Genomic DNA, 56,909 nt, shown 5'->3' on the forward strand with positions numbered 1-56,909 from the left:
CTTTGCGGCGGTGCCTCGTCCCTTCTTCCCCCCTCCCCCCCCCCCCCCCCCCCCCCCCCCCCCCCCCCCCCCCCCCCCCCCCCCCCCCCCCCCCCCAGGCCCGGCCTCCGGCCGGACGACGGGACTTTCGCAACGCGACCTAGGCAGCCGCGCCCTCGGGTACGCGGTCCAGGAACCCGTGCACGCTGCGGATGCGCCCGTCGCCGTCCAGGGTGATCACGTCGGAGCCGGCGACCGGGGCCGAGCCGTCCGCGTCGCTCACCAACTCCCAGGAGAAGCGGGCGAGGTCGTGGTGCCCGTCGACCGCGCCCGTGAGCCGGAAGGAGAACCCGGGGAACTGTGCCTGCGCTGCCGCGATCAGGGCCGCGATGGCGTCGTGTCCGCCGACATCGGCCAGGGGGTCGGTGTAGCTTCCGCCCGGGGTCCAGGCGGCGGCGACGGCCTTGGCCAGTGCCTGGGCGTCGCGGGTGTTCCACGCCTCGAAGTAGCGGGCGACGGCGGACTCGTAGCGGTTGGTCTCGGCGGTCATGGCGATCAGCCTCCATCAAGGTCACATGCGCTGGTCGAGAGCCGGATCCCGGGGCGCGGGGCCCGCCGGGAGCCGGCATCGCAACCATGCCCGGACGGGCCCGGGAGCGTCGATTACCTCCCGGGTAAGCGGAGGAGCCCGGGCGGGGACGGCTCGTTTCGGCCAGACAGCGGCCGTGAATATGCCAGGAGACTGGCTGAAATCGCATGGTGACAGAGTGTCAGGAGTGGCGATACTCGAAGGAGTGGGTGACCCGGGTCACGATAGAAAGCGCTACCGCGCCCGACGGCGGGACGCCACGTGCACAGCGAGCGAACGCAAGGCACCACGGGCCGATCCGGCACCGAGCACCGCACGGGGGGAGCGATCGTGCACGACGAGTTCCTGTGCCATGTCACGGCATACGGTATCTGCGGAGGGCAACGGGTCGGCGTTCCCCTGGGCACCTACCGCGCTCCCACCCTCGCCCTCGCCCTGTGGTGGATGCGCGACCGCGCCTCCTGGATCGCCGAACGGCTGGACCCGCACCCCGACAACCCCCTGTTCCCGCCGAACTCCATCGCCCCCGTCGCCGACACGGTCCCCGACGTGCCGGCCGTGCTGCGCGCCTGGTGCAAGGACGTCGGGCAGCAGGAGCGGGTGGCCGAGGAACTGGCGGACGGACGGCTGGTCCGGGTCGCCGTCAGTGACGACACCACCGAGTACGAACTGCTCGCCGAGTCCGTGGACGCCCTGCGGATGCAACGGTTCGTGCCCGCGCTGTCCACCCCGGTCGCCTGATCGGAAGGCGGAGGAACGCCGTCTCACGCACCCCGGCCCGTCGCCGCACCCCGTCGGCGAGCAGCCCGCCCGCGCACCCGGTCACCAGGCCCCACAGCGCGGCGAGACCCATCGCGGTCGCCGTCCGGGGGCTGAGGAACAGTACGCCCGAAAGCCCTCCGCCGAGGTCGCCGACCCCGATCAGCGACAGCCCGTAGTGCGCCGAGACCCGGCAGAGCAGGCACAGGGCGAGGACCGTCGCCACCAGGGCGACCGCCATGTGCGCGGCGTGCCGCCACGGTCGCACCGGCGCCGGTGAGCGCACCGCCGCCACGAATCCGGCCGTGATCAGCAGCACGGCGTCCACGGCCACCAGCCACCACACCCGGCCGTCGTACCGGGCGAGCGCCTGCAGGTTCAGGGTGGAGATGTCCGGCGTGCGCAACACCTCGTCCAGCAGATGCGGCATGGGCAGCACGAACGGCCCCTCCACCCTGCCGTACCAGGTGGCCCCCATGCCGAGGGTGAGCACCGGCCACACCAGATTGGGCAGCCCCAGCAGGATCAGCGCGCACGTCTCGGCCGGGCGCCCGCGGGTCGCGGCCACCACCAGCGCCACGACGGCGCCCAGGGCGACGCAGACGAGCAGCAGGGCCACCATGGCGTGGGCGGCGGGACGCACCGACTCCTGGAGACGCAGCAGCCGGACCGGCAGCGGCGCACCCCGCGACACCAGCAGGGCGAGGACCAGCACGCCCGCCAGCCAGAGCAGACCGAACAACACGGTCGGCCACAGGTCCGTGGTGAAGCCGATCCTCGGGGAGATCCCGAACAGGCTGCCGATGTCGCCGATCGTTCCCGCGCCGAGCGGGATCACGAAGGTCTGGCGGGCCGCCAGGGCGAGACCGACGAGCGCAACCAGCCACAGGACGGCGATCCGCCCCGCCCAGCCCGCCAGTTCCCGCGCACCGGCGACGGCCCGGCGCCGCAGCGGGCGCAGGAACCCCGCGGCGATCACCAGGGCCCCGGCCAGCGTCACCGACAGCGGCATCACGGTCAGCCCCGCCCGAGCGCCGGCCAGCTCACCGGCGTCGCCCGCCAGCCTCACACTGCCGCCGACCGCCACGGCGACCACGGCCACGACCACGCGGGGGAAGCCGCCCTCGGGGATGCCGCTCCCGCCCGCGGCCCACAGCCCGAGCGCGGCGAGCGCGCCCATGACGACGAGCCCGGCCAGCACCGTGAGGCCGGCCCGCACCCAGCCGTACGGCGCGAGTGCCGGGCCGCCTGGGCGGGCCGGTGCCCCGTCGGACCCGGTCGGCGCGTTCACACTGCCACGCTAAGCAGGCCCACGGCGTCCCGCTCGAAAACGGGTGGCGCACCACTCGCCGACGTGCCCATGCTCGTCGCCATGGCAGACACCGTGATTCCAGACCAGGCGGACGACGTCCCTGCGGAGCGGAGCTTCGGGTGGTGGGACATGTTCGTCCACCCCGATGACGACCCCCGCCAGGACGGAGGCTTCGTGGGAGAGCTCGACACGCTCGTCGGCTTTCTCCGGGACCAGCGGCTGACGCTGGAGATGAAGTGCCGGGGACTGACGGCAGAGCAGATGGCCCGCCGCTCGGTGCCGCCGTCCAACCTGTCCCTGCTCGGGCTGGTGCGCCACATGTGCCGGGTGGAACAGCACTGGTTCCGCCGTGTCATGGCCGGCGACGACCGCCCTCTGCGCTACCACAGCGACGACCGCCGGGACGTGGACTTCGACGGCGCCGTGCCCGACCCCGAGGTCGTCGCCGAGGCATGGGACGCCTGGCGTGCCGAAACAGCGTTCGCGGAGCGCTTCGTCGCAGCCGCGCCGAGCCTCGACATCACCGGCAGGAACGGCGACGAGCCGGTCGCTCTGCGGGAGGTCCTCGTCCACATGATCGAGGAGTACGCCCGGCACAACGGCCACGCGGACTTCCTCCGCGAGCGCATCGACGGCCGGGTCGGTCAGTAGCCGGGCCCCGCCACCCGTCAACTGCCGCCTTCCGCCGGGCCGTACGGCTTCACCCAGGGCAGAACGCCGTTCCCTTCCCGTGGCGCCCCGGATCCCTAGGCTGAAGGGGTGAGCACTCATGCGCCGAACGAAGCCCGTGTCATCCCCCTGCGTCCGCAGACCGCGCCGCCCAGCCCCGGCGGGGCCACCCGCACCCCGCTGCGGCCGACGGGGACTCCACAGCCACCCGCGCCCAAGGAGCCCCTGTGGCGCGACCTCGTCGGCGATGTGCTGCGGCGCGAACGGCTCGCCCAGGAGCGCACGCTCAAGGACGTCGCGGAGGCGGCCCGGATCTCGATGCCGTACCTGTCCGAGCTGGAGCGCGGCCGCAAGGAGGCCTCCTCCGAGGTCCTCGCGGCCGCCGCCCAGGCCCTCGGGCTCGGCCTCGCCGACCTGCTCTCGCTCGCCCAGGACGAGCTGGCCCGGTACGCCCGCAGCCGGGTGGGCCGTGGGCGCAGGTCGCCCACGGCGCAGTACGACGGCCTCTGCCTCGCCGCCTGACCGGCCCGACGACCGGCGGCCGGTACGGTGGCGGTGCGCGCCCCGTACGGCCGCCGGTCGTCCGGCCGTGCCGGTCAGACGAACGCGAGGCGTCGGCTGAGCACCTCGTCGGCGAGCCCGTAGGCGACCGCCTCCTCGGCGGTGAACACCTTGTCCCGGTCCATGTCCGCGCGCAGCGTCGCCACGTCGTGGTGCGTGTGCCGGGACAGGACCTCCTCCACCTGGGAGCGGATGCGGACCATCTCCTTGGCCGCCAGGCTGAGGTCGGAGACCGTGCCCTGCCGTCCGCCGCTGGCCGGCTGGCCCAGCAGCACCCGCGAGTGCCGGAGCACGAACCGCCGCCCGGGATCGCCGCCGGCCAGCAGGACCGCCGCCGTCGACGCCGCCTGCCCCACGCAGAAGGTGGAGATCGGGGACTGGACGAACGTCATCGTGTCGTAGATCGCCATCAGTGAAGTGAAGGATCCGCCGGGCGAGTTGAGGTAGATCGAGATTTCGTGCTCGGGGTTCGCCGACTCCAGGTGCAGGAGCTGCGCGATGACCACGTTGGCGACGCCGTCGTCGATCTCCGTGCCGAGGAAGATGATCCGCTCGTTCAGCAGCCGGCTGAAGACGTCGTAGGACCGTTCACCCTGCGCGGTCCGCTCGATGACGTAGGGAACCGTGTACGACGCCATGTCACAGCCCCATCCGTCGGCGTGACGCGGCCGGGCGGATGTCGGCGAGCGACTCCACCACCCGGTCCACGATCCCGTACTCCCTGGCCTGCTCGGCCGTGAACCAGCGGTCCCGGTCGCCGTCCCGGGCGATCGTCTCCTCGCTCTGCCCGGTGTGCTCGGCGGTGATCCGTTCGATGGCCTTCTTGGTGAACTGGAGGTTCTCCGCCTGGATCTCGATGTCCGCGGCGGTGCCGCCGATCCCCGCCGAGGGCTGGTGCATCATGATCCGCGCGTTCGGCAGCGCGAACCGCTTGCCGGGTGTGCCCACGGTGAGCAGGAACTGCCCCATGCTCGCGGCGAACCCCATCACCAGCGTCGAGACGTCGTTCGGGACGAGCCGCATGGTGTCGTAGATCGCGAGACCCGCGGTGACCGACCCGCCGGGGCTGTTGATGTACAGGCTGATGTCGGTGCGCGGGTCCTCCGCCGACAGCAGGAGCAGTTGCGCGCACACCCGGTTGGCCGACACCTCGTCGACCTGTGTGCCGAGGAGGACGATCCGCTGGGCGAGCAGCTGCGCGGCGAGGTGGTCGTCGAAGCGGTTGGGCGGCGTGTCGCCCTCCTCCGCGCGGGGCGAGAGCGTGGCGAGTGGAGTCATCGGGTCTCCTTGTCGAGGCGGGATGATGCCGTCGGCTCCACTCTCGACCCGCTCCGGCGCGGGGGGACGGAATCTCTGCCCGCCGCAGATTCGCCACGGGCTAAGGCCGCGCCTCAGGCCTTCTCGCGCAGTCCCCGGAAGAACGCACGCACGTCCTCGACCAACAGGTCCGGCTCCTCCATGGCCGCGAAGTGCCCGCCTCGGTCGAACTCCGTCCAGCGCACGATGTTCTCCGTCCGCTCCGCCCTGTGCCGCAGCGGGACCTGGATCTCGGCGGGGAAGACCGCCAGCGCGGTCGGCGCCGTCGACGGCTCGCTGGGCGCGGCGGCCCGGCCGGTGGCGTGCGCCCGCTCGTAGTAGATCCGGGACGACGAACCGGCGGTCCCGGTCAGCCAGTACAGCATCACGTCGGTCAGCAGCAGGTCCCGGTCGACGGCCTCCTCGGGCAGCTCCTCGGAGTCCGTCCACTCCCGGAACTTCTCCACGATCCAGGCGAGTTGACCGACGGGCGAGTCGGTGAGCGCATACGCGAGCGTCTGCGGCCGGGTCGAGTGCAGGGCGGCGTAGCCGGCGCCCTCACGCTGCCACGCCTCCCACCGGCGCCAGGAGGTGAGCGTGCGCTCCCGTTCCTCGGGGCCGAGGGCGGCCAGCTCCTCCGCGGTGGGCTCGGTGGTCTGCTGCGCGCCCGGCAGCAGGTTCAGATGGACGCCGATCACCCGTTCCGGGTGGGCGCGGCCCAGCTCGCGCGAGATCCCCGCGCCCCAGTCACCGCCCTGCGCGCCGAACCGCCGGTAGCCGAGGCGGTCCATCAGCTCCACCCACGCGTCGGCGACCCGGCCCGCCTCCCAGCCCGCGTCCCGGGTCGGCCCCGACAGCCCGAACCCCGGGATGGCCGGCACCACCACGTGGAACGCGTCGGCGGGATCACCGCCGTGGGCGGCGGGGTCGGTGAGCGGCCCGACGACGTCGAGGAACTCCACGATCGAGCCCGGCCAGCCGTGGGTGATGATCAGCGGGGTGGCGTCCGGCTCGGGGGAGCGGACGTGGGCGAAGTGGACGTGTGCGCCGTCGATCTCCGTGGTGAACTGCGGCCATGTGTTCAGCCGCGCCTCGGCGGCCCGCCAGTCGTAGTCGTGGCGCCAGTACCGTACGAGCTCCTTCAGATAGTCGCGGGGCACCCCGTACGCCCAGCCCACGCCGGGCAGCTCGTCGGGCCAGCGGGTGCGGTCGAGCCGGTCGTGCAGATCGTCGAGGTCGCTCTGGGGGATCGCGAGACGGAAGGGCCGGATGCTCTCGGCGGGCGATGAGGTCATGGCCGGATGCTAATTCCCGGCACTCGGCCCCCACACGGATCAATTTCCGTCCCGGCCGATGAGTTCCGGGGCGAGGATCGGTCTGCACAGGTGACCGCTTCCACACTCCAGGAGGTACACATGGCCACCGAGGGATTCACCACCTGTCTCTGGTTCGACGGCCAGGCCGAGGAGGCCGCGCACTACTACGTGTCGATCTTCAAGAACTCCAGCATCGGGCGGATCGGCCGCTACACCGAGGCCGGTCCCGGCCCCGCCGGTTCCGTGATCGCCGTCGACTTCACGGCCAACGGGCACAGGTTCGTCGCCCTGAACGGCGGGCCCCAGTTCACCTTCAGCGAGGCGATCTCCTTCCAGATCTACTGCGAGAGCCAGGAAGAGATCGACTACTACTGGACCAAGCTCACCGAGGGCGGCGGTCAGCCGGGCCCCTGCGGCTGGCTCAAGGACAAGTACGGCGTGTCCTGGCAGGTCGTCCCGGACGGGCTCATCGACATGATCGGCGACCCGGACCAGGAGAAGGCGGCCCGCACCACGCGCGCGATGCTCGCGATGGGCAAGCTCGACATCGCCGCCCTGGGGAAGGCGTACGCGGGGGAGTAGCCACCGCGGGGCGACGGCCCGCCCAGCCGTGACCCGGTGAGCCGGCCGCCCCGGTCACGCCTGTGCCGGCGCCGCCACCTCGGCGGCGCTCGGGGCGCGCCCGTACACCCGGAAGTCGTCCACCGCTCCCTTCAGATACGGGTCGGCGTAGTGCGACCTGCCGATGTACCCGGCGCGGATGTGGTTGCCGTCACGCCATCTGCCGCCGCACCAGCTCGTGCAGCCGGCCGGTGGTGTCGGCGAGGAGCTGGGCGGGCGGGCCCTGCTGGGTGATCCTGCCGTCCTCCATCACGATGACCCGGTCCGCGTCCAGCACCGTGGACAGACGGTGGGCGATCACGATCCGGGTGGCGTTCAGGGAGCGGGTGGACTCGATGACCTTGCGCTGCGTCTCGTTGTCCAGCGCGCTCGTCGCCTCGTCGAAGAACAGGATGCGCGGCCGGCGGATCAGCGCCTGAGCGATCATGAGCCGCTGCCGCTGACCGCCCGAGATCGCGCCACTGCCCTGGACGATGGTGTGCAGCCCCATCGGCATCCGCTGGATGTCCTCGGCGAGGCCCGCCATCTCGGCCGCCGCCATCGCCTCCTCGGGTGTGTACGGCTCGGTGCCGCAGATGACGTCCAGGATGGACCCGTTCATCGGCTGCGCGTGCTGGAGCACCACCCCGCACTGGCGGCGCACCGCCGACTGGTCGAGCGCCGCGAGGTCCTGGCCGTCGTAGAGCACACTGCCCGACACCGGCTTGTCGAAGCCGATCAGCAGGCGCAGCAGTGTCGACTTGCCGCAGCCGCTCGGGCCCACGATCGCCACGAACTCGCCGGGTTTCACCTCGAAGGAGACGTCGTCGAGGACCAGGGGACCGTCGTCGGTGTACCGGAACGAGAGCCTGCGCGCCTCGATGGCCCCGGACAGCACCCCCGGCCGGGTGCTGCCCGTGCGCACCTCGGGGGTCGCGTCCAGCACCGGCCTGATCTCCTCGAACAGCGGCAGCGCGGCCACCGCGGACACGAACGCGCCGGTGAGCTGGGTGACCGAGGTCAGCAGCATGGTCATCGAGGTGTTGAAGGTGAGGAAGTCCGCGGCCGACAACGTGCCCTTGGCCGGCCCCGCCAGCAGGATGAACAGCAGCAGGGAGCACAGCGGCAGATACACCGCGCCCAGCACGGTCGTGAGGTTCTTGATCCGGCCCACCTTCTGCTGGAGTTCCCGGCTGCGTGCGAACTCCCGCGCCCAGGCGGCGTAGGCGTAGTTCTCGGCCGCCGCGACCCGCAGCTTCGGCAGGCCGCGCAGGGTCTGGAACGCCTGGTTGTTCAGCTTGTTGCTGAGCTGCACCAGCCGCCGCTGCCAGCGCACCTGCCACAGCCCGAGCCCGAGGAAGACGGCGGCGATGACGACGAGCATGCCGATCGCGGCCATGGCCATGGGCACGCTGTACCAGAGCAGCAGACCCAGGTTCATCGCGCCGACCGTCACCGACTGGGCCACCGTCGGGCCGACTCCGGCGAGCAGCCGCCGGATGGCGCTGACACCCATCGCCGCGCTCGCCAGCTCCCCGGTGGACCGCTCGGTGAAGAACTTCGTCGGCAGCCTCAGCAGCCGGTCCCAGACCGCCGGCTGGAGGGTCGCCTCGATCCGCCCCTCGAGGCGCAGGACGGTCAGGTTCTCCAGCAGCATGAAGGCGGCCGCCACCACGCCGGTGACCATGAGGGCGAGGCACACCTGGACGATCAGCCCCTGCTGTGCCTTCGGTACGTACTCGCCGAGCACCTTGCCGGTGGCGATCGGCACCAGCGCGCCGATCGCGACGGTCACCAGTCCACTGATCAGCAGGTTGACCAGATCGCCGCGCGTCCCGCGCATGCTGAACCTCAGCAGCCTGAGCGGACTGAGCCGCTGGTCCGGCAGCGGGCGGTAGAACATCACGGCCCGCGGCGCGAACTCGGCCGCGTTCGCCTTCTCGATCGGTGTCTCGCGCCCCGACGACGGGTGCACCGCGACATAACCGCCGCGCCGCCACAGCAGCGCCACCGGCGCGCCCGACAACGCCCGGTGGCCCACCAGCGGGCCGACGTTCTCGTGCCACCAGCGCCCGTCGAGCCGTACCGCCCGGGTGCGGACACGGGAGGCGACGGCGATCCGCTCCACCGGATCCAGGCGGTCGCTCTCGGCGCCGCTCCGCGCGGGCTCGGCCAGGGTGATGCCGGCCTCGCGGGCCACCAGTGTGCACGCCGCGTAGGTGGCGTCGGCGTCGGCGGCCGTGGTGCGCCGCTGCGAGGACTTCCCGATGGACGCCAGCAAGGTCCGGTCGGCCTGCGCACGGACCGCCTCGCCCGCCCTGATGCCGGCCGCGGTCCGGGTCTCGTGGGTGCGCTCGACCTGCTCGATCCACCGGTCCAGGGTGGCGAGGAGGCGGTACTGCTGGTCGACCATGCCCTGCCACACGGCGGGGTCCATCAGCAGGTCGGCGGCGGCCTCCGCCCCGTACAGGGAGCCGTACTGGACGCTCCCCGGCGGCACCTGCATCCAGAAGACGTCGTCGTCGGTGATGTCGGCGGCCCGTTCCGTGGCCATCGGCGCCTGGAACAGGATCGACAGGCTCCGGCCGACACCGAGGGCGAGCGCGTACTCCAGGGGGCTCGTCGTCGGCGGCACGTACTGCGGGTTGCCGTACTCGTCGTACGACCAGGTCTGGGTGTCGGCCTGCTGGTACAGCTCGCGCAACTGGATGCGGCGCACCACGCAGTCGCGGACCGGCCGGGCGACCAGGGTGTGCTGGGGCCCCGCGACCGGGCCGAGCAGCAGCGAACCCGGCCCGAGACGGCCCAGGTGGTGCCAGTGGCCCTGTACCGCCGCGTCGACGGCGAACAGGTCCAGCGCCCCGGACGCCACCAGCCACAGCACCTGCGGCCCCTCCAGGTCGAGCCGGCTCAGGCCCGAGCAGTCGATGGGGGCGCCCATCGCGCCCAGAGCGCCCAGGACGACGTCGCCCTCGTGCACCGCCGTCATCCTCATCGCTCCCTGACCAGCTCGGCGTACGCCCCGCCGGCCGCCACCAGGGCGTCGTGCCGCCCGCGTTCCACGATCGTGCCGTGCTGGAGCACCACGATCTCGTCGCTGTCGCGCACCGTGCTCAGCCGGTGCGCGATCACCACGCAGGCGCAGCCGCGCTTGCGCAGGTTGTCGATGACCGTCTGCTCCGTCTCCGCGTCCAACGCGCTGGTCACCTCGTCGAGCACCAGGATGCTGGGATCGCGCACCAGGGCCCGGGCGATCTCCAGGCGTTGGCGCTGACCGCCGGAGAAGTTCCGCCCGTCCTGCTCCACCCGGCTGTGGATGCCGCCCGGGCGGCGCATCACCACGTCGTACAGGGCCGCGTCCCGCAGGGCGGCGACCACCGCGTCGTCCGGGATCGACGGGTCCCACAGCGCCACGTTGTCGCGGACCGTGCCCTCGAAGAGGAAGATCTCCTGGTCCACGAAGGAGACCGAGGCGGCGAGCGCGCCGCGCGGAATGTCCTCCAGGCGCTGCCCGTCGATACGGATCTCGCCCTCCCAGGGGGCGTAGAGCCCCGCGATCAGCCGGGACACCGTGGACTTGCCGCTGCCCGAGCCGCCGACCAGCGCCACCTGCCGGCCCGGACCGACGGTCAGGCTGAAACCGCTCAGCAGCGGCTTGTCGAGCGGGCTGTAGCCGAACGTGATGTTCTCCAGTTCCACATGGCCGTGCAGCCGCCTGGTGGACGCGCCGCCGCCCGAGCGGCCGTAGAGCGGGTCGGCCTGGAAGTTCTCCACGTCCTTCAGACGGGCCACGTCCGCGGCGAAGTCCTGGATGCGGCCCGCGACCCCGTTCAGGCGCGTCAGCGGCGCGGTGAACCGGGTCACCAGGGCCTGGAAGGCGACCAGCAGACCCACCGAGATGTGGCCCTCGACCGCACGCAGACCGCCGATCCACAGGATCAGCGCGCTGTTGAGCGTGGCGAGCGTCGGTGCCACCACGCCCAGCCAGGCGCTCGGCACACCGAGCCGCTGCTGCTCCTCCAGCGTGGTGGCGTGCTGGCCCGCCCACTTGCGGAAGTAGCCGTCCTCGCCGCCGGTCGCCTTCATCGTCTCGATCAGCTGAAGGCCGGTGTAGGCGGTGTTGGTCAGCCGTGCCGTGTCCGCGCGCAGCTTCGCCGTACGGGTCGCCCGCAGCCGTACGACGACGCGCATCGCCACCACGTTCAGCAGTGCCACGCCGATGCCGACGAACGTGAGTTGCGGGTCGTAGGTGTAGAGCAGCACCGCGTACAGCACCACGACGATCGCGTCGACGCCCGCCGCCGCGAGGTCGCGGGCCAGGGTCTCGGCGACCGCGTCGTTGGACTGCAGCCGCTGCACCAGGTCGGCGGGGCTGCGCTGGGCGAAGAACGTCACCGGCAGCCGCAGCAGGTGCCGCAGGAAGCGGGCGCTGGAGAGGGTGGAGGAGATGATCCGGCCGCGCAGCAGGTTCGCCTGCTGCAACCAGGTCAGCACCACCGTCAGCAGCACGCAGGCGGCCATCGACGTGAACAGCACGCCCAGCAGCGAGGTCTGCCCGCCGATCAGGAACATGTCGATGTACGTGCGGCTCAGCGCGGGCAGCGCGGCACCGACCGCCACCAGCAGCAGGCTCGCCAGGACGGCGGCGGGCAGGGTGCCCGCCGTGCCGCGCAGCCGGGCCGGCATCGCGCCCAGGATGCCCGGCCTGCGGCCCCCCGTGGTGAAGCCCTCGCCGGGTTCCATCACCAGGACGACGCCGGTGAAGCTGGTGTCGAAGTCCTCCATCGGCACGAAACGGCGGCCCTTGCCGGGGTCGTTGACGTACACGCCGCGGCGGCCGAAACGGCGGCCCATGCCGTCGTAGACGACGTAGTGGTTGAACTCCCAGAACAGGATGGCGGGCGCGGCCACCTCGGCGAGCGCGGCCGTGTCCATCTGCATGCCCTTGGCCGTCAGGCCGTAACTGCGGGCCGCCTTCAGGAGATTGCTGGCGCGCGAGCCGTCGCGGGAGACACCGCAGGCGATGCGCAGCTCCTCCAGCGGGACGTGCCGGCCGTAGTGGCCGAGCACCATCGCCAGGGAGGCGGCGCCGCACTCGACGGCCTCCATCTGCAGCACGGTGGGGGTGCGGACCGTCTTCCCCCGGCCCTTCGGCAGGGTGCGCTTCGGCGGCGCGGCACGGCGCCTGCTCCGGACGGGAGGCAGGGTGTCCTGGGGGGCGGTCACGGCAGGAGCCAATCGACGGGACGCTGATCGGCCAGGCGGATCGAGCCCGTGGCCAGGGTCATGGAGGAGAGGGTGAACGGCGGGCCGTCCGCGGACGACCACCTGTAGCCGCTCTTCGTGCCGGACGAGGTGTCGAGCCGTACCAGCACCGCGACCGGGCGGCCCTTCTCGGTGAACTGCTCGCCCAGTTGGCCGTCCCCGAGGAACGCGGCGATCTGCTGGGCGGACTGGGCCGTGCGGTCGACGGCCCTCACATGGCCGCGCAGCACGCCGTACTGCTGGGCCGGCACCGACTGCACCGTGAGGTCTACGGCGGCGTTCGCGGGGATCGACGCGGCGTTCTCGGCGGGCACGTACACCGTCGCGTACAGCGGGTCGGAGGCGTGCGTGACCTTCTCCACAGCGGCGACGTTCGCCCCGGTGCGGATGATCTGGCCGATGGTGGCGGTCAGTTCGGTGACACGGCCGGCGGCGACCGTGCGGACCACCGACTCGCCCTGCTCCGTACGGACCTTGATCACCGGCGCGTTCGCGGGCAGCCGCTCGCCCTGCTCGGCGAGGATCGCGGTGACCTGCCCGGCCACCGGGCTCTGCAGGAGGTAACTGCCCTCCGCGTGCGTGAGGATGGCGGGCGCGGTGACCGTGGAGGCCACCGAACCGGTGACGGCCCACACCGACGCGGCGGCCATGGCGACCACCGTCACGGTCAGGACCAGCCAGCCCTGGGGGCGGGCGAAGCGCACCGGGAGGTCGAGCTCCTCGGGCGACTGCAGCTTGGCGAGGGCCTGCTGGCGGAACTGCACGGAACTTCCCTCACCTACTCCAGAAGACTCACGGCATCCGAGAGTCCCGGAACCGGGGAGCGGTTCCGGGACTCAGCGGCACAAGGGTGCGGTCAGAGACCGGCGACCAGGTTCGTGACCGGGGCGGTGTTCAGGCCGGTGACACCCTCGACGGTGCCGACGGCCGTGCCGACCAGGCCGGAAACCGGGGCGATGCCGTCCACCAGGCCGGTCGCGGTGCCCACGGCGTTGATCTGCAGGCCACCGGACACGGCGTCGAGCTCGGCGTCCGAGATCTCGGCGGTCTCAACCTGGGGGGTGGAGTTCATGATGGAACTTCCCTTCGTATGGATATTCACAAGGGGGAGCGGCCCCCTCTGGGGACAGACGGTCGGCCGCGAGCCGCGAGTGCCGGGCACCCGTCGCCGGGACCCTTGGGGCGGCCCCCGCGGTGCAACGGATCAAAGCACGGCGGCGCGCGGCGATTCCAATCAACCACCGCTCTCACCTGGGCAATTGACGTCCCGGAGCGTCGATCCGTGCAGGCGTGCGCACGTCTTGGTGGCGACTTCTTCACATGCTGCGCGGCATCGTCGCGCACCGCCTCTTGCCGCGCCGATGAGGAATAGGACACTCCGGGTTCAACGGCGCGGGCCCCGCTGTGTGCCTGTGCAGATCTGTCGCACACGGTGGCCCGCTTGCGCATTCGATGTGCAGATTCCCTGAAGCCAGGATTCGGCCCGACATCCCGAACCCACGGTTACCGATCGGTAGCCGAACGTGGTCACGGCCGGGGTGGGCCTCCCCTCTTCTCCCCGATCACGCCCGGTCGGTTCCTTTGCCACCTATTTCACGCTTTCGCATACGCCAACTCAGCCAATTGCAAAGTCGGTTGAACGCCCCGTCGGACACGCGCGTATCAACTGGCATCCAGGCGCCCCAGTCAGCTGCCGGACGGCGGCAACGGACCCCGTCCCCAGGAGGTCGAGAGTTGAGTCACAAACGCATACCCAAGCGCAAGGCCGCGATCGCGGTTGGAAGCGTGGCGGCGCTCGGAGCTGCGGCCCTTCTGCTGCCCAACGCCAACGCGTCCCAGACGGACTCGTCGGCGGGCGACACGCCGAAGACGTTCAAGGCGACCGATGTGTCACTCGTCGCCAAGCAGCTCGCATCGCAGTTGGGTGATGCCTTCGCGGGCTCCTACTACAACGCGGACAAGCAGCAGGTCGTCGTCAACGTGGTGGGTAACGACAGCAAGGCCGTCGACACCATCACCAAGGCGGGCGCGGTCGCCAACCAGGTGCGCAACAGCACCGCCGCACTGCAGGCCGCCGCCAAGACGCTGCGCGCCAAGGCGACGATGCCCGGCACCGCGTGGTCCGTCGACCCCAAGACCAACGAGATCCGGGTCACCGCCGACAGAACGGTCACCGGCTCCAAGTGGAAGACCCTCCAGTCGACGGTCAAGAGCCTCGGCTCGGGCGTCGCGACCGTCAAGAAGTCCGCGGGCACCTTCAAGACCTTCGTGTCGGGAGGCGACGCCATCTTCGCGCAGGCGAACGGCGGCGGCGTGCGCTGCTCCCTCGGCTTCAACGTCACCGCCAGCGACGGCAGCCCCGCCTTCCTGACGGCCGGTCACTGCGGTGTCGCGGCGAAGCAGTGGTCCGACTCCCAGAACGGCCAGCCGATCGCCACCGTCGACCAGGCCACCTTCCCGGGCAACGGCGACTTCTCCCTCGTCAAGTACAACGACCCGAACACCCAGGCGCCGAGCGAGGTCAACGTCGGCAACGGGCAGACGGTCAAGATCACCCAGGCCGCGGACGCGGTGGTCGGCCAGCAGGTCTTCCGGATGGGCAGCACCACCGGGCTGCACGACGGGTCCGTCACCGGACTCGACGCCACCGTCAACTTCCAGAGTGAGACCGTGCCGGGCGGCGTCGACACCGTCACCGGGCTCATCCAGACCAATGTCTGCGCCGAGGCCGGGGACAGCGGTGGCTCGCTGTTCACCCAGGACGGCAGCGCGATCGGTCTGACCTCGGGCGGCAGCGGTGACTGCACCGCCGGCGGCGAGACCTTCTTCCAGCCGGTGACGACCGCGCTGCAGGCGACCGGCGCGACGCTCGGCGCCGGCGGCACCGGCGGTGCGGGTGCCGGTGCGGGTGCGGGCGACCAGTCGGCGAGCCCGGGCGGCCAGCAGGGCGCCGGCGACCAGTCGGCGAACCCTGGTGACCAGAGCGGTGCCGGTGCTGGTGCCGGTGACCAGAGCGGTGCCGGTACCGGTGACCAGAGCGGTGCCGGTGCCGGTGCCGGCGATCAGAGCGGCACCGGTCAGCAGTCGGTGAGCCCCGGTGACCAGTCGGGTGGGGCCGCCGACCAGTCCGGTAACGCCGGCAACGCCGGTAACTCGGGCAACGCCGGCGACCAGTCGGGCAGCGGCGTCGGCGACGGCTCCGGACTGGTGTCGAGCCACTGACCGGGAAGCAACAGCGGTTCCCCCGGTCAGTGCAACGGTCCGGCCCTCCGGCGGGAGGGCCGGACCGCTCCGGGTGCCGGACCGCCCGCAGGGCTTCCCCCACGCCCGGTGGGCGGTCCTTCACTCCCGGCAGTGGGCGCGCCGCTGCCCGCGCCCGCTCCGCCGTGCACCCGCGAGCCGCCGGTCGGCACGCTCACAGGGGCTGCGCAAGTGTCCGGGACGCGCTCTAATTGCAGAGTGGGCAGTGAGGGCACTGCGGGACGCGGAATGAGAACGCTGCGTGCGGAACTTGCCCTCAAGACGCTCGCAGCGGACCTCGACCCGCGCGAGCGCCTGCGGCGTGTGCTCGAACAGGTGATCGTCTTCACGGGAGCCCCCCTCGCCGCCGTGTACAGCCCGGAGGAGGACGGCGACCAGCTCACCCTCACCGAGTCGGTCGGTCTGCCGCGGGCGCTGTTCGGGCTGCGCGACGCCTACCCGATCTCCGGCGGGGGCCCCGCGGCCGAGGTGCACCGCTCGGGGCGGCCCCGGTGGCTCGGCCCCGAGGACATCGGCCGGTGCGCCGACGCGCGCCGGATGCCCGCCGGAGACTTCTGCCTGGCCGTCCTGCCGCTGCACGGCGGCGGATGCCTGGCCGCCGTCAGCGACGGCCCGGACGGCTTCGACACCGAGGACCGCGCATGTCTCCAGCTCTTCGCCGAGGCGGTCGTCTGCCCGCCCGCGGGCGCGGCCGAGACCGGTGGGCTGCCCGGCAGCTCCTTCACGCTCGACATGGACAGCGGCCGGGTCGAGGTCGACGACGAGATGCTGGGGCTGTTCGGCATCGACACCGGCGAGTTCGACGGCCGTGTCGAGACCCTGCTCGCCCGGACCGTTCCGGAGGACCTGCCCTCCGTGATGTCCGTCGTCGAGGCCGACCACATGTCCATCGGCGACCGCGAACTGGAGTTCCGCATCCTCCAGCCCTCCGGCGAGCCGAGGTGGCTGCGGCTGCGCGGGCGCCTGCTGCCCGCCGGGGAGGGGCGACCGGTCCGGCTCGTCGGCACGGTCACCGACGCCTCCAAACTGCGCCCCGGCGTCAGCGACGTCACCCGCATCCAGCGGCTCGCCGCCGCCCTCGCCACCGCCGGCACCGTCCGCGACGTCAGCGGGGCCGTGGTCGCCGCCCTGCGGGGACCCCTGCGGGCGGACCGCATCGCGCTCGCCGAGCTGGAGTCCGACCGCCTCGTCGTCACCGTCCTGGACCCGCCCGAACCGGAGGCCTGGCCGGAGCTGTGGCGCACCGAGTGGCGATCGGAGTGGCCCGACGCTCCCGTCCGCGCCATGCCGACCCTCGCCATGGCCCTGCGGGAGGGCCGCGCCGCCATCTGGCCCGCCGGCACTCCACTGGAGCCCGCGCTCGCCGAGGTCGGCCCCGGCGGCCTCGCCGTGCTGCCGCTGCCCGCGGGCGGGCGCATGGCCGGCGCCTGCCTCGTCGGCTGGGACAGCCCGCACGACTTCGGCCCCGACGAACGCGCCCTGCTCACCGCCGTCGCCGGTCTCGCCGGGCAGGCGCTGATGCGCGCCCACGCCTTCGACGCCGAGCACGAGCTGATCGGCATGCTGCAGCGCGCTCTCCTGCCGCGCCGCCTGCCCGCGCTCCCCGGAGCCGTCGCCGTCGCCCGCTACCTGCCCACCACCGCCGGTCTGGAGCTCGGCGGCGACTGGTACGACGTGATCCCGCTGCCCGACAACCACGTCGCCCTGGTCATCGGCGACGTCCAGGGGCACAGCGCCGCCGCGGCCACCCTGATGGGCCAGATGCGCACGGCGCTGCGCGCGTACGCGGCCGAGGGCCACCCCCCGGACGTCGTCGTCTCGCACGCCAACCGGCTCCTCGTGGACATGGAGTCCGACCTCTTCGCGACCTGCTGCTACGTCGACGTCGACATGGAGCAGGGCACCGGCTGGTTCGTGCGCGCCGGACACCTCCCGCCCCTGCTGCGCCACCCGGACGGCACGACGGAGATCGTCGAGTCGGAGGGCGGACCGCCCCTCGGCGTCGTCCACCAGGCCGAGTACCCGATGAGCCCGCTCAGGCTGCAGCCCGGCGCGGTCGTCACCCTCACCACGGACGGCCTGGTCGAGTCCGCCGACATCGACATCGAGGACGGCCTGGTGCGCATCGCCGGCGAGTTGTCCGCCGCCGACCCGGGCCACCTCGGACTCGTCGCGGACGCCCTGCTCGCCGACGCCAACCGCAGCGACGACGTGGCGCTGCTCCTCGTGCGCTACGACGGCATGGCGATGCTTCCGCTGCGCGAGAGCTGGACGGTGTGGCGCGTCCCCGAAGCGGTCCGGCACGCCCGCCGCTTCACCCGGCGCACTCTGCGCTCCTGGGGCGTACCGGAGGAGACCGACACGGTGCTCCTCGTCGTCTCCGAACTCGTCACCAACGCCCTCGTCCACACCGACGGCCAGGTCCGGCTCGACCTGACCCTGTCCAACCACCGGCTGCGCGTCGCGGTCGCCGACACCTCACCGCGGACGCCCATCAAGCCGACCAGCATCGGCTGGGAGGCGACGGGCGGCCGGGGCATCCTGCTCGTCGAGGCCATGTCCGACGCCTGGGGGACACTCCCGGTCAGCGGCGGCAAGCAGGTGTGGGCGGACATCGTCCTGGAGCACTCGCCGGCCGACGCGCAGGCCCCGCCCGGGTGACACCCTGGAGTCGTGCGCCTGCTCCTGATGTCCGACACCCACCTCCCCAAGCGCGCGAAGGAACTGCCCGCGCCGCTGCTCGCCGAACTCCCGCGCGCCGACCTCGTGATCCATGCCGGCGACTGGGTGGACGTCGCCACGCTGGACCTGCTGGAGAGCCGCTGCGCCCGGCTGCTCGGCGTGTACGGCAACAACGACGGTCCGGCCCTGCGCGCCCGGCTCCCCGAAGTGGCCCGCGCCGACCTCGGCGGCCTGCGGCTCGGCGTCGTCCACGAGACGGGACCCGCCCAGGGCCGGGAGCGCCGCTGCGCCGAGCGGTTCCCCGACCTCGACGTGCTGGTGTTCGGCCACAGCCACATCCCCTGGGACACGACCACGGACACCGGCCTGCGTCTGCTCAACCCCGGCTCCCCGACCGACCGCCGCCGTCAGCCCCACTGCACCTACATGACCGCCACCGCAACCGGCGGCGCACTCATGGACGTGCGGCTGCACCGGCTGCCCCCGCGCACCGGAAAACCGCTGGACGCCTGAGAGTCGATCGCGTGAGATGGCCGGGTGCTGATCGACGCCGACCTCGTACGCCGTCTACTGGCCTCCCAGTTCCCGCACTGGAGCCACCTCCCGATCGCCCCGGTGGCGTCGTCCGGTCTGGACAACGCGACGTTCCGGCTCGGCGAGGAGCTGTCCGTACGCCTCCCGCGCTACCCGCACTGGGCCGGCCAGGTGGAGCGGGAGCAGACCTGGCTGCCCCGGCTCGCGCCCCGTCTGCCGCTGCCCGTCAGCGAACCCGTCGCCCAGGGGGAACCCGGCGAGGGCTACCCCCACCCGTGGTCCGTCTACCGCTGGCTGGAGGGTGAGACGGCCACCGCCGAAGGCCTCACCGACCCCCGCCGCACCGCGCGGGAACTCGCCGCGTTCCTGACCGCGCTGCAGGGGATCGATGCCACGGGCGGCCTCGCTCCCGAGCAGAGCAACGCCTTCCGGGGCGTCCCGATGGGCGACGAGCGGGACTCGCTCGCCTCCGAGGCACGGGTACGGCCCAAGATCGAGGCGCTGAAACGGTCCGGCCTGATCGACGCCGACGCGGTGACGGAAGTCTGGGAGGCGGCCCTGGCCGCCCCCGCCTGGGACCGGCCGCCCGTCTGGGTCCACGGGGACCTCTCGGTCGGCAACCTGCTCGCCGTGGACGGCCGGCTCAGCGCCGTGATCGACTTCGGCACCCTCGCCGTCGGCGACCCCGCGGTCGACCTGCTCGCCGCCTGGAAGTTCCTTCCGGACGAGGTGCGCGGCGACTTCCGGGCGGCGCTCGGCGTCGACGACGCCACCTGGGCCCGCGGGCGGGGCTGGGCCCTCGCGGGCTCCCTGCCGGTGCCGGACGACCCGTACTTCCAGCAGGACCCGGCCAGGGTGCGCACCGCCCTGCACCATCTGGAGCAGCTCATCGCCGACCACCGGGGCGAGCGCGCCTGAAAATCCGTTGCCCTCGCCGTCGCGTCCTGCTGGACTGCACGGGACACAGCCGTCGACACCGAGGAGCTCCCATGCGCACAGCGTTCATGTCCACCCGGCAAGGAACCAGCACTCTCCCCAAGGACATGACGCTCTGTGCCCACGCTGAACCTGGGAATCCTCGCGCACGTAGACGCGGGTAAGACAAGCCTCACCGAGCGGCTGCTGCACGCGGCCGGAGTCATCGACGAGATCGGCAGCGTCGACGACGGAAACACCCAGACCGACACCCTCGCGCTGGAGCGGCAGCGCGGCATCACGATCAAGTCCGCCGTCGTCTCGTTCACGCTCGGCGATGTCACCGTCAACCTGATCGACACCCCCGGCCACCCCGACTTCATCGCCGAGGTCGAGCGGGTGCTGGGTGTGCTCGACGGCGCGGTGCTGGTGGTCTCCGCCGTGGAGGGCGTCCAGGCCCAGACACGCATCCTGATGCGCACCCTGCGACGGCTGCGGATCCCCACCCTCGTCTTCGTCAACAAGATCGACCGAAGCGGCGCCGACGACGGCCGCACGCTCACTGCCCTGGCCGAGCGCCTCACCCCGTCGGTCGTCCCCATGGGACGGGCTTACGGACTCGGCACACGGGACGCGCACGTGGTGCCGTACGGCGCCCACGACAGCGCGTTCACGAGGCGGCTGCTCGACGTCCTCACCGAGCACGACGAGGAACTGCTGGCCGCGTACGTCGAGGACGCGGTGTCCTACGGCCGGCTGCGCTCCGCCCTCGTCGAGCAGACCCGGCGCGCACGGGTGCACCCGGTGTTCTTCGGTTCGGCGATCACGGGCGCGGGCGTGCAGGAGCTGACCGACGGTCTCACGGAGCTGCTGCCGGCCACGGAGGGCGACACCGAGGGGCCGGCCTCGGGCAGAGTCTTCAAGGTCGAGCGGGGACCGGCGGGGGAGAAGATCGCGTACGCGCGGGTCTTCTGCGGGACCCTGCGCACCCGCGACCGGCTGGTGCTCCGCGACGGCCGGGAGGGCAAGGTCACCGCGATCAGCGTCTTCGACCGGGGCGGAGCGGCCCGCGCGGCATCGGTGACGGCGGGCCGCATCGGCAGGCTGTGGGGCCTGACCGACGTCCGCATCGGCGACACCTTCGGCGAGGCGCCGTGCGCGGACGAGCCGGTCCACCACTTCTCCCCGCCCACCCTGGAGACCGTCGTCGTCCCCGCCCGGCCGCGCGACAGGGGAGCGCTGCACCTCGCGCTCACCCAGCTCGCCGAACAGGACCCGCTGATCGCGCTGCGCCAGGACGAGATCCGCCAGGAGATCTCGGTCTCCCTCTACGGCGAGGTCCAGAAGGAGGTCATCCAGGCGACCCTGGCCGAGGAGTACGGACTCGCCGTCACCTTCCGCGAGACGACGCCGCTGTGCATCGAACGGCCCGTCGGCACGGGCGCGGCGGTCGAGTTCAACAAGAAGGAACCCAACCCCTTCCTCGCCACCGTGGGACTGCGCATCGACCCCGCCCCGGCCGGCTCGGGCGTCGCGTTCCGCCTGGAGGTGGAGCTCGGTTCGATGCCGTACGCCTTCTTCAGGGCCGTGCAGGACACGGTCGACGAGACCCTGGCGCAGGGCCTGCACGGCTGGCAGGTCACCGACTGCACGGTCACCATGACGCACTCCGGTTACTCCGCACGGCAGAGCCACGCCCACCAGGGCTTCGACAAGAGCATGTCGAGCACGGGCGCCGACTTCCGGGGCCTGACCCCGCTCGTCGTGATGACCGCGCTCAGGCGGGCGGGGAGCCGGGTGTACGAGCCGATGCACCGCTTCCGGATCGAGGCCCCGGCGGACACGCTCGGCGCGCTTTCGCCGCTGCTCACCCGGCTGCGTGCCGTCCCCGAGACCACCCGACCGGTCGGGCGTACATGCGTCCTCGAGGGCCGGGTCCCGGCCGCCCAGGTGCACGAACTGGAGCAGGCGCTGCCGGGTCCGACCCGCGGCGAGGGCGAGCTGGAGTCCGCGTTCGACCACTACGCCCCGGTGACCGGCGGCGCGGTACCGAGCCGGCCGCGCACCGACCACAACCCGCTCGACCGGGAGGAGTACCTGCTGCGGATGATGCGGAGGGTGCCGGGGCGCGGGGCGGGGGTGCCGTCCTGAATGCGGCGAACGGGCCAGAGGGACCAAAGGGGGACCGGATGGTGCACGGGAGTTGACATAGGGCGTAAAGTGCCCGGATTGTAATGTGCATGGCAAAGTTACGCGTGCGTCTGTGCGGCGTTCTCGTGGCTCTCACCGGCCTCCTGGCGGCCCCGGGTGCCCGGCCCGCGGCCGCCGACTCCCTTCCCGACTCCCTCTGGTTCGACGCCCAGGCGTCCGCCGCCCTCACCGTCCAGGGCGGCCGCTTCACCGACGGCCTCGGCCGCGAGGTGGTGCTGCGCGGCTACAACGTCTCCGGCGAGACCAAGCTGGAGGAGAACAGCGGACTGCCGTTCGCCTCCGTCGCCGACGCCCGGAAGTCGGCGGCCGCGCTGCGCACGCTCGGCGGCGGCAACACGGTCCGGTTCCTGCTCTCCTGGGCCCATGCCGAGCCGGTGCGCGGCCAGGTCGACACGGCCTACCTCGCCGCGGTCACCGACCAGATGCGCGCGTTCCTCGACGCCGGCATCCGCGTCTACCCCGACTTCCACCAGGACCTCTACTCCCGCCACCTCTTCAACGAGGGCAGCTGGTACACCGGCGACGGCGCCCCCAAGTGGGCCGTGGATGCCGGGAACTACCCCGCCGAGTCCTGCGGGATCTGCCTGTTCTGGGGTCAGAACATCACCCAGAACCAGGCGGTGACCAAGGCGTCGTACGACTTCTGGCACAACGCGTACGGGGTGCAGGACGCCTTCCTCGCCACCGCGCAGCAGACGATGGCCTACCTCCGGCAGCACCTGGCCGGCGACGAGTTCGAGCGGGTCGTCGGGTTCGACCCGTTCAACGAGCCCTACGCGGGCACCTACGACAGCGGGCAGAGCAGCCGCACCTGGGAACGGGACGTGCTCTGGCCCTTCTACACCAGGTTCCGCGCGCGCATGGACGCGGCCGGCTGGCAGGACAAGCCCGCCTTCGTGGAGCCGAACCTCTTCTGGAACGCCAACATCTCCACCCAGAAACAGGACGGCGGTCTCCTCGACGCCGGCACGATCGGCCCGCGGTATGTCTTCAACCCCCACTTCTACGACCAGAAGGCCATCTCCGGCGTCTTCATGTGGGGCAAGGCGGGAGACGGGCAGTACGCCACGGACTTCGGCACGGTGCGCGACCGCGCCGGCGCCCTGGGCACGGCCGCGATCGTCAGTGAGTTCGGCCACCCGCTGTCCGGCTCGGTCTCCGACAAGGCTCCGACCGTGCTGAAGGCGATGTACCAGGCGCTCGACTCCCGTGTGAAGGGCGCGAACTGGTGGTCCGACCCGGCGGACTCCGGCCCGGTGCTGTCCGGTACGCAGTGGCAGTGGGACCTCTACAACGGCCGTCACCACGAGTTGATGAACGGCAACCCCGGCAAGGTTCTCACCTCCGGGGACGCCTGGAACGACGAGGACCTCTCGGCGGTCGCGCTCGACGCCTCGGGCGCCCCGGTGCTGCGCCAGGACGCACGCCTGCTGGACCGGCTCTACCCGAGCGCCACCGCCGGCACGACGGTCGCCTTCACCTACGAGGACCGCTCCCGGGACGGCTCGACGACGCTGACCTGGAACCCGGTACCGAGCTCGCTGCCGAACGTGGCGCAACTCGTGGGATCGGGACAGTACGGCTTGCTGGTGTGGCGCTCGAACGGCTCGGCGGCGCCCACGGAACTGCATCTGCCGGCCTCCTTCCCGGCCGCGTCCACCACCGTGGTCTCCGACCTCGGCACGACGGCGGGCCTGCCCGCCTACACCAGGTCGACCCCGGTCGCCGTGGCCGACGAGACGGGCGGCACGGGCAGCAAACGGCTCCTGCTGACCGCCTCCGACACGGGCGCCGTGCACTACGCGCTGGTCACCAACGGGGCGACGGCTCCGTCCGCGTCCCTGCTGAGCGCGGCGCGGACGGAGCTCGCGGCCTGGGCGGCCAAGGAGTTCAGCTAGCGGACGGGCCCGTCCAGTCGGCGGGGACGTGGCCCAGGCGCACCCGCTGCGGGTGGTCGCCGACGTCCACGCTGGTGACCTTCTGGCCGGTGGCGAAGTCGATCGCGGTGATCTTGTCGGCACCGGCCTCGGAGATGATGCAGTCCCTGCCGTCGCCGCTCACGGTCGCCCAGTACGGCGTGGACGCGGTGACCAGCGGCCCCTCCTGGAGGGACGCCCGGTCGACGACGGTCGCGTAGTTGTCCATCGTCCCGGCGACGCACAGCTTGGTGCCCTCCGGGTTCATCGAGATGCCGTGGTGGCGCGAGTCGAGGAGCCACGTGGTGCGGTCCGGGTTGGTCGCCGGGTCGGCGGGCAGCGTCTTCACCCGGGTGATCTTGTCGGCGGCCACGTCGTACTCCAGGAAACCGTTGAAGAACGACACCTGGAAGTACAGCTTGGACCAGTCCGGGGTGAACGCGGCGGGCCGCACCGCGTCGGAGAAGTCCTTCAGGCCGATCGCGTCCAGCCGGCTGCGCATGTCGATGGTCTTGACCTGCTTGAAGGTGGTGGCGTCCACGATCGTGATGTGGCGGTCGCCCTTCGTCCAGTCCGCGGACGGGTCGTCGAGCGAGGTGGTGACCTCGCCGATGGACATGTTCCAGATGTACTTGCCGCCGTTCGTGAAGAAGTTCTCGTGCGGCTTGTCGCCCGTGCCGAACTCCCCGAGCTCCTTGCCCGTGTCGATGTCCAGTACCTGCACCTTGTCGGCCGTCGAAGCGGAGACCGCGACCTTGGTGCCGTCGGGGGAGACCGCCATGTGGTCGGCGCGGTAACCGGCCACGGGGAAACGCCAGTTGATCTTGTCGGTGGCCAGGTCGATCGACACGACGTCGGCGAAGCTCGGCCGGGAGACGACCACCGACCTGCCGTCCGGTGTGGAGTACATGTCGTCCACGTACTGGTCGTGGCCCTCGCCGACCTGGTTGCGGACGGTCATGTAGGCGATCCACTTGATGGGGTCGGCGTTGATCTCCGCCAGCCGCTGCGCCTTGTCCGGGACGACGTTGATCCGGCCGACCCTCGAGAAGTCACCCGTGGACTTGACGACGTCGGCGGTGCCGTCCCAGTTGTTGCCCACGAACAGCACCTCGCGCAGCGCTGCGGAGGAGGAGTCCCGCGCGGCGGCGGCCGTCGCGGTGCCGCCGGAGGTCAGCGCCAGGGCGGCGACGAGACAGAACAGGTGCCGGGATCTGAGAACAGGCATGGTGGGGTCCCTGTCTTGGGGTCTGGAATCTGAACACGCTTGAGTTCAAAGTGACTTACTGGAAAGTAAGGAGAGGGCGACCCTCTTCACAAGACTCGGGGCGCGACAAAATTGAGCGACAGGCGAACTGATCATCGAACGGCGAGGGGGAGCGGGTGGCGGGCAGGCTCAAGCAGCCGACGGGCCGGTACGGCGGCAGGACGGCCGAGGAGCGGCAGGCCGAGCGACGCCGGCGGTTCCTGGAGGCGGGGCTCCAGATGTTCGGCGCGAGCCCCGGCTACCGGTCCACCACGGTGGCCGCGCTGAGCGAGGCGGCAGGACTGTCGACTCGTCAGTTCTACGAGGAGTTCCGCACCTTGGAGGACGTGCTGGCCGCGCTGCACCTCCAGGTCAACGACTGGGCGGAACAGGCGGCGGCCGCCGCCCTCGCCGAGGCCGGCGACCTGCCGCTCGCCGAGCGCGCCGCGGCGGTCTTCCGGGCGTACGCCGCGAACGTCACCTCCGATCCGCGCCGGATCCGCATCGCCTTCGTCGAGATCATCGGCGTCAGCCCGCGCCTTGAGGAGCAGCGGCTTGAACGCCGGTCCCGCTGGGTGGACTTCATCTGTGCGGAGGCCGCGCGGGCCGCCGCGCGCGGTGAGGCGGCGCCGCGCGACTACCGGCTCTCGGCGACCGCGTTCATCGGCAGCGTCAACGGTCTGCTGCACGACTGGCGGGCCGGCTGGGTGGACGCCACCCTGGACGAGATCGTGGACGAACTGGCCCGCCAGCTCCTGGCCATCCTGCGCCCACCGGGCTGGCTGCCGGGCGCCTGAGCCCGCCGCGGACGCCACCCGTCCGCGCAGACCGGTCGAAGCGGCCGAGTCCGGGGGCGCCCGCCCGCTGCCGGCCGCGCCCGGAAGGCCCGGGAAGGCCGGTGCGGGCCTTCCCGGGCCCTCCCGGCCGTGATCCGCCTACTCGTCCCACGCCTGGATGAGAACCTGCTCGGCGATCTTGCCGTTGCGCAGCGAGGCCATCGAGCTGGCCAGCACCCGCACGCCGTCCGGGTACTCGCAGGACTCGGTGAACGCGACATGATCGCCCTGCACGACGCACTGGTCCAGGTGATGGGTCATGTCACGGCTGTAGACGTCGCTGAGCATCCCGCTGATCTGGTCCCGGCCGCGCAGGACCTTGGGGTGGCTCGGCTGGGTGTTGCGGTCGACGACGCGTATCTCCGCGTCGTCCGCGTAGAGCGACAGCAGAACCGTCGTGTCGTCGCCTTCGATGCCCCGGCGCAGAGCCTCCGTGTCGAAGCCGGCGTCTGCCGCGGTGCCCATGGTGACCTCCTTCGACCTCCTCGGAAGGCCGCGGCCCGGCGAGCGGCGGGCCGCTGAGGGCCTCTGCTTCGAGCCTCCACCCGGCGCGGCACCCCGGCAAACGCGCCGGGGCGGATGCGCCTCTCGGGTGAGCGGCTCCAGCGGCCCGTGACCGCGGCCGTGCGGAGCCGTTGCTGAAGGCATGATCTCAACACGACGCATCGTCGCCGCCGTCGGTCTCGCCGTGGGCGTGGCCGGTCTCGGCGCTCCGCAGGCCACCGCGGCACCCGCCGCCACCCCGGACGCCGGCAGGCTCAACCCGGTCACCCTGCTCGACTCGCTGGCCCGCAGCGGCGTCCCCGCGGAGCACCGGAACGAGATCCCGCGGCTGTCCGGCCAACTGGCGGGTACCAGCCACCTGCACGACCTCGACCAGCTCCACCAGGCCACCGATCTGGTCGCACCCGTCACGGGCCTGCTCCCGGCCGTCCGGTAGGGCGGCGAACCGTGCGAGCCCCCGGCCGTCGACGGCCGGGGGCCCTTGACATTCCCGGAGGGCCGCCGCAGCATCGCGACTGATCAGTGAACCTGGTTTCACTATGCGAACAACAGGAGGGCTGCCCGTGCCCGTCTCCCGCGAACTGCTCATCGGCGGCAAGGACGTGCCCGCCGCGTCCGGCCGTACCGTCGTCGACGTCAACCCCTACACCGGTGAGGTGTACGCCACGGTCGCGGCCGCCGGGCCGGAGGACGTCCGACGCGCGGTGGACGCGGCGGACGCGGCCTTCCCCGCCTGGGCGGCCCTGGCTCCCTTCGCCCGCCGCGCGATCTTCCTCAAGGCGGCCGACCTGCTCGACGCCCGTGGCGAACAGGTGGCCGAGATCATGGCGCACGAGGCGGGCGGCACCCGGCCCTGGGCCCACTTCAACGTGGCCCTCGCCGCGAACATCCTGCGTGAGGCCGCGGCCGCGATCACCGCCCCGCGCGGTGAGGTCCTCAGCGCCCAGGAGGCGGGCGCGCTCGGACTCGCGGTGCGCGAACCGCTCGGCGTGGTGGCCGCGTTCGCTCCGTGGAACGCGCCGGTCATCCTCGGCGTACGGGCCGTGGCGGCGCCGCTCGCCGCGGGCAACACCGTGGTCGTCAAGGCGAGCGAGGACGCGCCGATCGCGTGCGGGCTGCTGGTCGCGGACGTGCTGCGCGAGGCCGGACTGCCGGACGGCGTGCTGAACGTGGTCACCAACGCCCGCGAGGACGCCGCCGGGATCGCTCAGGCGCTGATCGGCGACGAGCGGGTGCGGGCGGTGAACTTCACCGGCTCGACGGGTGTCGGCCGGATCATCGGCGAGCTGGCCGCGCGCCATCTCAAGCCCGCCGTCCTGGAGTTGGGCGGCAAGAACGCGGTGATCGTGCTGGAGGACGCCGACGTGGACTACGCCGTCGACGCGGTGACCTTCAGTGTGTTCATGAACGCAGGGCAGATCTGCATGTCCGGCGACCGGATCCTGGTCCACGAGTCCCTCGCCGAGGAGTTCACGCGGAAGTTCACCGCCAAGGTGGCCTCGCTGCGGGCGGGCGATCCGGCGCATCCGCAGACCGTGGTCGGGCCGCTGGTCAGCCCGTCGGCCGCACAGCGCGTGGCCGGCCTGGTGCGGGACGCGGTGGCCAAGGGGGCCGAGGTACTCGTCGGAGGGGAGCCCGAGGGCGCGGTGCACCCGGCGACCGTCCTCACCGGCGTACCGAAGGAGGCGGACCTGTACCACGCCGAGTCGTTCGGCCCGGTCTGCGTGCTGCAGACGTTCGCCGACGACGACACCGCGGCCGACCTCGCCAACGACACCGAGAACGGCCTGACCTGCGGCATCATCACCGAGAACGCCCTCCACGGGCTGGCCGTCGCGCGCCGGGTCCGCACCGGCATCGTGCACATCAACGACCAGTCGGTGGCCGACGAACCGCACGCGCCCTTCGGCGGCGTGAAGGCCTCCGGGTACGGCCGCTTCGGCGGGCGCTGGGGCATCGAGGCGTTCTCCAACACCCGCTGGGTCACCATCGCCACCCAGCACGCCCACTACCCCTTCTGACCTCGCACGCCCTTGCTCCTCCCCGCCCCGGGCCGCCCGCGTCCGGGGTTCCCGGTCGTGCCCGGCGGGGCCGCGGCTGCCGTCGCCTGCGCCGCGGCCGTCCCCGCCGCCGAGACGGCCGCGTTCCGGGGCGAGCGTCCCGGGCATGACGCCGGAGGTAATCGACCCCCGCGGGGGCCTGCGGAACCATCAAGGGCGTACCCACTCGCCCGACGACCGGATTCCGGGAGGTCTCCCATGCCGTACTTCACCAGCCCCGTCGACGGAACCCGCCTCCACTTCACGGACTACGGACCGGCCGACGGCCCCGTGGCCGTCTTCGTCTCCAGCAGCTACCTCGGTTCGGAGATGTGGGAGTACCAGACGCTGCCGCTCGCCACGGAGGGCCACCGGTGCGTCGTCCTGGACCGGCGTGGACACGGGCGCTCGGACGACGTGTGGGGCGGTTTCGACCTCGACTCGCTCGCCGACGACCTTCAGGGCCTGCTCGACCACCTGGATCTGCGCGCGGCGACTCTGATCGGCCACTCGCTGGGCAGCGCCGAGATCGTGCGCTGCCTGACACGCCACGGCACCGACCGGGTGGCCCGAGTCGCCCTAGTCGCCGGCATCGCTCCGGGCGTGGCCCGCTCGGCGAACAACCCGGAGGGCTGGGACCCGGCGGTCATGCGGACGGTCAACGCCGCCTGTCAGCGGGACAGGGCCGCGTTCTTCAACGACCCCGACGCGGTGCGCGACTTCTTCGCCCTCCACCTGCCCGGCAACGAGGTGTCGCCCGCCTACGTCCGCTACCTGTCCGACCGCTGCCTCGCCTCCACCGCGCGTGCCTGCAGCGCGGTCCAGGAGACGGTCGTCACCGTGGACGTCGCCCCGGAACTGGCCAAGCTCGACCTGCCGTTCCTCGTCCTGCACGGCACACATGACGTCTCGGCGCCCCTGGACGTGACCGGGCGCCGCGCCGCCGCACTCGCCCCGAACTCCACGCTGAAGGTCTACGAGAACGCCGGCCACGGCCTGTTCGTCACCCACGCCGACCGGCTCACGGCCGACCTGCGGGAGTTCATGGCCGCGTCCTGAGAGTCAGACGGCACCCGGCATCCGCGCCGGGCCGCACACGGTGGTCCGGTGGCCTGCGATGACCTGCCGGGCGGCGGCCGGGGTGACCGTGCCGTCGCGGACCGCCGTGGCGGCTCGGGCGAACGGCTGAATCCCGGCCTTGCACCGGGCCGCGCTTAAAGCAGTCGTTTGACTTGCATCGCCGCCCGGGATTGCCTGAGGGACGAGGGCCGCCGGATCGGAGGAGAAGCCGTGACCGTTCCCCAGGAGCCACTGAGCTATCCGCTGCGGAGCGAGGGACCGCTGGAACCGCCCGCCGAATGGGCCGACCTGCGGCGGCGCTGCCCCGTCGCCCGGGTGACCCTGCCCAGCGGGGACGAGGCGTCGCTGCTGACCCGCTACGCGGACGTCAAGCAGGTCCTGTCCGACGAGCGGTTCACCCGGCGGCTCGACGCCGACGACGCGGCCCGTATCACGGCCACCGAGTCGGGCGGTGTGTTCAGCAACGAGATGGCGTTGGCGATCCCGCAGAGCGGCGAGGGGCACCGGCGCTGGCGCCGGATGGTGAGCAAGTGGTTCACCGTCAAGCGCATGGCAGCGCTGCGACCGGGCATCGAGGCGATGGCCGACCGGCTCGTCGACGCGATGATCGAGCGCGGGCAGCCCGCGGACCTCAAGGCGAGCCTCGCCTTCCCGCTCCCGGTGTGGGTGATCTGCGGCCTGCTCGGCGTCCCCGACTCGGACCGGGACCGCTTCTCGTACTGGTCCGACGCCCTGCTCAACCTCACCCGGTACACCCAGGAGGAGGTCGACGAGGCGGAGGCCGAGTTCAACGCCTACATGACCGCGCACCTCGCCGCCCAGCGGGCCGCACCCGGGGACGACCTGCTCGGCGAACTGATCGTCGCCACCGGACCCGACGGCTACCGGATGTCGGACCGGGAACTGGTCGCCACCGGCAGGGGCCTGCTGGTCGCCGGGCACGAGACCACCGCGAACATGATCGGGAAGATGGTGGCCATGCTGCTGTCCGACCGCAGCCGCTGGGAGCGGCTGCTGGCGGACCGCTCGCTGGTGCGCTCCGCGGTGGAGGAGGCGCTGCGGTTCGACGCCAACGCGGGGATCGGCATGCCGCGCTACATCGGCGAGGAGGTCGAGGTCGGCGGCACCGTCCTGCCGCGCGGCACGACCGTGATGTGCAGCATGGCCGCCGCCAACCGGGACGACACCGCCTTCGAGGACGCCGGCGAGATGGCGCTGGACCGCAGTCCCAACCCGCACCTCGCCTTCGGTGTCGGCCCGCACTCCTGCCTGGGCCAGGCCCTGGCCCGCACCGAACTGCAGACCGTCCTCGACGTGCTGTTGCGTAGGCTTCCAGGCCTGGACCTGGCCGTTCCGGCCGAGGAACTGCGGCGGCTCGAGGGACTGATCGTCGGAGGGCTGAGCGAAGTCCCGGTGCGGTGGTGATCATGGCGGGCAGGGCGGTACGGACACAGCAGGTCAGCGAGACCCGGACGCTGATCCTGACCGCGGCGGAGCGGCTGTTCGCCGAGCGCGGGGTGCACGCCGTGTCCAACCGCCAGGTCAGCGAGGCCGCCGGCCAGGGCAACAACGCCGCGGTCGGCTACCACTTCGGCACCAAGGCCGACCTGGTGCGCGCGATCGTGCGGCAGCACACCGGGCGCATCGAGGAGATCCGCCTGCGACTGCTGGTCGGCACCCGCGGCTCCACCGAGGTACGCGACTGGGTGTCCTGCCTGGTCCGTCCCACGGCCGAACACCTCGCGGCGCTGCGCAGCCCCACCTGGTTCGCGCGGTTCTGCGCCCAGGTGATGACCGACCCGGCCATGCGCGCCATCATGATCGAGGAGTCCCTGTCCTCCCCGTCGCTGCGCGAGGTGCTCGACGGCCTGGGCCGCTGCCTCCCCGACCTTCCTGCGGAGGTCCGTGCCGAACGCGGGTACATGGCCCGCGAGTTGATCCTGCACATGCCCGCCGAACGGGAACGTGCCCTCGCCGAGGGCCTGCCCACCACCCGGGCCACCTGGCACGACGCCGCCACCGGCCTGATCGACGCGATCGCCGGCCTCTGGCTGGCACCCGTGACGCCCGCGTGACCGACCCGGACGACCGCCGCGCCCAGCGCATCGAGCTCACCCCCCAGGGCCAGGAGGCCGTCGACCGTATCCGCGCCGCGGGCGTCCGCGGCATGCAGGCGGCCCTCACCGCCTGGTCGCCCGAGGACCTGAGGCAGCTCGCCACGCTGTTCCACCGCATGGCCGACGACTTCCTGGCCGCCGCCGACGAGACCGTCCAGGACCTCGTCGAGGCCACGCGCCCTCCGTCCTCCTGACCCGGCACGCCGGCCGGCGGGGGAGGGGCGCGTGCGCGGCCGGCTGGGCCGGGAGCGGTTTGCGGTTCCGCCGCCGGCCCACTCCGGTCGATCTGACTTCCGTGGCGCGGAATACGTGCAGAAGACGTGCCTGCCGCGCAAGGATCATGTGTGTGGGCCGCAGTGGTCCGCACCGGGCGCGCACGGCGCCCGCACCACCGACGGAAGGCAGCAGCACCATGGCGCAGGAAGTGCGCGGCGTGATCGCCCCTGGCAGGAACGAGCCGGTGCGGGTCGAGACGATCGTCGTACCGGACCCGGGTCCTGGTGAGGCGGTGGTGAAGGTCCAGGCGTGCGGGGTGTGCCACACCGACCTGCACTACAAACAGGGCGGCATCAGCGACGACTTCCCGTTCCTGCTCGGCCACGAGGCCGCCGGAATCGTGGAGTCGGTCGGCGAGGGCGTCACCGAGGTAGCCCCCGGCGACTTCGTCGTCCTCAACTGGCGGGCGGTGTGCGGGAAGTGCCGCGCCTGTCTGCGCGGCCGCCCCTGGTACTGCTTCGACACCCACAACGCCGAGCAGAAGATGACCCTCGCCTCGACCGGGCAGGAGCTCTCCCCGGCCCTGGGCATCGGCGCCTTCGCGGAGAAGACGCTGGTCGCGGCCGGGCAGTGCACCAAGGTCGACCCGTCCGTCTCCCCGGCCGTGGCGGGCCTCCTCGGCTGCGGCGTGATGGCCGGCATCGGCGCCGCCATCAACACCGGCGGCGTCGGCCGGGGGGACTCGGTCGCGGTCATCGGCTGCGGCGGGGTCGGCGACGCGGCGATCGCCGGTTCGTACCTGGCGGGCGCCGCGAAGATCATCGCGGTCGACATCGACGACCGCAAGCTCACCATCGCCAGGGAACTGGGCGCGACCCACACCGTCAACTCCAAGGAGACCGACCCCGTCGAGGCGATCCGCGAGCTGACCGGCGGCTTCGGCGTGGACGTGGCCATCGAGGCGGTCGGCCGCCCTGAGACGTACAAGCAGGCCTTCTACGCCCGCGACCTGGCCGGCACCGTCGTCCTCGTCGGCGTCCCCACCCCCGAGATGAAGCTCGAACTGCCGCTGCTCGACGTCTTCGGACGCGGCGGCGCCCTGAAGTCGTCCTGGTACGGCGACTGCCTGCCCACCCGTGACTTCCCGATGCTGATCGACCTGCACCTGCAGGGGCGCCTGCCGCTGGAGAAGTTCGTGACCGAGACCATCGCCCTCGACGAGGTCGAGAAGGCCTTCGAGCGGATGCACCACGGCGACGTACTGCGCTCGGTGGTGATGCTGTGATGACCGCCCGCATCGACCGCCTCGTCACCTCCGGCACCTTCTCCCTGGACGGCGGCACCTGGGACGTCGACAACAACGTGTGGATCGTCGGCGACGCCCGTGAGGCGATCGTCATCGATGCCGCCCACGACGCCGCCGCGATCGCCGATGCCGTCGGCGACCGGCGGTTGCGCGCCATCGTGTGCACCCACGCCCACAACGACCACATCGACGCCGCTCCCGCCCTCGCCGCACGGACCGGCGCGCAGATCTGGCTGCACCCCGACGACCTGCCGCTGTGGAAGCTCACCCACCCCGACCGCCTGCCCGACCACTGGCTGGCCGACGGCCAGGTCATCGAGACGGCCGGCACCGACCTGACCGTCCTGCACACCCCCGGCCACGCGCCCGGCGCGGTCTGCCTGTACGACCCGGGCCTCGGCACCGTCTTCACCGGCGACACCCTCTTCCAGGGCGGCCCCGGGGCGACCGGACGCTCCTACTCCCACTTCCCGACGATCATCGACTCGATCCGCGACCGGCTGCTGACCCTCCCGCCCGACACGGTGGTCCGCACCGGACACGGCGAGACGACGACCATCGGCGACGAGGCCCCCCACCTCCAGGAGTGGATCGCGCGCGGCCACTGACCCGGCGGCACTTCCCGAACCGGCGGGCACGACGGGGTACCGCTGCCCCCGGAAGCCGTCGCCGCGCGGCGCGGCTGAACGGTGCCCAGGATGGGCAGGGAACACGTCGTCCTGGGCGACGGCGCCACCGGGAGGCGACGACGGTCGGCTCCCGGTGGCCGGCGGCGCCCGGCCCCGCCCCGCTCCGACGAAAGCAGGAGTCGTATGCAGTACGTGAAGCTCGGTTCGACGGGTCTCGAGGTGTCCCGGATCTGCCTGGGCTGTATGAGTTTCGGCGTCCCCGACCGCGGCACCCACACCTGGACCCTGGACGAGGAGGCCTCCCGGCCGCTGATCCGCCGGGCACTCGACGCCGGCATCACCTTCTTCGACACCGCGAACGTCTACTCGGACGGGACCAGCGAGGAGATCGTCGGCCGGGCGCTCGCGGAGTACGCCCGGCGCGACGACATCGTGCTGGCGACGAAGGTGCACGGCCGGATGCGGTCCGGACCCAACGGCGGAGGCCTGTCCCGCAAGGCGATCCTGACGGAGATCGACCACAGCCTGCGCCGTCTCGGCACCGACTACGTCGACCTCTACCAGATCCACCGCTACGACCCCACGACCCCCCTCGAGGAGACGATGGAGGCCCTGCACGACGTGGTCAAGGCGGGCAAGGCCCGCTACATCGGCGCCAGTTCGATGTACGCCTGGCAGTTCTCCAAGGCCCAGTACACGGCCCGGCTGAACGGCTGGACCCGCTTCGTCTCCATGCAGAACCACTACAACCTCCTCTACCGCGAGGAGGAGCGCGAGATGCTGCCGCTGTGCGCGGACCAGGGTGTCGGCACCCTGCCCTGGAGCCCGCTGGCCCGAGGGCGCCTCGCCCGTGACTGGGACGAGACCAGCGAGCGCAGCCGCACCGACGAGTTCGGCAAGAAGCTCTACCAGGAGGGCGACCGGCACATCGTCGATGCGGTGGCCTCGGTCGCCGCCGAACGGGGCATCCCGCGCGCCCAGGTGGCCCTCGCCTGGCTGCTGCACCAGGACACCGTCGCCGCGCCCATCGTCGGCGTCACCAAGCCCCAGCACATCGACGACGCCGTCGCGGCGGTCGACGTCCAGCTCACGGACAAGGAGATCCGGGCACTCCAGGAGCCGTACGAGCCGCACGCCATCAGCGGCCACTGACGGCCGGCCGGACGGAGGGGCGGTACGCGGCCCGCGTACCGCCCCTCGCCTCGCGCCGGGCTTCACACAGGTGCGGGTGTTCGCGCTCCAGCCGCTCCAGCCGCTCCAGCCGCTCCAGGGCCTGCGGCCGGCCGCCCCGTCGAGTGTGGACGGCGCCACCGGCCCGCCGGGGAACGCGCCGCCGTACACCCGGACGCATCGCGCCAGAGCCGAAACCGCGAACTTTTCCGTGTGAGCGGGCATCCCACAGAAGGGACCGGGCATCTCGGCACCGTCGACCACGCACGCCCCCGGCACGGGCGGCACGACTTCCAAGGAGCAATGGACATGGAGACCTTCCGGCGCGGCGCGACGAGTCCGGCCCACGACGGCTCGCCCTCCTTTTCGACCGCACGACGCGTGGTGTCCGCGCTGGGCGCGGTCGCCGCCCTCACCCTCCTCACCGCCTGCGGAAACGGCACCGGCAGCGCTCCGCAGACGCTGCCCGGCACGGCCCGGCCCGCCACCGGTGACCGGGCGAGCGGCGACCCCACCGCCACCGGCACGGGCGACACCTCCACCACCCCCGCGGCACCGGGCGCCACCCGCACCGCCTCCTCCACGGCGGCCACCGGGGGCGGCACCACGAGCAGCACCCGCTGCCACACGTCCGATCTGCGCGCGTCGGTCGGGGCGAACAACCCGGGAGCCGGGCAGGAGAACTTCCCCCTGGTCCTGACGAACCGCTCAGGACGCACCTGCACCATCGACGGCTACCCGGGCGCAGCCTTCGTGGACGCCTCCGGCAAGCAACTGGGCCCGGACCCCAAGCGCAGCCCGGGCAGCCCGACGAAGGTCACACTGGCGCCGGGCCGGAGCGCCTGGGCCGGACTGAGCTTCTCCAACCCGCAGGTCAGCGGCGCCCGCGCGGCCACGCCCGCGGCCATGCTGATCACCCCGCCCGACGAGAAGGCCTCCCTGAAGGTGGCATGGTCCGGCGGTCCGGTGCCCGTCTCGGGCACCTCCTCCGCGGTCCGTCTGACGGTCTTCCAGCCCGGCACCGGCGCCTGACCCGCCCTGAACCGACCGGTCCCTCACCGTGGTGGTCCGCACCGGTAGAGCCGGAGCCGGAGGGAGCCGGTGCCGCCGTACGCCGTCGGCGGCACCGGCGCGCAGTGCGCCGTGACCCAGCGGGTGATCGCGGTCGTGGTGGGGGAGGCGGTGCCGTTGGGCTGCGCGGTGGCGTCGTGCCGCCCCCCTCCCCCCTGCTCGTCGGCCCTGCGGTGCGGCCCTGCCGGGCGTGTGTCCCGGAGGGCGACGTAGTGCAGTCGGCCGGAGTCTACGAGCCGGCCGAGTCCGTCGGGGGTGGGGTAGGGGACCTGCCCGGTGAAGCCGCCCATGGGCAGCACGGACGCGTTGGCCCCGATGACGTAGGGCGCGGCATCGGTCCAGTCCGGCATGGCCGCGAGGTACTCCGCCCCGTCCCGGTGTGCCGTCAGATAGGCCAGGAGGCGTGCGCGCGGCGGCGTGAGCCGGTTGGGTCCGCCGCCCCCCGGGCGGCTGGCGGGCCCGACCCTGCCCATGCCGCCGGGCTGGTTGTAGCGCGGGGACAGCGCCGAGGCCGACCACGCGGCCGGTATCAGGAGCACCGCGGCCAGACCGGCCGACAGGCCCGCCACGGCCATGCGCGGCCGACGGGCCACCGGGGAGCGGCCCACGCCGGTGAGGAGGATGAGGGACAGGACGCACAGGGCGACGGCGGCGGGAGCCAGCCAGCCGAAGAAGTGACGGTAGTACAGCGTCAGAGCCGCGGCCCACAGGACGTTCGCGGTGGTCACCGCGGGAAGCACCCGGGCATGACGGCCGCCGGCCCGGTACGCCGCCCAGGCCCGCACCAGGCCGGGACCGCTCAGCGCCGCGAGGGCCACGGCGACCACGCCCATGTAGTACGTGTGGCCGGTGACGCTGCCGAAGCTGAACGCGGCGAAGAAGGTGGCCAGCCACACGCCCCACATGAGGTACCCGGCGAGCTCCGGATCGGGGCGGGCGGCACGGCGGCGCCGCGCTGCGACGAGACCCCACAGCAGGCCGCACATGGCCAGCGGGTACAGCCAGCCCGTCTGGGTGGCCAGTCCCGGGCTGAACATCTTCAGCACGCTGTTGCCCATGCCCGGGCCCTTGCGGGGGGCTCGCCGCGCGGTGTGGCCGGTGCCTGGGGCGGCGCTCGCGGAAGTGCCGCCGCCCGGGCCGCCTTCGGCCGCCGCGTGGTCCGGTCCCGTCTCGCCGGCGACCACGCTGCCCGTGTCCGCCGCGTCCAGGCCCAGCGAGGTGAACCGGGTCAGGAAGTTGTAGCCCACGACCATGCCCACGGCCGAGTTGTCGGTGGTGCCGTCTATGTAGGGCCGGGACTGGGCGGGCACGACGGTCGCCACGGCCACCCAGGACGCCGACACCGCCACGGCGACCGCACCGGCCGCCGCGACATGGCCGATCCTGCGCCGCACGGTGGTGGGGGCGGCCACCAGATAGGTGACGGCGAGCGCCGGCAGCACCGCCCAGGCCTCCAGCATCTTGCACTGGAACGCCACGCCGACCCAGACGCCGGCCGCCAGCAGGGTGCGCAGCCGGGCGCGCATGACGGCCCGCCAGGTCGCCTCGGCGGCCAGGAGCAGCAGCAGGACGAACGGCGCGTCCTCCACGATCGACCGGCCCAGCCCCACGGCCACCGGCGTGAGCGTCAGGAACGCCGCTGCCAGCAGTCCCGCCGGGACCCCGGCCCAGCGGCGCACCAGGACGTGCAGGAGGACGACGCAGGCCACCCCCTCGATCGCCTGCGGCAGGACCAGCGCCCAGGGGTGGAAGCCGAAGACCAGGGCCGACAGCGCCTGCGGCCACAGGAAGCCCGGCTCCTTGTCGAGGGTGATGGAGTTGCCCGGGTCGAACGAACCGAAGAAGAACGCCACCGGGTTGTCGGTCATGCTGCGCACGGCGGCGGCGTAGAAGGTGTGGTAGACGCTGTGGTCTATGCCCCATGTGCAGAGAACCGCCGCGAGCGCCGTTATGGCCAGCAGCACCGGGAGTTCGTAGCGCGGACGTGGCGGCCGGGGACCCGGGGGAGGCGGCCCTCCGCCGCGCGGGCGGGCCGTGGCGGCGGCGGTCGCCGTACTCGTCGTCGTCGCGTCGCGCGCTGCGGTCTGCTCGGGATGAGCGCTGGGCATGGGTGGCCTTCCAGGACTGCCGCTGTCTTCTCACCGTCGCGTCGGCCCGTTGCGCGGCACGTGCGACCGGATGATCCGACTATGAAGAAGTAGGCATTCCGTGGCCGTGTTGCATGAGACGCACAGGACGTTGGTAAGAGCCCGCTCCTTTCGGACGGGAGCCCGACGCCCGGATGGCGTGCGGGTGACCGGACCGTTGCGGTAGGGCCAACAGGCCTCCGGCCCGTCCTGCGGCGGCGGACGGGCCGGACCCCGTGAGCCGGATCGAGCCGGGGAAGCGGATCAGGACACGGCGCGGTGCAGGGCCGCGAACACCCCGCGGTGCTCACCACCGTCCGGCGAGCGCCAGCCCGCGGTGACATGGTCCGAGGCGTCGGCCGGCGCGCTCCCCCCGCGTTCGAGGACCCGCGTCACACGGAGGGTGAGCGGTGCGGGCGACGCGGGGCCGGTCGCGTCCACCGTGATACGGGTGTCGTGGGAACCGTCGGTCACCGCGATCGCGACGGCCCCGGTCGCGACCGGCGTACCCGTGGACCGGACGGTGACGGAGGGGTCGGGGGTGTGGGACCGGCTCTGCGCCTGGGGTTCGGCGCGGCCCTGGAGCAGTGCCAGCAACTGAGCGACGAGCACCGGGTCGTGCGTGCCGTCGTAGATCCACCGCCGTCCCAGCACACCGTGCTCGGAGGTGCCGACGAGCGCCTGTTCGGCTCCTTCGAGGGGCGCGCCGCGGTAACTGAGCGGTACGTGGTACGAGACCGGCGCCGGTCCGGATTCGTCGGTGGCCACCAGGAACTCGATCCCGACCTCCCCCTCGGGGTCGTCCAGCCGGAACCCGCCGGTCCGCGACAGCTCCGGCGCGCGGCCCGTCCCGACGTACCAGGGGCGCGTGGGGAGCCAGATGCTGAGGAGTTCGAGCTTGGTGGGGTTCATCGTGGTGTTGTGGATGATCGCCATGCCGCGAACCTATCCGACTCCTCCGCGCCGCAAGCCCTGCGGTGAAGGAGTGAAGGAATACGTCCTGACGGCCGGGTGGACGGTACGGAAGCGGGGCAGTGGGAACACAGTGCTCGATCCCTTCAGGTTGGACCGTACGATGACGCACCTCTCCGGACAGACGATCGCCCGCGGTACCGCGCTGCTCGCCGACCCGTTGCTCAACAAGGGCACGGCCTTCACCCGCGAGGAACGCGTGGAACTCGGCCTGGACGGGCTGCTGCCGCCCGCCGTGGAAACCCTCGACGAGCAGGTCGCCCGCGCCCACCAGGCCTTCCTCGCTTACGACAAGCCGCTCAACCGGCACATCTACCTGCGGCAGTTGCAGGACACCAACGAGGTGGTGTTCTACCGCCTCGTCACCGAACACCTCGAGGAACTGCTGCCGATCGTCTACACCCCGACCGTCGGGGAGGCCTGCCGCCGCTTCAGCGAGATCTACCGGCGGCCCCGCGGCCTGTTCCTGTCCTGGGAGGACCGCGACCGCTTCCGGGAGATCCTCCGCAACCGCCCGCACAAGGGCGCCGTCGACGTCATCGTCGTCACCGACGGCCAGCGCATCCTCGGCCTCGGCGACCAGGGTGTCGGAGGCATGGGCATCCCCATCGGGAAGCTCAGCCTCTACACCGCCATCGGCGGCATCCACCCGGCGCGCACGCTGCCCATCCTGCTCGACGTCGGCACCGACAACGAGCAACTGCTGTCCGATCCGCGCTATCTGGGCCGGCGGGAGCACCGGCTGACCGGCTCGCAGTACGACGAGATGATCGAGGCGTTCGTCGCGGCGGTGGAGGCCGAGCTGCCGGGCACGCTGCTGCAGTGGGAGGACTTCGCCACCGTCCACGCCCGGCCGATCCTCACCCGCTACCGCGACCGGCTGCTCACCTTCAACGACGACATCCAGGGCACCGCGGCGGTGGTGCTCGGCGCGCTGTCCACGGCCTGCCAGGTGGCCGGCACCCCGCTCACGGAGCAGCGGCTGGTCGTGCTGGGGGCGGGTTCCGCGGCCGTGGGCGTCGCCGACATGATCCGCGCCGCTCTCGTGGACGAGGGACTTTCCCCCCAGGAGGCGGCGGACCGCTTCTGGTTCGTCGACGTCGACGGACTGCTGGTGGAATCGCGCGGCGATCTGACCGACGAGCAGCGGGTGTACGCACGCGCGGACGACGAGGCGGCCGACTGGGATGACACCGGGCTCGCCGAGGTGGTGCACCGCGTGCAGCCGACGGCGCTGATCGGACTGTCGACGGCACAGGGCGCGTTCACCGAGGAGATCGTGCGCCGGATGGCGTCCACCTGCGAACGACCGGTGATCTTCCCCTTGTCCAACCCGACCTCGCACGCCGAGGCCGAGCCCGCGGACCTCGCCCGCTGGACGGACGACAGGGCGCTGATCGCGACCGGTTCCCCGTTCCCGCCGCTGGAGGTGGACGGCCGGAAGGTTCCGGTGGCGCAGGCCAACAACGTGTACATCTTCCCGGCGATGGGGCTCGCGGTGGCGGCCGGCGGTGCCACCCGGGTCACCGACCGGATGATGGTCGCCGCCGCACGTGCCGTGGCCCGGCGGGCCGCCGAGGCCGCCGCCGGCGTTCCGGGCCCCGCCCCGCTGCTGCCACCGCTCGGCGGCATGCGGGAGGCCGCCCGGGAGATCGCGGTGGCCGCCGCGCTCGCCGCCGTGGAGGACGGGGTGGCCCCGAAGGCGACCGAGGCGGAGCTGCGCCAGGCGGTGGAGAAGACCCAGTGGATACCGGAGTACCCGGCCTACTGATACGGAGCAGTTCACGGACGACAGCCCTGCCGGCCGTCCCGTAACGGGGGACGGCGACGGGGCCGAACTCCGCGCACCCCTGTACCGCGACGCCGGCGCACCCCTGCGCGGGCCGCCGTCGCGGACACCGCCGAGCCGCTGCGGTGACGGGGCCGCAGTGCGGCCGGTCGCCGATCCGAGACGAGAGGTGCCGTGCCCATGGACATGGCCGGGTCACGCGGGGCGGAACCGGACATCAGCGTCGTCGTGATCGTCTACAACGATGCCCCCCGACTGACGACAGCCGTGCGTTCCGTGCTGGACCAGACGCTGCGCAACGTGGACGTCGTCATCGCCGACGACTGTTCGACCGACGGGTCGTACGACATCGCGTGCTCCCTCGCCGCGGCCCACCCCGGCCGGGTGCGCGCGATCCGGCTGGCCGAGAACAGCGGCGGCTGCGGCGAGCCCCGCAACCAGGGCCTGGCCGTGGCCCGCGGCCGCTATGTGATGTTCCTGGACAGCGACGACACCCTCGAGGCCAACGCCTGCCGCAACCTGCTGGAAGCGGCCGACCGCACCGGCGCCGACCTGGTCTCGGGACTGTGCGTCCGGGTGCACACCGACAGCAGACACGACAAGCGGATCCCCTGGTACCCCTGGCTGTACCGGTCCACGCGCACCGTCGAGTCCATCGCCGAACTGCCGGACCTCTTCGTCTTCGACACCCTGTCGACGAACAAGTGCTACCGGCGTGAGTTCCTCCTCGAGAACGGTCTGACCTTCCCGCGCGGCATCCACTACGAGGACCTGCTCTTCTCCGCGCAGGCCTATCTCGCCGCCCGGCGCATCACCCTCATCCCCCATACCGTCTACTTCTGGCACGTCGTCGAGAAGACCGCGACGAAGTCCATCAGCAACCGGCGCCACGAGATCAACAACTTCACCGACCGGCTCGAGATCCACCGTCGCATCGACGAGGTGCTGAAGCGGCGCGGCCTGGACGAGCTCAAACTCCGCAAGGACACCAAGTTCCTCAAGCACGACCTCGCGCTCTACCTGCGCGACCTGCCGTTCCTCGACGACGGCTACCGCCACCGTTTCGCCCGGCTGGCCCGCGACTACGTCCAGGACTTCCCCGAGGCGGCGTACGCCGAGCTGGACCGGGTGCACGCCATCTGCGCCTACCTGCTGATGCGGGAGGACTGGGACAACCTGATGCCGGCCGTCGACACGCTGATCAACCGCTCCAAGATCTCCACGCCGCTCGTCGAGCGGGACGGCCGCGTCTACTGGTGCCAGCGGTACCTGGACGACCCGAAGGCACGCGACATCATGGACGTCACCGCTCTCGGCCACCACGGCAGAGAGCTGGACGCGATGTTCCTGCGCAACGTGCTCACCGGCTACGCCGTGCGCGGCGACCTGGTGGTGCTCGAGGGCGCCGTGGTCAACCCCCTGCACACCGTGCCCCCGGACGCCCGCCTCACCGCCGAGCTGGAGTTCCGGGCCCGCCGCCGCAGCCTGCAGACCTTCCGGTTCCCGGTGCGGACGGTGCGCCACGCCGGTGACACCCTCATCTGGCGCGCCGCCGTACCGCTGACCGGCCGTTTCCGGCCGGTCGGCGTCGTCGACGAGGTGTGGGACGTCCGGCTGCACCTGACCGCGGACGGCAGGCGCACCACGACCCGCATCACCGCCGGCAACGTCGACCTGGAGAACTCCGCGCCCGTGCCCGTACGCCCCCGGCTCGGCCGGTTCGTCGCCGACCGGCTCGAACCGCAGGTCTCCGCCAAGGGCCACCTGGCGTTCAGGCTCACCCAGCACGGCCCGGCAGCCCGGCGCGGCCGCGCACTCGTCGACCGCAATCTGCACGGCCCCGCGGCCCGGACCGTCAAGGGCACCTACCGCGCCCTGCGGGCCATGCGCAGGGACCTGTCCTCCCATCAGCGCAAGGCGCAGGCCTACCACCGCATGCTGCGGCTCCTGCCGGTCCGCAAGGGCACGGTCGTCTTCGAGAGCCACCTCGGCAAGCAGTACAGCGACAGCCCACGAGCCATCCACGAGGAACTGCGGCGCCGCCGGCTGCCCGTGACCGCCGTCTGGTCCTACGCGGGCGAGCGGCCCGAGGGGTTCCCCGAGGACGCAGAACTCGTCCGCCGCTGGTCCTGGCGGTACATCAGGGCGCTCGCCCAGGCGGAGTTCTGGATCGACAACCAGGGCTTCCCGCTCGTGCTGCGCAAGCGTCCGGAGACCACCTACATCCAGACCTGGCACGGCTCGGCCCTGAAGCGGATGGGTTTCGACGAGCCCTCCTACCGGGTGATGTCCGAACAGGAACAGCGCGCCTACCAGCAGGCAGTGGACCGCTTCGACCACTTCCTGGTCCGCAGCGAGCACGATGTGCGCACCCTCGCCCGCGCCTACCGCATCCCCGAGGGGAAACTGCTGCGCACCGGCTACCCGCGCAACGACGCCCTCGTCCGGGCGGCCCGCGACCCGCAGGCGGCCGACGCGGCGGTACGCCGGCTCGCCGAACGGCTCGGCGTCCGCCCCGAGAGCCGCGTGGTGCTGTACGCGCCCACGTTCCGTGCCCGCCCCGACGGAGGAGTACGCGACTTCGAACCACCCTTCGATGTGGAACGTTTCGCCGACCGCTTCGGGGACCGGTACACGCTCCTGGTCCGCTCCCACTACCTGAACCGGGTCACCCTGCCGCCGTCGGTGAGCGGCCGGGTGACCGACGTGACGGGGGAACCGGACATCACCCCGCTGCTGCTGCTCTCCGACGCCCTGATCACCGACTACTCGTCCGTGATGTTCGACTACGCACTGCTGCGGCGGCCGCTCGTCTTCCTCGCCCACGACTGGGAGGAGTACTCCCAGGACGCGCGCGGCACCTACTTCGACCTGTTCGAGGAGGCCCCGGGCCCGGTGGTGCGCACCGAGGACGCGCTCTTCTCGGCGCTGTCCGACCTGCCCGCCCTGAGAACCCGGTACGAGGCGCGGCTGAAGGAGTTCGTGGACAAGTACGGCGAGTACGACCGCGGTGACGCCGCGGCCCGCATCGTGGACCGTTTCTTCGCACCGGAGCGGGAGAGCCGATGACGCACCGCCACATCCTCTTCGTCGCCAACGAGGTCAACGAACTGGGGGGCGTGGGCCGCTGGCAGACCCAGATGGCCCGGCTGCTCGCGGAGCGCGGCCACCGTGTGACGATCATCGGCGTCGCCCCGCCCGAGGTGCCGATGAACCTCGGTGAGAACCCGCCCTTCGAGACGCACACCCTGTACGAGCGGCGCCCCCCGGCCCGTCGCCGGCCGCGCCCGCCGCTGGGCCGGTTCGCCCCGGCGGTCCGACGGCAGGAGGCGGACAAGCGCGCCGCCGCGGAGCGCCTGTCCCGCGTCTTCCGCGCCGCCGGGCCCGGTGCGGTGATCATCGTGACCCAGGTCTGGGCGATGGAGTGGGTGACGCTCGCGGACACCGCCGGGCACCCGGTGATCGGCATAAGCCACGAGTCCTTCGAGGCATCCCGCGCGTCCTCGCGCTTCGAACGGGTGCTGACGTACTACAGGACCGTGGACCGGCTGCTGGTCCTCACCCAGGAGGACGCCGACCTGTGGGCGGGCGAGGGCCTGAACAACGTCGGCTTCATGCCGAACCCGCTGCCGCTCACGCCCGGCACCCCTTCACCGCGCACGGAGAAGGCGGTGGCCTGCATCGGCCGGCTCGGTCACGACAAGGGTGTCGATCTGCTGCTGGACGTGTGGGCGCAGGCCGCGCCCGGACGACCCGGTTGGATCCTGCGCATTCACGGCGCCGGCGAGCAGGAGACCGCGCTGCGGCGGCAGTGCGCGGAGCTGGGCCTGGACGACTCGGTGGAGTGGGCGGGGCAGACCGACGACGTGAGCGAGGCGCTGCGGCGTTCCTCGGTGTGCGTGCTGTCCTCCCGCAGGGAAGGGTTTCCGCTGGTGCTGCTGGAGGCGATGGCGTGCGGGGTGCCGTGCGTGGCGTTCGACTGCTCACCCGGCGTACGGGAGATCGTCCGCGACGGCGAGGACGGACTGCTGGCCCGGCGCGGCAACACCTCCGAACTGGCCCGCCACCTCGTGCGGTTGATGTCCGACGAGAAGCTGCGCGACACGATGGGGGAGCGGGCGCGACGCAACGTCCGCCGGTTCGCTCCGGACGTGATCACCCGCCGGTGGGAGGAGCTTTTCGACTTCCTGGAGCGCTGACCATCTGAGCGGGAAAGGAGAGGTACGCCGGTGCCGGGCCGCCCCGGGGGCGAACCGGCACATGGTCGTCGTGGAGGTCAGGAGGTGTCAGTAGCCGCCGTAGCCCCCATGGTCTCCGTGGTCTCCGTGGTCGCCACCGCCACCGCCACCGCCGAAGTGGTAGCTGTCGTAGTCCCAGTAGCCCCAGTAGCCGTGGTCTCCGTGGTCTCCGTGGTCGCCGTGGTCGTAACCCCAGTCGCCGCAGCCGCCGCCGCCGTCGCAGTAGTCCGTCTGGACGGAGGGGTGCACCACCGGCGGGGTGCTGGCCATCGCGACCCCGCTGCCTGCCGCACCGGCCAGCAGCATCGTGCCGGCGATCAGTGCGACCCTGCGTCGGACCATCCTCATCGCGTCTCTCCTTGATCACGGGCACTAAGTCCCTTTTGTCCCGTTTCGCTCCAGGTTGCGACGGACTCCCTGAGAAGAGGCTGAGAGCGGCTCGACGCGCGGCCCCGACCACGTCTCCGTACAGTGGGGGAAGAGGTCGGCCATGCGAGTGCTGGTGATCGAGGACGAACGGGGACTCGCCGCGGCGCTCGCCCACGGGCTCGCCGAGGAGGGCTTCGTCACCCATGTGGTCCACGACGGCATCGACGGCCTGTGGCGGGCCGTCCACGAGCCGTACGACGTGATCCTGCTGGACCTCATGCTGCCCGGCATCTCCGGCTACGAGGTGCTGAAGCGGCTGCGGGCCGCCCGTGTGTGGACGCCCGTCCTCGTCCTGACCGCGAAGGACGGCGAGTACGACGAGGCGGACGCCCTCGACCTCGGCGCCGACGACTACCTGAGCAAGCCGTTCTCGTACGTGGTCCTCGTCGCCCGGCTGCGGGCCCTGCTGCGGCGCGGGGCGCCCGCCCGGCCCTCCGTGCTCGCGGCCGGCGACCTCGCCCTGGACCCCGCGCGCCGCCACTGCCGCCGCGCGGGCCGGGAGATCACCCTGACCGCCCGCGAGTTCACCCTGCTGGAGTTCCTGCTCCGGCACCCCGACGAAGTGATCAGCAAGACGGACATCCTCGACCATGTCTGGGAGGAGGACTTCGACGGCGACACCAACATCGTCGAGGTCTACATCGGCTATCTGCGGCGCAAGATCGACGCCCCCTTCGGCCGCCGCACCATCGAGACGGTCCGGGGGGCCGGCTATCGGCTGCACGCCACCGGGAGGTGACCGTGCGCGTCCCCGTTCCGGCGTGGTGGGCCCGACGGTCCCTGCGCCTCAGGCTGACCGCCGCGGCCGCCCTGGTGATCGCGGCGGCCCTGGTCGGCGCGGCGTGCCTGCTGGTGGTCTGGCTGCGCATGAGCCTCATCACCGGCCTCGACCAGACGGCGCTCCAGCGGGCCCAGGTCATCGCGGCGAGCGTCGACACCGACAGCCTCGCCCGCGTCCTGCCGGCCTCCGGCAGCGGCGACGCCGCCGTCCAGGTCGTCGACGCCCGCCACGACGTGCGCTCCAGCTCGGTCAACCTGGAGGGCCAGCCCGCGTTGTTCACCTTCCGCCCGTCCCCGTCTGGCACGGCGCACACGGTGCGCGGACTGCCCCTGAGCGAAGACGGAACCTGGCGCGTGGTCGCCCTCGAGGCCGGGGACGACGACCCGCTGACCGTGTACGTCGCGGTGCCCACCGCGGCCGTCGACCACAACCTCGCCCAGCTCACCGTGGGCCTCGCCATCGCGGTGCCGCCGGCCGTCGCCCTGCTCACCGGCGTCTGCTGGCTGCTCACCGGCCGGGCGCTGCGCCCCGTGGAGGCCCTGCGCGCCCAGACCGCCGAGATCAGCGCCTGCGACCTGGGGCGCCGTCTGGACGTGCCCCCGGCCGACGACGCCCTGGGCCGGCTCGCACGCACCCTCAACGACCTGCTGGCCCGGCTGGACGTCGCCACCCGGCGGCAACGGCAGTTCATCGCGGACGCCGCCCACGAGCTGCGCTCCCCGCTGAGCAGTCTGCACACCCAACTGGAAGTGGCCGTCCGGCACCCCGCCTCGGCCGACTGGGCCGCCCGCGGACCCGCCCTCGTCGAGGAGAGCGAACGGCTGTCCCGCCTCGTCGACGACCTGGTGCGGCTGGCCCGCATCGAGGCCCGGCCCCGGCTGCGCATGCGCCCGGTGGACCTGGACGAGATCGTGTTCCACGAGGTCCGCCACGCCCGTCGGCAGACCTCCCTCGTCATCGACCAGCACGCCGTCAGCGCGGCCCGGGTGTACGGCGACGGGGACGCCCTGGCCCGGGTCGTGCGCAATCTGCTGGACAACGCCATCCGGTACGCCGTCCGACGCATCGAGGTCAGCCTGGGCGTCCGGGACCACACCGCGCACCTGGTCGTCGCCGACGACGGCCCGGGCATCGCGGCGGCCGACCGCGGCCGCGTCTTCGACCGCTTCACCCGCCTGGACGGGGCCCGCGCCCGGGACACCGGGGGAAGCGGACTCGGCCTGGCGATCGTCCACGACGTCGTCGTCGCCCACCACGGCCATGTCGGCATCGACGACAATGCCCCCGGAGCCCGCATCGAGGTCCGCATTCCGGCGATCGAGCTGTGACCGCCCGGCCGTCCCTCGGGGTCAGGCCCCCGCGTCCCGGCCCAGCGCCCGCGCCCGGAACACACCCGGCGTGATGCCCGTGCGCAGCCGGAAGAACTTGGTGAAGTCGCTCGGGTCGGCGAAACCCAGCCGCTCCGCGACCGCCTTCGCCGGCAGACCGCTGTGCTGGAGGAGCCGCTTGGCCTCCAGCAGGACACGCTCATCGATGTACTTCTTCGCGCTCATCCCGGTGACGGCCCGCGTCGCCCGGGTCAGGGTGCGCGGGCTGTAGCCCAACGCCGCCGCGTAGTCCTCCACCCGCCGGGTCACCGCGTGGTCGCGCTCCACCGCCTGGTGCAGGCGCCGGAACACCTCGCTCGCCGGCCCCTGCGCGGACTCCCCACCGCGCACCTTCGCCAGGCGCAGCACCAGCACGGACACCAGGTGCCGCAGCACCTCGACGTGCGAGGCGAGCGGCAGCGAGGCCATCGCGTCGAACTCGAAGGCCAGATGCTCCAGCGCCCGGCGCAACGCCTCCGCGTCCCGGCCCGCCGGCAGCAGCGGCCCCTGCCGGTACGGGGGGTCCATGCGGGCCGCCGCCACGGTCGCGGGCGGCAGGAAACCGGGCTGGAACACGACGATCGTGCCGTCCGCTCCGGGCAGGCCGGGCCCGAACCGCTGCACCTGTCCGGGACGGATCCACAGCCAGGAGCCCGGCCGCAGTTCGTGGTCGACGAAGTCCACCGCGACATGCAGGGGTCGCGCGCCCACCGCGATCAGTTGGTGGAAGACGGGCCGCAGCGGCGCGTACGGATCGTTGCCGTGCCGCCGCGCCCGGTCGTACAGGCCGCCCAGGTCGACCACCTCCACCCCCGTCGGCGCACCGGCCGTCGCCGTGTACCGAAGGTCCCTGACCTCAGAGTGTCCGTTTCTCCCCATCGCGAGTCCCGAGCGTACCGCCGACCCGGATGATCCGCGCCCTAGCGTGGAGACAGCCGAGTGCAGCAGGAAAGACGCAGGTCATCGAGGTTGGAGGACTGTCTCGTGCGGTTGATCGTGGGCATGACCGGAGCGACCGGCGCGGCGCTCGGGGTACGGCTTCTGGAGAGCCTGCGCGAGCTGCCGGACGTGGAGACCCATCTGGTCCTCTCCCGCTGGGCCCGCACCACCATCGAACTGGAGACCGGACTCTCGGTCGCCGACGTGAGCGCGCTCGCCGACGTCACCCACAGCCCCGACGACCAGGGCGCCGCCATCTCCTCGGGGTCCTTCCGCACGGACGGCATGGTGATCGTGCCCTGCTCCATGAAGACGCTCGCCGGCATCCGCGCCGGTTACGCGGAGGGGCTGGTGGCCCGCGCCGCCGACGTGGTCCTCAAGGAGCGCCGCCGACTCGTCCTGGTCCCCCGGGAGACACCGCTGAGCGAGATCCACCTGGAGAACATGCTGGCCCTGACCCGGATGGGCGCGCGCATGGTGCCGCCCATGCCGGCCTTCTACAACCACCCCGCGTCCGTCGACGACATCGTCGACCACATCACCGCCCGCGTCCTGGACCAGTTCGACCTGCCGGCTCCCGCCGCCCGGCGCTGGGAGGGCATGCGCGCGGCCCGTGTCGCCGCCGGCCGCACCGCCGCCTGACCCCCTGTCCCGCAAGAAGGAGTGCCCCCATGGCCTACGACGACCTGCGCAGCTTTCTCGCCGCCCTGGAGAAGGAGGGGCAACTGCTGCGCGTGACCGACGAGGTGCTGCCCGAGCCCGACCTCGCCGCGGCCGCCAACGCCGCCGGCCGCATCGGCGAGGGCGCCCCCGCCCTGTACTTCGACAACGTCAAGGGCTTCACCGACGCCCGTATCGCCCTGAACGTGCACGGCTCCTGGGCCAACCACGCCCTCGCCCTCGGCCTGCCCGGGAACACGCCCGTCAAGGAGCAGGTCGAGATCTTCGCCTCCCGCTGGGACGCCTTCCCCGTCGCGCCCGAACGCCGCGAGGACGCCCCCTGGCGGGAGAACACCCAGGAGGGCGACGACGTCGACCTGTTCTCCGTGCTGCCCCTGTTCCGCCTGAACGACGGCGACGGCGGCTTCTACCTCGACAAGGCCGCCGTGGTCTCCCGCGACCCCGACGCACCGGACGACTTCGGCCGGCAGAACGTGGGCACCTACCGCATCCAGGTGATCGGCACCAACCGCCTCGCGTTCCAGCCCGTCCCCGTGCACGACGTCGCCCTGCACCTGCGCACGGCCGAGGAGCGCGGCGAGGACCTGCCCATCGCCATCACCCTCGGCAACGACCCGGTGATGGCGATCGTGGCGGGCATGCCGATGGCGTACGACCAGAGCGAGTACGAGATGGCCGGCGCCCTGCGCGGCGCGCCCGCCCCCATCGCCACCGCACCGCTCACGGGCTTCGACGTGCCGTGGGGGAGCGAGGTCGTCATCGAGGGCGTCGTCGAATCCCGCAAGCGCCAGATCGAGGGCCCGTTCGGCGAGTTCACCGGCCACTACTCCGGCGGCCGCCGGATGCCCGTGATCCGCGTCGACCGGATCTCCTACCGCACGAACCCCGTCTTCGAATCGCTCTACCTGGGCATGCCCTGGACCGAGGTCGACTACCTCGTCGGCCCCAACACCTGCGTCCCGCTGCTGAAGCAGCTACGCGCCGAGTTCCCCGAGGTCCAGGCCGTCAACGCCATGTACACCCACGGCCTGTTGGTCATCATCTCCACGGCCAAGCGCTACGGAGGGTTCGCCAAGGCCGTCGGCATGCGCGCCATGACCACCCCGCACGGCCTCGGTTACGTCAGCCAGGTCATCCTCGTCGACGAGGACGTCGACCCGTTCAACCTGCCGCAGGTCATGTGGGCGATGTCCGCGAAGGTCAACCCCGGTCAGGACGTGGTGGTCGTCCCCAACCTCTCCGTGGTCGAACTGGCCCCCGCCGCCTCCCCGGCGGGCATCACCAGCAAGATGATCATCGATGCGACCACCCCGGTCGCCCCGGACAACCGCGGCAACTTCTCCACCCCCGTCAAGGACCTGCCCGAGACCAAGGAGTGGACGGCCCGGCTCCAGCAGCTCATCGCCGCCCGCCACTGACCCCCGCCCACGACCGCGAGGAGCCCCGCCATGCCCCACGACACCCTTTGCCCCCGCTGTGCCTTCGAGACCGTCGGCACCCTCGCCACCTCACCCGTGCCCGGCGTCTGGGACGTCCTGCAGTGCCGTCGCTGCCTGTACACCTGGCGCACCACCGAGCCGGCGCGCCGCACCAGCCGTGACGCCTACCCGGAGCGGTTCCGGATGACCGAGGCGGACATCGAGAACGCCGTCGAGGTCCCCGCCGTACCGCCGCTGCGCTCCTGATGTTTCACCGTTTCGTCACAGTCCGCGCATCGCCCCAACCGGCCCGCCCCCGCACGGGTCTAGCGTGCAGAAGACCGCAGAAAACGGGTGGAAGGAAGGACCGGCATGGGGGACATACGCAGACGGGGGGCCGTCGCACTCGGGATCACGGGGCTGGTGGCGCCGCTCACTCTCGCGCTCACCAGCGCTCCCGCGGATGCGGCGAGCTGCACCACGCAGACCGGCCCCTACCAGAAGCAGGTGGAGACGTTCCTCGGCCGCCCGGTCGACGGCAGGCAGTCACCCGCCGACTGCAAGGCCATACAGGCCTTCCAGAACAAGCACGGCATCACGCCCGCCATCGGCTATGCGGGGCCCGTCACCTGGGGGGTGATGGACCTGATGAACAAGCAGAAGGCCGTCGGCAAGAACCCCAACAAGGACGGCAAGTGCCCCGTCAACAAGGGCCGCATCGCCTGCGTCGACCTCACGCTCCAGCTCAGCTGGATCCAGGACGGCGGCCGCCTGGTCTACGGGCCGGTGCCGGTCCGCACGGGACGCAAGGGCTATGTCACCCGCACGGGCCTGAAGAAGATCTACTGGCGGGACCTGCACCACGTCTCGACCATCTACAACGTCCCCATGCCCTACAGCCAGTTCTTCGACGGCGGGCAGGCCTTCCACTCGGTGGGCCTGAGCATGTGGAACCCGCCGGGCTCCCACGGCTGCGTCAACATGACCACGGCCGACGCCAAGAAGTACTGGTCGCTGCTGAAGGTCGGCGACGACGTGTTCGTCTACGGCCGCAAGCCGGGCACCTGAGGCAGGCACCCGGCTCGGCCTCGGCCGACCGTCACAGCTCCGGCGCGTCCCCGAAGTCCGGGATCTCGAGGCGGACACCGCCCTTCAGCGCGGACTCGTGCGCGATGATCCCGGGCAGCGTGTAGCGGGCCGCCACCCAGGCGTTCACGGACGGCAGGGTCCGGGTGTTGACCGCGGTCACGAAGTCGTCCACCAGGAAGTGGTGGCTGCCCTCATGGCCGTTGTGGAGGTTGTCGAACTCGCGCGGCAGCCGCGAGCGGTCGTGCACCGGAGCCGAACCCGAGGTGAAGGCGGCCCGCAGCTCCGGCGCGATGTGCTGGAGCGACGGGTCGTCCGGGGACATGGTGGGCTTGGGCTCCAACAGCTCCGTGATGTCCTTGACCCCCTTCTTGTCCTGCCACAGGGCCACTGTGGCGAGTTGCTCCATGCTCGCCTCGGTGCCGAAGAACCGGAAACGCGACTCCCGGATGTGTGAGGGGTAGCCGACCCGCCGGAACTCGTTGGTACGGAACGAGCCGCCGCCCGCCACCTCGAACAGGGCGGTGGCGTTGGAGAAGTCGTTGTCGAACTGACTGATCTCCTTGTCGAACACCCCGTCCCCGCGGTCGTCGCGCACACCGATCGCGGACACGCTCACCGCGTGCGTCTGCCAGGCGCCGAGCACACCGCCCACGGAGTGGGTCGGGTAGAGCAGCGGGGGATAGCTGGCCGTCGCCTTCCAGTTCTCGCCGCCGCTGTACTGGTAGGCCTCGTAGAAGCCGAGGTCCATGTCGTGCACGTAGTCGCCCTCGGCGTAGAAGAGCCGCCCGAAGGCGCCCTCCGCGATCTGGTTGCGGGCGTGCACGGTGGCCGGGTTGTACTGACTGGTCTCACCCATCATGTAGGTCAGCCCGGTCGCCTTGACGGCGTCGATGATCGCCGCGATCTCGTCCGTGGTGATCGCCATGGGGACGGCGGAGTACACGTGCTTGCCGGCGTTCAGGCCCTGGACCACCAAGGGGCCGTGCGTCCAGCGCTGGGTGAAGAGGGCGACCGCGTCGACCTCCTTGGACGCCAGCATGGCCTCGTACGAGGGGAAGGTGCCGGCGAGGCCCTGCGCGGCGACGAGTTGCTCGGCCCGTTCGGGCAGCAGGTCGGTGACATAGACGTCGCGGACGCCGGGGTGGGCCTGGAACAGGGTGGCGAACTGGCCGGAGAACTGGCCGGCGCCGACGATGCCGAGCGAGAACGTCATGAAACGCGTGCCCTTCACTGGGAGAGGATCAGATTGATCTGGTTGTTTGTCTTGTTCAGGCCGGTCACCGGGGCGCCGTTGTAGATGTCCTGCATGGCCGGGTGCATGAGCGCGTACACGTCGGCCGCGTAGTCGGTGATCGGGTAGGTGAAGGTGGTGAAGTCCTTCTTGCCGGCGACCGGCTCGGTGAAGGCCGTCACGTCGATGCCCTTCTTCCGGTAGGCGGCGACAGCGGCCCTGGTCCCGTCCGGGGTGGCGGGGAAGACGATGCCGTAGCCGCCCACCGTCTTCTGGCAGGCGTCGGAGGACAGGTACTTCACCCACTTCAGGGCACCCGGCTTGTTGCGGGCGTTCTTGGTGACCGAGTCGGCGAGGCCGTTCATCATCGTCGCCCGCTCACCGCTGGGGCCGACGGGTGTGAAGGCGGTGCCGACCTTCAGGTTCTTGTAGCCGTAGTACGTCGAGATCATCCAGGCGCCGTCGAAGGCCATCGCCGCCTTGCCGGAGGCGAGTTGCGCGTTGGCGGGGTTGGCGCCCTCGCTGTAGTCCGTCTGCGGGGCGAGATAGCCCTTCTTCGCAAGGCCGAAGTACCACTTGACGACCGACTGGAAGGTCTTGCTGTCGTACTGGTACGTGGTGCCCCACCGCGCCTTGTCGGTGTAGTGCCAGCCGGCGGAGCCCGTGAACGGACTCCACGTCGTCTGCCCGTCGCCGTCACCGGCGCCCCCACTGGCCAGCCCGTACACCTTGACGTGGTGCTTGTCGAAGCCCGGCTCGTCGCCGCGCTTGCCGTTCCTGTCGATGGTCAGGTGGGCGACGGCCTTCTCGAAGCTGCCGCCGTCCTTCGGGTTCCAGTCGAGGCTGTTGATCTGCCCGGGTGTCAGTCCCGCCGCCTCGGCCATCTTCTGGTTGTAGAAGAGGGCGACGGTGTCCCAGTCCTTCGGAGCGCCGTAGCGGTGGCCGTCCTGGCCGATCCAGTTGTCGGCCAGCCCCTTCTGGTAGTCGGAGGGGTTGATGCCGAGGTCGTCCAGCGGCTCCAGCACCTTCAGGTCGGCGAACTGGCCGAACTTCTGGATGTGGTCGGTGAACACGTCCGGCTGGGTGCCCGCGATGAAACTGGCGGTCAGCTTGGTCCAGTAGTCGCCCCAGCCCAACTGCGTGATGTCGACCTTCAGGCCCGGGTTCTCCTTCTCGAAGTCCTTGGCGCACGCCTGGTAGGCGGGAAGCTGGTTGGCGTCCCACAGCCAGTACGTCACCGTGTTCCCGGACGAGCCGGCGGCACCGCCCTGCGCGCATCCGCTCACCAGGGACAGGGCCAGCGCACCTGTCAGCGCCATGACCGTACGAACTCGCATGTGACGACCCTCACTTGATTCCGGTGAAGCTGATGGAGCCGACGATGCGCCGCGCGAAGCAGCCGAAGAGCACGAGCATCGGGAGTGCGGCGATGAGGGTCGCCGCCATCAGGCCCGACCAGTCGTAGCCGGTCTGCGGGGTCTGCGCCCGGAAGATCGCCAGCGCCACGGTGAGCACGCGCGAGCTGTCGCTGTAGGACACCATCAGTGGCCAGAAGTAGTCGTTCCACGAGGTGATGTAGGTCAGCACGCCCAGCGTGAGGACCGGTGTGGCCGCCATCGGCAGCATCACCCGGAAGAAGATCCTCACCTTGCCCGCCCCGTCCAGCAGCGCGGCCTCCTCCACCTCGCGGGGGACGTTCATGAAGAACTGCCGCAGGAAGAACACCGCGAACGGCGTCATGAACATCGTCGGCAGCGCGATGCCCAACAGCGTGTCCACCAGGTGCAGTTGCTTGATGAGCACGAAGTTCGGCAGCAGCGTGAAGATGGCCGGCACCATCAGCCCCGCGAGGAACAGCCCGAACACCTTGTCCCGGCCGCGCCACCTCAGCCGTGCGAAGGCGTAGGCGGCCATGGCGGAGAAGAAGACCTGGCAGACGGTGATCAGGGCGGATACGACCACCGAGTTGAGCAGATAGCGCCAGAACTTCAGTCCGCCGCCCGCGCCGCCCTGGGCGATGGCCTCCTTGGTGGACTGCAGACCCAGGGCCCGCGCGAAGCCGCCGGTCGTCAGGCCGGTCGGCAGGGGATCGCCGGGGTGCGCGGCGAGCGAGGTGTTGGTGGACAGGGCCGTCCTCAGGATCCAGTAGAACGGCAGCAGCGTCACGAGCACGATCGCGCCCATGACCGCCCAGGCGGCGATCCGGCCCAGGGAGGGCCGGCGCCTTACGCGGACGACGGTCGTCGTGGTGGCCACGGCAGCCATGTCGGTCACTCCCTTCCGTCAGCCGAGGTCGGTCCGGCCGGCCCGGGTGAGCCGGTACTGGACGAACGTGATCGCGGTCAGTACGACGAGCAGCGCCACCGACATCGCGGACGCGTAGCCGAACTGGAAGCGGCCGAAGGCCGCGCCGTAGATGTAGTACTGGAGCACGTTGGTGGCGTTCGCCGGGCCGCCCTGGGTGGTCACGGCGACCGTGTCGAAGACCTGGAACGAGCCGATCACCGTCATGATCAGGACGACCGCCAGTACCGGCCGAAGCAGCGGCAGCGTGATCCGCCAGAACATCCGCCACTCGCCGGCACCGTCCACCCTGGCCGCCTCGTACATGTCGCCGGGGATCGCCTGGAGGCCCGCGAACAGCAGCAGCGCCGTGTAGCCGACGTGCCGCCACACGTTGATCAGCGCGATCGTGGGGATGGCCCACGACTTGTCGGCGAGGAAGGGGATGTGGTCGAAGCCGAGCGCGCCGATGACCTGGTTCCCGATGCCGAGCTGGGTGTCGAGGATCCACAGCCAGACGACGCCCGCGACGACGTTCGACATCAGATACGGAGTCAGCACGATCCCGCGCAGCAGCGCCGACTGCGACAGCCGTTGCAGCAGCACGGCGATGGCGAGCGCGGAGACGGTCTGCACCCCGATGTTGATCACCACGTACTCGACGGTGACCTTCAGCGAGTCCCAGAAGATCGGGTCGTGCACCATGCGGACGTAGTTGTCCAGGCCGACCCACTCGGCCGGGGTGAGCAGGTTGAAGCGGGTGAAGCTGAGATAGACGCCCCGCAGGGTGGGCCACAGCAGGAAGACCAGGAAGCCCAGCATGGCCGGGGCGAGGAAGAGGGCGGCGAGCGGCCCGTCGCCGCTGCCCTCGCGTGCGCGGGCGGTATGTGCTCCCGTGGTGGTTCCCAGCCCCGCGGTGCCGCGCAGCGGCAGACGCGAGGGAGGGCTGCTGGAGGCGACGGTCATCGGTGACCCTCCTCGTCGGCGGCTCGTCCTCGGTGGCCACTTACTTTCGATGTGGAATAATCATCGCGTCAAGGGGTCTGCAAGGGGTCTTTTCATTCGGCTCGTATCGCCGCAGACTGTCAGCGATTAGTTCCGAAACAAAAGAAAACTTGTGTGGGAGTCTGTCTCCATGACCGCACGTGCCGCCAGCTGGCTGCCGCTGAGTCCCGGCGAGCGCGCCGTGGCGATCGAGGTGCTCGTCCACGGGCCGCTCTCACGCGCCGACCTCGCCCGACGGCTAGACCTCTCGGCCGGCAGCCTGACCCGGCTCACCAAGCCGCTCATCGAGTCCGGCCTGCTGATCGAGACCGCCGACGGGGGCGGCCCGGCCGAGGCCCGCCAGGGGCGCCCCTCGCAGCCCCTCGACGTCGTCGCCGAGTCCCGGACGTTCCTCGGCTTCAAGATCACTGAAGACATGGTCTACGGCGTCGTGACCACCCTCAGGAGCGACATCGTCGCCCGCCTCGACCGCCCCCTCACCA

Annotated in this window: 50 protein-coding genes and 1 pseudogene (1 of these 51 cut by a window edge); 31 read left to right on the top strand and 20 right to left on the bottom strand. The window is 71.7% G+C overall.

What is annotated here, in order from left to right:
* Window positions 1-139 precede the first annotated feature (139 nt).
* Window positions 140-529 (bottom strand): nuclear transport factor 2 family protein, encoded by a 390-nt coding sequence (locus tag ACZ4SW_RS17895; RefSeq protein WP_468243847.1) that lies wholly within the window; start codon window positions 527-529, stop codon window positions 140-142.
* 369 nt (window positions 530-898) lie between these two features.
* Here ACZ4SW_RS17895 and ACZ4SW_RS17900 point away from each other — a divergent pair, with 369 nt between their 5' ends.
* Entirely contained in the window at window positions 899-1,309 is a 411-nt protein-coding gene (locus ACZ4SW_RS17900; RefSeq protein WP_468243849.1) for a hypothetical protein, read from the top strand.
* Here ACZ4SW_RS17900 and ACZ4SW_RS17905 read toward each other — a convergent pair.
* The gene (locus ACZ4SW_RS17905; RefSeq protein WP_468243851.1) at window positions 1,212-2,618 is read right to left on the bottom strand and encodes a streptophobe family protein; all 1,407 of its coding nucleotides are present in this window, start codon (window positions 2,616-2,618) and stop codon (window positions 1,212-1,214) included. The genes ACZ4SW_RS17900 and ACZ4SW_RS17905 overlap by 98 nt on opposite strands.
* A 150-nt stretch (window positions 2,619-2,768) precedes the next feature.
* Between ACZ4SW_RS17905 and ACZ4SW_RS17910 the strand changes: the two genes are divergently transcribed.
* On the top strand, window positions 2,769-3,290 hold the full coding sequence (locus ACZ4SW_RS17910; RefSeq protein ID WP_468244393.1) for a DinB family protein: 522 nt from the start codon (window positions 2,769-2,771) through the stop codon (window positions 3,288-3,290).
* A gap of 108 nt (window positions 3,291-3,398) precedes the next feature.
* Window positions 3,399-3,830: a helix-turn-helix domain-containing protein gene (locus ACZ4SW_RS17915; protein WP_468243854.1), complete on the top strand. Its 432-nt coding sequence runs from the start codon at window positions 3,399-3,401 to the stop codon at window positions 3,828-3,830.
* Window positions 3,831-3,904: 74 nt separating this feature from the next.
* On the opposite strand, the gene ACZ4SW_RS17920 is transcribed toward ACZ4SW_RS17915, so the two are convergent.
* The 3 genes from ACZ4SW_RS17920 to ACZ4SW_RS17930 all read right to left on the bottom strand — a co-directional run bounded on the left by ACZ4SW_RS17920 (window position 3,905) and on the right by ACZ4SW_RS17930 (window position 6,460).
* Window positions 3,905-4,507: a ClpP family protease gene (locus tag ACZ4SW_RS17920; protein WP_468243856.1), complete on the bottom strand. Its 603-nt coding sequence runs from the start codon at window positions 4,505-4,507 to the stop codon at window positions 3,905-3,907.
* Window position 4,508: 1 nt separating this feature from the next.
* On the bottom strand, window positions 4,509-5,147 hold the full coding sequence (locus tag ACZ4SW_RS17925; RefSeq protein WP_468243859.1) for an ATP-dependent Clp protease proteolytic subunit: 639 nt from the start codon (window positions 5,145-5,147) through the stop codon (window positions 4,509-4,511).
* Between the two features lie 113 nt (window positions 5,148-5,260).
* Window positions 5,261-6,460, bottom strand: coding sequence for an epoxide hydrolase family protein (locus ACZ4SW_RS17930; protein ID WP_468243862.1), 1,200 nt, complete (start codon window positions 6,458-6,460; stop codon window positions 5,261-5,263).
* A gap of 120 nt (window positions 6,461-6,580) precedes the next feature.
* On the opposite strand from ACZ4SW_RS17930, the gene ACZ4SW_RS17935 reads away from it, so the two are divergent.
* Complete coding sequence (locus ACZ4SW_RS17935) at window positions 6,581-7,063, top strand: VOC family protein (protein WP_468243865.1); 483 nt, start codon at window positions 6,581-6,583, stop codon at window positions 7,061-7,063.
* 54 nt (window positions 7,064-7,117) lie between these two features.
* Here the strand turns inward: ACZ4SW_RS17935 and ACZ4SW_RS17940 are convergent, their stop codons facing one another.
* The 5 genes from ACZ4SW_RS17940 to ACZ4SW_RS17960 all read right to left on the bottom strand — a co-directional run bounded on the left by ACZ4SW_RS17940 (window position 7,118) and on the right by ACZ4SW_RS17960 (window position 13,418).
* Window positions 7,118-7,243: a LamG-like jellyroll fold domain-containing protein gene (locus ACZ4SW_RS17940; RefSeq protein ID WP_468244396.1), complete on the bottom strand. Its 126-nt coding sequence runs from the start codon at window positions 7,241-7,243 to the stop codon at window positions 7,118-7,120.
* A 10-nt stretch (window positions 7,244-7,253) separates the two neighbouring features.
* Window positions 7,254-10,070 carry an NHLP bacteriocin export ABC transporter permease/ATPase subunit gene (locus tag ACZ4SW_RS17945; protein ID WP_468243868.1) on the bottom strand — a complete coding sequence of 939 codons (2,817 nt, stop codon included), beginning with the start codon at window positions 10,068-10,070 and terminating at the stop codon, window positions 7,254-7,256.
* Window positions 10,071-10,072: 2 nt separating this feature from the next.
* Window positions 10,073-12,307: an NHLP family bacteriocin export ABC transporter peptidase/permease/ATPase subunit gene (locus ACZ4SW_RS17950; protein WP_468243871.1), complete on the bottom strand. Its 2,235-nt coding sequence runs from the start codon at window positions 12,305-12,307 to the stop codon at window positions 10,073-10,075.
* Complete coding sequence (locus ACZ4SW_RS17955) at window positions 12,304-13,110, bottom strand: hypothetical protein (protein WP_468243874.1); 807 nt, start codon at window positions 13,108-13,110, stop codon at window positions 12,304-12,306. Before ACZ4SW_RS17955 ends, ACZ4SW_RS17950 begins: the two co-directional genes overlap by 4 nt.
* A 92-nt stretch (window positions 13,111-13,202) precedes the next feature.
* Window positions 13,203-13,418: a type A2 lantipeptide gene (locus ACZ4SW_RS17960; RefSeq protein ID WP_200419637.1), complete on the bottom strand. Its 216-nt coding sequence runs from the start codon at window positions 13,416-13,418 to the stop codon at window positions 13,203-13,205.
* 662 nt (window positions 13,419-14,080) lie between these two features.
* Here ACZ4SW_RS17960 and ACZ4SW_RS17965 point away from each other — a divergent pair.
* From ACZ4SW_RS17965 to ACZ4SW_RS17990, 6 genes are all read left to right on the top strand, one after another.
* Window positions 14,081-15,568, top strand: coding sequence for a S1 family peptidase (locus ACZ4SW_RS17965; protein ID WP_468243877.1), 1,488 nt, complete (start codon window positions 14,081-14,083; stop codon window positions 15,566-15,568).
* 267 nt (window positions 15,569-15,835) lie between these two features.
* Window positions 15,836-18,268, top strand: a complete 2,433-nt coding sequence (locus ACZ4SW_RS17970; protein ID WP_468243880.1) for a SpoIIE family protein phosphatase — start codon at window positions 15,836-15,838, stop codon at window positions 18,266-18,268.
* A gap of 12 nt (window positions 18,269-18,280) precedes the next feature.
* Window positions 18,281-18,802, top strand: coding sequence for a metallophosphoesterase family protein (locus ACZ4SW_RS17975; protein WP_468243882.1), 522 nt, complete (start codon window positions 18,281-18,283; stop codon window positions 18,800-18,802).
* 24 nt (window positions 18,803-18,826) lie between these two features.
* Window positions 18,827-19,741, top strand: coding sequence for an aminoglycoside phosphotransferase family protein (locus ACZ4SW_RS17980; RefSeq protein WP_468243884.1), 915 nt, complete (start codon window positions 18,827-18,829; stop codon window positions 19,739-19,741).
* Window positions 19,742-19,876: 135 nt separating this feature from the next.
* A complete protein-coding gene (locus ACZ4SW_RS17985; protein ID WP_468243887.1) occupies window positions 19,877-21,889 on the top strand; it encodes a GTP-binding protein in 2,013 nt (670 codons plus the stop codon).
* Between the two features lie 89 nt (window positions 21,890-21,978).
* Window positions 21,979-23,847 (top strand): cellulase family glycosylhydrolase, encoded by a 1,869-nt coding sequence (locus ACZ4SW_RS17990; RefSeq protein ID WP_468243890.1) that lies wholly within the window; start codon window positions 21,979-21,981, stop codon window positions 23,845-23,847.
* Here the strand turns inward: ACZ4SW_RS17990 and ACZ4SW_RS17995 are convergent.
* The gene (locus ACZ4SW_RS17995; RefSeq protein ID WP_468243892.1) at window positions 23,840-25,093 is read right to left on the bottom strand and encodes a YncE family protein; all 1,254 of its coding nucleotides are present in this window, start codon (window positions 25,091-25,093) and stop codon (window positions 23,840-23,842) included. The genes ACZ4SW_RS17990 and ACZ4SW_RS17995 overlap by 8 nt on opposite strands.
* 155 nt (window positions 25,094-25,248) lie before the next feature.
* On the opposite strand from ACZ4SW_RS17995, the gene ACZ4SW_RS18000 reads away from it, so the two are divergent.
* Window positions 25,249-25,908 carry a TetR/AcrR family transcriptional regulator gene (locus tag ACZ4SW_RS18000; protein ID WP_468243894.1) on the top strand — a complete coding sequence of 220 codons (660 nt, stop codon included), beginning with the start codon at window positions 25,249-25,251 and terminating at the stop codon, window positions 25,906-25,908.
* Between the two features lie 138 nt (window positions 25,909-26,046).
* Here the strand turns inward: ACZ4SW_RS18000 and ACZ4SW_RS18005 are convergent, their stop codons facing one another.
* Entirely contained in the window at window positions 26,047-26,412 is a 366-nt protein-coding gene (locus tag ACZ4SW_RS18005; RefSeq protein ID WP_468243897.1) for a nuclear transport factor 2 family protein, read from the bottom strand.
* Window positions 26,413-26,593: 181 nt separating this feature from the next.
* Between ACZ4SW_RS18005 and ACZ4SW_RS18010 the strand changes: the two genes are divergently transcribed.
* The 10 genes and pseudogenes from ACZ4SW_RS18010 to ACZ4SW_RS18055 all read left to right on the top strand — a co-directional run bounded on the left by ACZ4SW_RS18010 (window position 26,594) and on the right by ACZ4SW_RS18055 (window position 36,040).
* Window positions 26,594-26,887, top strand: a complete 294-nt coding sequence (locus ACZ4SW_RS18010; RefSeq protein ID WP_468243900.1) for a hypothetical protein — start codon at window positions 26,594-26,596, stop codon at window positions 26,885-26,887.
* 127 nt (window positions 26,888-27,014) lie between these two features.
* Window positions 27,015-28,472: an aldehyde dehydrogenase family protein gene (locus tag ACZ4SW_RS18015; protein ID WP_468243903.1), complete on the top strand. Its 1,458-nt coding sequence runs from the start codon at window positions 27,015-27,017 to the stop codon at window positions 28,470-28,472.
* 237 nt (window positions 28,473-28,709) lie between these two features.
* Window positions 28,710-29,549, top strand: a complete 840-nt coding sequence (locus ACZ4SW_RS18020; RefSeq protein ID WP_468243906.1) for an alpha/beta fold hydrolase — start codon at window positions 28,710-28,712, stop codon at window positions 29,547-29,549.
* 231 nt (window positions 29,550-29,780) lie between these two features.
* Entirely contained in the window at window positions 29,781-30,995 is a 1,215-nt protein-coding gene (locus ACZ4SW_RS18025) for a cytochrome P450 (protein ID WP_468243909.1), read from the top strand.
* A gap of 2 nt (window positions 30,996-30,997) precedes the next feature.
* Window positions 30,998-31,645, top strand: coding sequence for a TetR/AcrR family transcriptional regulator (locus ACZ4SW_RS18030; RefSeq protein ID WP_468243912.1), 648 nt, complete (start codon window positions 30,998-31,000; stop codon window positions 31,643-31,645).
* Window positions 31,639-31,881 (top strand): annotated as a pseudogene (locus tag ACZ4SW_RS18035) (MarR family winged helix-turn-helix transcriptional regulator); the annotation flags it as partial. The gene ACZ4SW_RS18030 and the pseudogene ACZ4SW_RS18035, both read left to right, overlap by 7 nt.
* 218 nt (window positions 31,882-32,099) lie before the next feature.
* Window positions 32,100-33,188, top strand: coding sequence for an S-(hydroxymethyl)mycothiol dehydrogenase (locus ACZ4SW_RS18040; protein WP_468244398.1), 1,089 nt, complete (start codon window positions 32,100-32,102; stop codon window positions 33,186-33,188).
* Window positions 33,188-33,817 (top strand): MBL fold metallo-hydrolase, encoded by a 630-nt coding sequence (locus tag ACZ4SW_RS18045; RefSeq protein WP_468243915.1) that lies wholly within the window; start codon window positions 33,188-33,190, stop codon window positions 33,815-33,817. Before ACZ4SW_RS18040 ends, ACZ4SW_RS18045 begins: the two co-directional genes overlap by 1 nt.
* Before the next feature lie 204 nt (window positions 33,818-34,021).
* Window positions 34,022-34,990: an aldo/keto reductase gene (locus tag ACZ4SW_RS18050; RefSeq protein WP_468243917.1), complete on the top strand. Its 969-nt coding sequence runs from the start codon at window positions 34,022-34,024 to the stop codon at window positions 34,988-34,990.
* A gap of 327 nt (window positions 34,991-35,317) precedes the next feature.
* Entirely contained in the window at window positions 35,318-36,040 is a 723-nt protein-coding gene (locus ACZ4SW_RS18055; protein WP_468244401.1) for a DUF4232 domain-containing protein, read from the top strand.
* A 23-nt stretch (window positions 36,041-36,063) separates the two neighbouring features.
* On the opposite strand, the gene ACZ4SW_RS18060 is transcribed toward ACZ4SW_RS18055, so the two are convergent.
* The gene (locus ACZ4SW_RS18060) at window positions 36,064-38,187 is read right to left on the bottom strand and encodes a glycosyltransferase family 39 protein (protein WP_468243920.1); all 2,124 of its coding nucleotides are present in this window, start codon (window positions 38,185-38,187) and stop codon (window positions 36,064-36,066) included.
* A 282-nt stretch (window positions 38,188-38,469) separates the two neighbouring features.
* Window positions 38,470-39,141 (bottom strand): maltokinase N-terminal cap-like domain-containing protein, encoded by a 672-nt coding sequence (locus ACZ4SW_RS18065; protein ID WP_468243923.1) that lies wholly within the window; start codon window positions 39,139-39,141, stop codon window positions 38,470-38,472.
* A 139-nt stretch (window positions 39,142-39,280) separates the two neighbouring features.
* On the opposite strand from ACZ4SW_RS18065, the gene ACZ4SW_RS18070 reads away from it, so the two are divergent.
* The 3 genes from ACZ4SW_RS18070 (at window position 39,281) to ACZ4SW_RS18080 (ending at window position 45,165) form a co-directional block, all read left to right on the top strand.
* Window positions 39,281-40,948, top strand: a complete 1,668-nt coding sequence (locus ACZ4SW_RS18070; RefSeq protein WP_468243926.1) for an NAD-dependent malic enzyme — start codon at window positions 39,281-39,283, stop codon at window positions 40,946-40,948.
* 198 nt (window positions 40,949-41,146) lie between these two features.
* The gene (locus ACZ4SW_RS18075) at window positions 41,147-44,035 is read left to right on the top strand and encodes a bifunctional glycosyltransferase/CDP-glycerol:glycerophosphate glycerophosphotransferase (protein ID WP_468243929.1); all 2,889 of its coding nucleotides are present in this window, start codon (window positions 41,147-41,149) and stop codon (window positions 44,033-44,035) included.
* Window positions 44,032-45,165: a glycosyltransferase family 4 protein gene (locus tag ACZ4SW_RS18080; RefSeq protein WP_468243932.1), complete on the top strand. Its 1,134-nt coding sequence runs from the start codon at window positions 44,032-44,034 to the stop codon at window positions 45,163-45,165. Before ACZ4SW_RS18075 ends, ACZ4SW_RS18080 begins: the two co-directional genes overlap by 4 nt.
* A gap of 87 nt (window positions 45,166-45,252) precedes the next feature.
* Here the strand turns inward: ACZ4SW_RS18080 and ACZ4SW_RS18085 are convergent, their stop codons facing one another.
* Window positions 45,253-45,552, bottom strand: coding sequence for a hypothetical protein (locus ACZ4SW_RS18085; protein ID WP_468243935.1), 300 nt, complete (start codon window positions 45,550-45,552; stop codon window positions 45,253-45,255).
* A gap of 142 nt (window positions 45,553-45,694) precedes the next feature.
* On the opposite strand from ACZ4SW_RS18085, the gene ACZ4SW_RS18090 reads away from it, so the two are divergent.
* Both ACZ4SW_RS18090 and ACZ4SW_RS18095 read left to right on the top strand, forming a co-directional pair.
* Window positions 45,695-46,372: a response regulator transcription factor gene (locus ACZ4SW_RS18090; RefSeq protein ID WP_468243938.1), complete on the top strand. Its 678-nt coding sequence runs from the start codon at window positions 45,695-45,697 to the stop codon at window positions 46,370-46,372.
* A gap of 2 nt (window positions 46,373-46,374) precedes the next feature.
* Window positions 46,375-47,742 (top strand): sensor histidine kinase, encoded by a 1,368-nt coding sequence (locus ACZ4SW_RS18095; RefSeq protein WP_468243941.1) that lies wholly within the window; start codon window positions 46,375-46,377, stop codon window positions 47,740-47,742.
* 21 nt (window positions 47,743-47,763) lie between these two features.
* Here the strand turns inward: ACZ4SW_RS18095 and ACZ4SW_RS18100 are convergent, their stop codons facing one another.
* Window positions 47,764-48,591: a helix-turn-helix domain-containing protein gene (locus ACZ4SW_RS18100; RefSeq protein ID WP_468243944.1), complete on the bottom strand. Its 828-nt coding sequence runs from the start codon at window positions 48,589-48,591 to the stop codon at window positions 47,764-47,766.
* Window positions 48,592-48,765: 174 nt separating this feature from the next.
* Here ACZ4SW_RS18100 and ACZ4SW_RS18105 point away from each other — a divergent pair, with 174 nt between their 5' ends.
* The 4 genes from ACZ4SW_RS18105 (at window position 48,766) to ACZ4SW_RS18120 (ending at window position 51,887) form a co-directional block, all read left to right on the top strand.
* Window positions 48,766-49,362, top strand: coding sequence for a non-oxidative hydroxyarylic acid decarboxylases subunit B (locus ACZ4SW_RS18105; RefSeq protein ID WP_468243947.1), 597 nt, complete (start codon window positions 48,766-48,768; stop codon window positions 49,360-49,362).
* Between the two features lie 29 nt (window positions 49,363-49,391).
* Window positions 49,392-50,819 (top strand): non-oxidative hydroxyarylic acid decarboxylases subunit C, encoded by a 1,428-nt coding sequence (locus tag ACZ4SW_RS18110; protein ID WP_468243950.1) that lies wholly within the window; start codon window positions 49,392-49,394, stop codon window positions 50,817-50,819.
* Between the two features lie 30 nt (window positions 50,820-50,849).
* Window positions 50,850-51,086 carry a non-oxidative hydroxyarylic acid decarboxylases subunit D gene (locus ACZ4SW_RS18115; protein WP_468243952.1) on the top strand — a complete coding sequence of 79 codons (237 nt, stop codon included), beginning with the start codon at window positions 50,850-50,852 and terminating at the stop codon, window positions 51,084-51,086.
* 105 nt (window positions 51,087-51,191) lie between these two features.
* A complete protein-coding gene (locus ACZ4SW_RS18120; RefSeq protein WP_468243955.1) occupies window positions 51,192-51,887 on the top strand; it encodes a L,D-transpeptidase family protein in 696 nt (231 codons plus the stop codon).
* A 31-nt stretch (window positions 51,888-51,918) separates the two neighbouring features.
* Here ACZ4SW_RS18120 and ACZ4SW_RS18125 read toward each other — a convergent pair whose 3' ends face one another.
* Genes ACZ4SW_RS18125 through ACZ4SW_RS18140 form a run of 4 tightly spaced genes read right to left on the bottom strand, consistent with a single transcriptional unit; the run spans window position 51,919 to window position 56,388 of the window.
* Window positions 51,919-53,121 carry a Gfo/Idh/MocA family protein gene (locus tag ACZ4SW_RS18125; RefSeq protein WP_468244404.1) on the bottom strand — a complete coding sequence of 401 codons (1,203 nt, stop codon included), beginning with the start codon at window positions 53,119-53,121 and terminating at the stop codon, window positions 51,919-51,921.
* A 14-nt stretch (window positions 53,122-53,135) separates the two neighbouring features.
* Window positions 53,136-54,476: an ABC transporter substrate-binding protein gene (locus ACZ4SW_RS18130; RefSeq protein ID WP_468243957.1), complete on the bottom strand. Its 1,341-nt coding sequence runs from the start codon at window positions 54,474-54,476 to the stop codon at window positions 53,136-53,138.
* Between the two features lie 10 nt (window positions 54,477-54,486).
* Entirely contained in the window at window positions 54,487-55,404 is a 918-nt protein-coding gene (locus tag ACZ4SW_RS18135; protein WP_468243960.1) for a carbohydrate ABC transporter permease, read from the bottom strand.
* Window positions 55,405-55,422: 18 nt separating this feature from the next.
* Complete coding sequence (locus tag ACZ4SW_RS18140; RefSeq protein WP_468243963.1) at window positions 55,423-56,388, bottom strand: carbohydrate ABC transporter permease; 966 nt, start codon at window positions 56,386-56,388, stop codon at window positions 55,423-55,425.
* A 169-nt stretch (window positions 56,389-56,557) separates the two neighbouring features.
* Here ACZ4SW_RS18140 and ACZ4SW_RS18145 point away from each other — a divergent pair, with 169 nt between their 5' ends.
* On the top strand, window positions 56,558-56,909 hold the 5' portion of the coding sequence (locus ACZ4SW_RS18145; protein ID WP_468243966.1) for an ROK family transcriptional regulator. Its footprint extends 809 nt past the window's final position; 352 of the gene's 1,161 nt are visible here — the first part of the coding sequence; it begins with the start codon at window positions 56,558-56,560; its stop codon lies off the right edge, out of view.

This window comes from Streptomyces sp. NPDC028331 (assembly GCF_055565775.1).

Bases quoted from the DNA above. Each gene is read 5' to 3' on its own strand.
- ACZ4SW_RS17895 (WP_468243847.1), bottom strand. From the start codon at position 529: ATGACCGCCGAGACCAACCGCTACGAGTCCGCCGTCGCCCGCTACTTC.
- ACZ4SW_RS17910 (WP_468244393.1), top strand. From the start codon at position 2,769: ATGTTCGTCCACCCCGATGACGACCCCCGCCAGGACGGAGGCTTCGTG.
- ACZ4SW_RS17920 (WP_468243856.1), bottom strand. From the start codon at position 4,507: ATGGCGTCGTACACGGTTCCCTACGTCATCGAGCGGACCGCGCAGGGT.
- ACZ4SW_RS17925 (WP_468243859.1), bottom strand. From the start codon at position 5,147: ATGACTCCACTCGCCACGCTCTCGCCCCGCGCGGAGGAGGGCGACACG.
- ACZ4SW_RS17930 (WP_468243862.1), bottom strand. From the start codon at position 6,460: ATGACCTCATCGCCCGCCGAGAGCATCCGGCCCTTCCGTCTCGCGATC.
- ACZ4SW_RS17935 (WP_468243865.1), top strand. From the start codon at position 6,581: ATGGCCACCGAGGGATTCACCACCTGTCTCTGGTTCGACGGCCAGGCC.
- ACZ4SW_RS17945 (WP_468243868.1), bottom strand. From the start codon at position 10,070: ATGACGGCGGTGCACGAGGGCGACGTCGTCCTGGGCGCTCTGGGCGCG.
- ACZ4SW_RS17960 (WP_200419637.1), bottom strand. From the start codon at position 13,418: ATGAACTCCACCCCCCAGGTTGAGACCGCCGAGATCTCGGACGCCGAG.
- ACZ4SW_RS17970 (WP_468243880.1), top strand. From the start codon at position 15,836: ATGAGAACGCTGCGTGCGGAACTTGCCCTCAAGACGCTCGCAGCGGAC.
- ACZ4SW_RS17990 (WP_468243890.1), top strand. From the start codon at position 21,979: ATGGCAAAGTTACGCGTGCGTCTGTGCGGCGTTCTCGTGGCTCTCACC.
- ACZ4SW_RS17995 (WP_468243892.1), bottom strand. From the start codon at position 25,093: ATGCCTGTTCTCAGATCCCGGCACCTGTTCTGTCTCGTCGCCGCCCTG.
- ACZ4SW_RS18005 (WP_468243897.1), bottom strand. From the start codon at position 26,412: ATGGGCACCGCGGCAGACGCCGGCTTCGACACGGAGGCTCTGCGCCGG.
- ACZ4SW_RS18010 (WP_468243900.1), top strand. From the start codon at position 26,594: ATGATCTCAACACGACGCATCGTCGCCGCCGTCGGTCTCGCCGTGGGC.
- ACZ4SW_RS18020 (WP_468243906.1), top strand. From the start codon at position 28,710: ATGCCGTACTTCACCAGCCCCGTCGACGGAACCCGCCTCCACTTCACG.
- ACZ4SW_RS18030 (WP_468243912.1), top strand. From the start codon at position 30,998: ATGGCGGGCAGGGCGGTACGGACACAGCAGGTCAGCGAGACCCGGACG.
- ACZ4SW_RS18040 (WP_468244398.1), top strand. From the start codon at position 32,100: ATGGCGCAGGAAGTGCGCGGCGTGATCGCCCCTGGCAGGAACGAGCCG.
- ACZ4SW_RS18045 (WP_468243915.1), top strand. From the start codon at position 33,188: ATGACCGCCCGCATCGACCGCCTCGTCACCTCCGGCACCTTCTCCCTG.
- ACZ4SW_RS18050 (WP_468243917.1), top strand. From the start codon at position 34,022: ATGCAGTACGTGAAGCTCGGTTCGACGGGTCTCGAGGTGTCCCGGATC.
- ACZ4SW_RS18055 (WP_468244401.1), top strand. From the start codon at position 35,318: ATGGAGACCTTCCGGCGCGGCGCGACGAGTCCGGCCCACGACGGCTCG.
- ACZ4SW_RS18060 (WP_468243920.1), bottom strand. From the start codon at position 38,187: ATGCCCAGCGCTCATCCCGAGCAGACCGCAGCGCGCGACGCGACGACG.
- ACZ4SW_RS18065 (WP_468243923.1), bottom strand. From the start codon at position 39,141: ATGGCGATCATCCACAACACCACGATGAACCCCACCAAGCTCGAACTC.
- ACZ4SW_RS18070 (WP_468243926.1), top strand. From the start codon at position 39,281: ATGACGCACCTCTCCGGACAGACGATCGCCCGCGGTACCGCGCTGCTC.
- ACZ4SW_RS18075 (WP_468243929.1), top strand. From the start codon at position 41,147: ATGGACATGGCCGGGTCACGCGGGGCGGAACCGGACATCAGCGTCGTC.
- ACZ4SW_RS18080 (WP_468243932.1), top strand. From the start codon at position 44,032: ATGACGCACCGCCACATCCTCTTCGTCGCCAACGAGGTCAACGAACTG.
- ACZ4SW_RS18085 (WP_468243935.1), bottom strand. From the start codon at position 45,552: ATGAGGATGGTCCGACGCAGGGTCGCACTGATCGCCGGCACGATGCTG.
- ACZ4SW_RS18090 (WP_468243938.1), top strand. From the start codon at position 45,695: ATGCGAGTGCTGGTGATCGAGGACGAACGGGGACTCGCCGCGGCGCTC.
- ACZ4SW_RS18110 (WP_468243950.1), top strand. From the start codon at position 49,392: ATGGCCTACGACGACCTGCGCAGCTTTCTCGCCGCCCTGGAGAAGGAG.
- ACZ4SW_RS18115 (WP_468243952.1), top strand. From the start codon at position 50,850: ATGCCCCACGACACCCTTTGCCCCCGCTGTGCCTTCGAGACCGTCGGC.
- ACZ4SW_RS18120 (WP_468243955.1), top strand. From the start codon at position 51,192: ATGGGGGACATACGCAGACGGGGGGCCGTCGCACTCGGGATCACGGGG.
- ACZ4SW_RS18125 (WP_468244404.1), bottom strand. From the start codon at position 53,121: ATGACGTTCTCGCTCGGCATCGTCGGCGCCGGCCAGTTCTCCGGCCAG.
- ACZ4SW_RS18130 (WP_468243957.1), bottom strand. From the start codon at position 54,476: ATGCGAGTTCGTACGGTCATGGCGCTGACAGGTGCGCTGGCCCTGTCC.
- ACZ4SW_RS18135 (WP_468243960.1), bottom strand. From the start codon at position 55,404: ATGGCTGCCGTGGCCACCACGACGACCGTCGTCCGCGTAAGGCGCCGG.
- ACZ4SW_RS18140 (WP_468243963.1), bottom strand. From the start codon at position 56,388: ATGACCGTCGCCTCCAGCAGCCCTCCCTCGCGTCTGCCGCTGCGCGGC.